The sequence below is a fragment of the Mesorhizobium sp. M0522 genome, assembly GCF_040321085.1.
Lineage (GTDB): Bacteria > Pseudomonadota > Alphaproteobacteria > Rhizobiales > Rhizobiaceae > Mesorhizobium.
In genome coordinates this window covers 1-47,379 of sequence record NZ_JAMYQW010000043.1, presented here as the reverse complement: position 1 = coordinate 47,379, position 47,379 = coordinate 1, and the positions used below count along the sequence as shown (strand labels likewise).

Below are 47,379 nucleotides of genomic sequence, written 5' to 3'. Positions count from 1 at the left end.
CCAGCCCGTCCGCCAGACTCAACTGACCCAGAACACGATCCGCCATCCCGAATCTCCCTGCTTCGACCATCATCACAGAATCACCGATCGGCTTCTATGCAAAGGTCTCACAAGGGGAGAAGGATAAACCGCGTTACCGCCCTTCGCGGTACCACATCGAGCCCATCGCCAGAAGCAGCAGGCCGAGCCCCAAGAAGCCACCGAACAGCGGCACGCGCGAGACGGCCTTGAGTACGCTGTCGTCGGTGGTGCGCAGGCCGATCCAGTCATCGCCGGAAGCCGCGCCCGAGGAACGGACCGGGACTACGGATGGCAGCGTGACCGTGCTGGTCAGGCTGCCAATGGCCGATGCCGGCGCCAGCCGGCGAACGCTGCCGCCGGTTGCCTCAGCCGGTGGTTTCAGCCGGTTCTCGGTGGAGACGACGTCGGTGAATTCCGGCGCGTTGACCGGCCCGACATGGGCCAATGCCGTCAGGTCGCCATTGCCGACCTGATAGAGACCGATTTCGTTGGTCTCGACGCTGCCGAGGAAGACGCCTGGTTCGGATTTCTCGAGCCTGACGATCAGTGCCTTGCCGGACGGCGTGATGACTTGCGCCGGGCCGGGGTCGTCGCTCATCGTCTGGCGGCGGATTTCCAGCACCATGCCGCGGCCGTCGGCGGTCAGCCGCTCTTCCTCGAGTTCGGGCTCCTTCATCAGCCAGTGGGCGATGCGCCGGTAGAGCTGGACGTGCGGGCCACCGCCCTCGAAGCCGCGCGCCCACAGCCAGCCCTGATCGGACAAAAGCATGCCGACGCGGCCTTCGCCCTTGCGATCGAGCAGTAGCAGCGGCCGGTTGTCGGCGCCCTTCATCACCACCTCGCCCTCGGGGTTCTCAACGCCGATGGTGCGGAACCAGCGGCTCCAGTGCGGCGGCTCGGTCGCGGAGCCGTCGAGCCCGCGCGTTACCGGATGACGCTGGCCGGTATCGGTGAGGCGCGGATAGAAGGCCTTGTCGATGACCTCGCCGGTCGGCATTGCCGGCAGCGCCGACATCAGCGGCGTGCGGGCGATCGAGCTTTCGCCGGCATATTCGGGGCCTGCCGCGATCAGCAGCGCGCCGCCCTTTTCGACATACTCGGAGATGTAGTCGTAATAGAGGATCGGCAGCACGTCGCGGTGCTGATAGCGGTCGAAGATGATCAGGTCGAAATCCTTGATCTTCTCGACGAACAGCTCGCGCGTCGGGAAGGCGATCAGCGACAATTCGTTGATCGGCGTGCCGTCCTGCTTTTCCGGCGGGCGCAGGATGGTGAAGTGCACGAGGTCCACCGAAGCGTCGGATTTCAGCAAATTGCGCCAGGTGCGCTCGCCGGCATGCGGTTCGCCGGAAACGAGCAGTACGCGCAGATTTTCGCGAATGCCATCGATCAGCGCGATGGCGCGGTTGTTGGTGTCGGTGAGTTCGCCCGGCTCGTGGTTGATGGCGAGTTCGACAATGTTGCGCCCGGCGCTGGGAATGGTCACCTGCAGCGGCATCGCCTGGCCGATGTTGGCGTGCTCGACCGATATCTGCTCGCCATTGACCGATACGCGGACATCGACCGGGCCGGTTTCGTTGTTGGTGGCGATGACGCGATAGGTCATGTCGAGCGGCTTGCCGACGAGGCCGAAGCGCGGCGCATTCTCGAAGCGAATGCGACGGTCCTTTTCATGCTCGTTGCCGGTAATCAGCGCATGCAGCGGGGCATTGAAGTCGGGTGCGCCGGACGGCGCGTCATGCACCTCGCCATCGGTGATCATGATGGCGCCGCCGATGCGCGATGGCGGCACGTCTCGGAAAGCATTTTCGAGTGAGGAAAACAACCGCGTCTCGGTGCGCTCGTCGGCAGCTTCGGACTTGCCGGCCTCGACGACACGAACGTCGAACTGCTTGAAGCGGCCGAGACGCTGCTGAAGCCCGGCCAACGCCGCGTCGGTCTGCATGGTGCGGTCGCCGATATCCTGGCTCTGACTGCGATCGACGACGACGGCGACGATGCTTTTCAGCGGCTCGCGCTCTTCGTCGAGGAACACCGGATTGAGCAGCGCCGCAGCCAGGGCAATCAGGGCTGCCAGGCGGAAGACCGCGCCGCGCTGGCGAAACCAAAGGCCGGCCAGCGCCAGCAGCAGCAGCGGTACCAGAACCACGGCGAGCAGTGGCCAGGTGATGAGCGGTTCGAAGGAGAGCGACCAGTTCATGGTCTACTGCCCCAGCCGTTCGAGCAGCACCGGGACGTGCACCTGATCGGATTTGTAGTTGCCGGTCAGCATGTACATCATGATGTTGACGCCGGCGCGCAGCGCATAGATGCGCTGCATCGGATCCGAAGGCACCGTCGGCAATAGCGGGTCGCCATTCTCGTCGACGGCCCAAGCGCCGGCGAAATCATTGGCGGTGATCATGATCGGCGAAACGCCGTCGCCGGTGCGCACCGGGCGGTTTTCGGTGTTGCTGGCTTCGAGCGATGCCTCGACCCAAAGCGGGCTGCCGGCAAAACGGCCGGGAAACTCCGGAAGAATGTAGAAGGATTTCGTCAGCACGTGGTCCGACGGCACCGGTTCAAGCGGTGGCACGTTGAGGTTGCCGAGGATGTCGCGCAGCCGCTCCGTCGCCGGGCTGGTCGAATCCGCACCAATGCCATTGGCGAACTGGTCGCGGGTGTCGAACAAGACCGTTCCGCCCTGCTGCATGTAGGCGTCGATGCGGGCGATGGCGGCCTCGCTGGGCATCGGGGCCGAGGGATCGATCGGCCAGTAGATCAGCGGATAGAAGGAAAGTTCGTCCTTCGAGATGTCGACGCCGGCCGGTGCTCCGGGTTCGAGCGCGGTTTTTTCGATAAGAAAGCGGGTCAGGCCTTCGAGCCCGGCGCGGCTGATCGAATCGACACCCGGCTCGCCGGTCAGCACATAGGCGATCCGGGTCTTTGAAATGTCCCCGATCGCCTCCGTATCTCCCGGCTTGGCGTCGTCGGCACGCGCGACGTCCGCGTGGCCAATCAAGGCGCCGAGCGCAATCAGCAGGACGGCTGCCGTCGCCGCAGCGCCGGCACGGCGCGGCCGGCGCGACAACAGGCCGCCCATCCAGAATACGGCAAGCGTGTCGAGCACCATCAGCACCAGGGCGGCCGTGACAAGCGGACCTTTGAGGTTGCGCTGCTCGTCGAAGGCATACTGGATGGTGGTGACCGGCACCGTGATATCAGGCCGGGCCAGCGGCGTGAACGCGCTGTCGCCACCGAGCAGATTGTGAGCGAACACTCCCGTCTCCGAGCCGTAGAGGCCGGGCGGGTTTTCCAGCGTCACCGGCAGCGGGCCGGCGCCGGGCACCAGCGGCCTGGCATCCGGCGTCGGCGGCACCAGCGTGCCGTCGGCGGCGATCATGCGATAGGGTGCCAGCGACGTGGCGGCGGCCTCGGCATTGGCGACAGCCGCGCCCTGGTTGCGCGACAATTGCACGATGCGCCGCAGCATCTCGACGAAGCTGCCGGAGATCGGCAGGTTGGACCACGTCGCCTCGGGGGTGACGTGGAACAGCACGAGGGTACCCTTGTCCTTCTTCATCCCGGTCACCAGCGGCGTACCGTCGGCAAGCGTAGCCCAGGTGCGCTCGACGATGTCGGGCGTCGGTTCGGCTAGGACCTGCCTGGTGACGGTGACCTCGGTGGGCGGCGCGAGGTCGGCGAAGGGACCGGTTTTCGGGAATTCGGTGACCGGCTGCGGCGCCGTCCATGACAGCGCGCCGCCAAGCGATCGTTCGCCCGTGCGCAGCCGAACTGGCAGCAGGTCGTCGTCATTGCCGGCAGCGGCCAGCCGCGAACCGGCAAAACGCACCAGCGTGCCGCCCTTGTCGACCCAGTCAACCAGCCTTTGCCGCGCTTGTTCCGGAATGGTGCCGACATCGGCCATGACGATCATCGCCGGCTTCTGGTCGAGCAGTTGCGGGATCGCGTCGGCGAGATCGACGCTCGACGGCTCGACCAGATCGGCGAACGGCTGCAGGGCGCGGCGGATGTAGTAGAGCGGCGACAGCAGCGGTTGCGCCTGGTCGGCCTCGGCCTGCGACAACAGCCCGACGCGGCGGCGTTTTGAGCTCTCATCGAGCACGCGGACGGCACCGGCCTGGCGCTCGCCATCGAGCGCGACGTGGGCGAAGTCGTTGCGCAGTTCGAACGGCACGGCCATCGTGCCGGTGGCGGTGGATCCGCCCGGGGCAAAGGTCAGCGTCGCGTCGGCAATGCGGCGGCCCTTGTCGTCGAAGGCGCCGGCCGTCACCTGTGCAGGTGCCGGATCGCCCGGTGCGCGGATGGCGGTCAGGGCGAAGCCGTCGACCTGGTTGTCGGCGCCGGTCAGGCCGGTCAGCGACAGCCGGTCGGAGACGGCCCAGACAACGCGTGCTGCGTTCTTCGACAACAGCGTGTTGAACGCGGCTTCGTCGCCTTGCGCCGCCAGACCATCGGCGAGCACCGCGACGCTGGCGCCAGGCAGCGACTCCAAGGCTGAAGCGACGCGGGCATAGACGGCGGGGCGGTCGGTCGGGATCGGCCGCGGCTTTGCCGCGCGCAGCCGGTCGAGCGCGGCAGCGGCATCGAAGGGACCGATCTCGGCATTCGGCTTCTCGGCGGTGAAAGCGATGAGCACCGGCACGCCGTTCGAATTGGCATCGGCGATCAGCCGCTCGGCGGTGGCGACGCGCTTGCCCCAGTCGGCGGCACTTGCCCAGTCATTGTCGATCACCAGCGCCAGGGCAGCGCCCTCGGCCGGCAGCTTTTCGCGCGGATTGAAGACCGGTTCGGCAAGTGCTGCCACGACAAGCGCGGCCATCAGCAGCCTAAGCAGCGTCAGCCACCAAGGGCTCTGCTGCGGCGTTTCTTCGCGCCTCAGCACGCGGGCGAGAATCCTGAGCGGCGGAAACACCTCGGCTTGCGGCCTGGGCGGGGTCAGCCGCAGAAGCCACCAGATCACCGGCAGCGCCAGCAGGCCCCACAGCACCATCGGCGCCCCGAAGGAGAGCGGCAGCCAACTCATGCGCGGGCCCTCCCGGCAAAGCTGCCCTCGGCGGTCATCGCCATGTGGATGCGCACCAGCGCCTCGGAGGCAAGGCGATCGGTATGATTGACGGTAAAGCTCCAGCCAAGCCGTTTGCACCAGGCGGCCAGTTCCTGGCGGCGGGCGGCATAAAGCAGGCGATATTCCTCGCCCAGCATTTCGGCGCGGCCGGCGGTCAGCTTGTCGCCTGTCTCAGGATCGGTGAATTCGGTGCGCCCGGCATAGGGGAAGCTTTCCTCGGCCGGATCGGCGACCTCGACCAGATGGGCGCGCACGCCGTGGCGGGCGAGCACGTCCAGCCACGCCATGGTGTCCTCGACCGGGTCGAGGAAATCGCTGACGAGGACGATGTCGCAGAACCGGCGAATGCCGGATAGGTCGGGCTTTGCCGGCAGGTCGGCGGCGTGCATCAGTTGCGCCGCGATGCGCTCGGCGCCATTGCGGGCGGTGAACGGGTCGGTCAGGCCCGGCCAGGCAATGCGCTCGCCGCTGCGCGACAAAAGCTCGGCCATGGCCAGCGCCAGCACCAGGGCGCGCGATTCCTTGGAAACGCTGGCTCCGGTCGATTTGTAGAGCATGGAAGGCGAGGGATCGGCCCAAAGCCACACCGTGTGGGCGGCCTCCCATTCACGGTCGCGGACATAGGTGTGATCGTCGCGGGCGGAACGGCGCCAGTCAATGCGCGAGGAATCGCCTTCGACATAGGGCCGGAACTGCCAGAAATTCTCGCCGATACCGCGCTTGCGGCGGCCATGCCAGCCGGCAATTACCGTGTTGACGATGCGGCGCGCCTCGACCAGCAGGTCCGGCACCAACGAAGCCCGCAACCGGCCTCTGGCGAGCGCATCGCGCGTCGCTGCCGGTGCCTGCGCTTCACCGATGCGCGCCATCAAATCCCTTTCGCGAGCTTCGCCACAACATCGCGAACCGTGGTGCCCTCGGCGCGGGCGGCGAAGGTCAGCGCCATGCGGTGCTGCAGCACCGGCTCGGCGAGCGCGCGGACGTCGTCGACCGACGGCGCCAGCCGGCCGTCATAGAGGGCGCGGGCGCGGGTGCACAGCGTCAGCGCCTGGCTGGCGCGCGGGCCTGGGCCCCAGGCGACGTACTTGTCGGTATCGGCGTTGCCCTGGCCGGGGCGCGCTGAGCGCACCAGCTTGAGGATCGCCTCGACGACGCTTTCCGGCACCGGCATACGGCGGATGAGCGTCTGGATGTCCTTCAGCCGCGCCGGCTGCAGCACGTTTTCAGCCTTGGCATCCTCGATACCGGTGGTTTCCAGCAGGATGCGGCGCTCCGCCTCGATCTCGGGGTAGAGGATATCGACCTGTATCAGGAAGCGGTCGAGCTGCGCTTCCGGCAGCGGATAGGTGCCTTCCTGCTCCAGCGGGTTCTGCGTCGCCAGGACGTGGAACGGTGACGGCAGATCATGGCGCACGCCGGCAATGGTGACGTGGTATTCCTGCATCGACTGCAGCAGCGCCGACTGGGTGCGTGGCGAGGCGCGGTTGATCTCGTCGGCCATCAGCAGTTGCGCAAAGATCGGCCCGGAAATGAAGCGGAAGGAGCGCTTGCCGAATTCATCCTGCTCCATCACCTCGGAGCCGAGAATGTCCGATGGCATCAGGTCGGGCGTGAACTGGATGCGGCGCGAATCGAGGCCGAGCACGATGCCCAGCGTTTCGACCAGCTTGGTCTTGGCGAGGCCGGGCACGCCGACCAGCAGTGCATGGCCGCCGGCCAGCAATGCGACGAGCGTGCGCTCGACGACGCTTTCCTGGCCGAAAATGACCCGGCCGACGCCGTCACGGACCCTCGAAATGTCGGCCAGCGCTTTCTCGGCCTGCGCCACCATGTCCTTTTCGCTGATCGGGCTTTCCTTGATCATAACGCTCATGCAGCATCGATCCTTCTGGTTGGAAATTCCGCTTGGCACCTTGGTGCCGCAGAGAATGCCGCGATTCGGCCTCGCATGGCGCCTGCAATGAACTTAAATCACAGACTTAGGCTGACAAGCGGAACAACAGTGACTATTTCGTGACCATGACGGAAGCCGCCGACCATCGTGAAGAGAGGCTGACGGCCGCGACCGAGGCGCGCGGGCTGGAGGCGCTGGTCTCGCGCGCGACGCGCGCTGGCAAGGGGCCGGCGCCGGTGGAACGCTGGAATCCGGCATTTTGCGGCGATCTCGACATGGAAATCAAGCAGGACGGCACCTGGTTCTATCTGGGAACGCCGATCGGCCGGATGCCGCTGGTGCAGCTTTTTTCCTCAGTGCTGCGCAAGGACGCGGACGGTAGAACCTACCTGGTGACGCCGGTGGAAAAGGTCGGCATCCGCGTCGCCGACGCGCCCTTCATTGCCGTCGAGATGGACGTGTCGGGCGCCGGCGACGGACAAATCGTCACCTTTCGCACCAATGTCGGCGACGTGGTAGAGGCTGGGGCGGGACACCCGCTGCGCTTCGTCGATGAGGACGAGACAGGTGGCCTGAAGCCTTATGTGCTGGTGCGCGGGCGGCTGGAGGCGCTGGTGGCACGGCCGGTGATGTACGAATTGGTCGAGCACGGCGAAGAGATCGACATCGGTGGCAAGACGATGTTTGCCGTCCGTTCCAAAGGCGAGGTCTATCCAATCATGCCGGCTGAGAAACTGAAACGGCTGAGCGCATGATGGACCGCCTATGATGGATCAGGTGATGCCGTTGCCGTTTTCCGCTGCCGGGTTTCGCCAGCGCGTCGCGGCACAGCCGCTGGCGCATGCCGGCGACGATTTTGGCGACCACCGCTTCAATCCGGGCCATCCCAGGCTGAAGCTGGCCAAGGCGCTGCGCGATGCCGCCGTGCTCATCCCGGTGGTCGATCATGGCCATGAAGCCACGGTCCTTTTGACCAGGCGGGCGGAAAAGCTGCGCAACCATTCGGGGCAGGTGGCTTTCCCCGGTGGTACCATCGATCTAACCGATGCGAGCCCGGAAACGGCGGCGTTGCGCGAGACATCCGAGGAGATCGGTCTCGATAGTGATTACATCGAGATCATCGGCCGTCTGCCGGACTACGTTTCCGGCAGCGGCTATCGCATCGCCCCGGTGCTCGGGATTGTACGGCCCGGTTTCAGCCTGACGCTGAATTCCGACGAAGTCGATGCCGTCTTCGAGGTGCCGCTGGGCTTTCTGATGGACCCCGCCAACCACACCAGAGACAGTCGCATGTGGAACGACCTCGAATGGTTCTATTACGAGATGCCCTATGGCGGCCAGCGCATCTGGGGCGTCACCGCGGGCATCATCCGTACGCTTTATGAAAGGCTCTATTCGTGAGCGATCCAGTGTCGATCGCGGGCAAGGCCGGGTGGCTCGGCGAACACCACCTGCAGCGCCTGCTCGCCGCTCTGACTGATGGCGGCGAGGAGGCGCGTATCGCCGGCGGTGCGGTGCGCAACGCGCTCATCGGCCAGCCGGTCGCCGACATCGACATCGCCACCACCACGGTGCCCGAGGAAACCATCCGGCGCGCCGAGGCGGCAGGCTTCAAGACGGTACCGACCGGCATCGAGCATGGCACAGTCACCGCGGTCGGCCACGGCAAGGCCTATGAGGTCACCACGCTCCGTGCCGATATCGAAACCGACGGCCGGCGCGCCAAAGTGTCGTTCGGCCGCGACTGGAAAGCCGACGCTGAGCGGCGTGATTTCACTATCAATGCACTCTATGCCGAGGCCGATGGAACGGTCGTCGATCTGGTCGGCGGTATCGCCGATATCGAAGCGCGGAGGCTGCGATTCATCGGCGATCCGGAAGCGCGTATCCGCGAGGATTATCTGCGCATCCTGCGTTTCTTCCGTTTCTTCGCATGGTATGGCGACGGCAGGCCGGATGCCGAAGGGTTGAAGGCTTGTGCCCGGCTGAAGCAGGGGCTCGACCAGCTTTCGGTCGAGCGCGTCTGGTGGGAATTGAAGAAATTGCTGTCGGCGCCGGATCCGTCGCGGGCGCTGCTGTGGATGCGCCAGGCCGGCGTTCTGACCGCCGTTTTGCCGGAAAGCGAGAAATGGGGCATCGATGCCATCCACGGGCTGACCAAGACCGAGAAGGATCTGGCCTGGGCGCCGGACCCGCTGCTCAGGCTGGAAGCCATCGTGCCGCCGGATGCCGCGCGCATGAAAACGCTTGCCGAGAGATTGAGGCTTTCCGTGAGCGAAGCAAGCCGGCTGCGGAATTGGGCGATCACAGCTGCCGTCGATCCGAAAACGACCGAAGGAGAGTTGGCGAAAAGGCTCTATTTTGGCGACCGCCAAGGCTTTGTCGATCGGTTGCGGCTGTTGCTCGCTTCCGCTCGAGCCCGCGCGATCGAGGACAATGACGCACTGCTCGAAGCCGGCGGCTTCTCGCGCCTGCTTGCCTTCGCTGCAAAATGGCAAAACCCTGTTTTTCCGGTCAAGGGCGCCGATCTGACGACGCTTGGCGCATCACCGGGGCCGAAGCTTGGTGCAACGTTGAAGAATCTCGAAAAGGAATGGGTCGAGTCCGGTTTTGCGTTTGATCGCGGCGCGCTGCTCAAGCGCGCCGCGGAGGCACTCGAATCCTGACTGTCACGCTGCGTCGCGGACCTTTTCGATGCGCGAGCGGATCGCTTCGATCATCGTCTCGCGGATCACCGTCTCGCCGTGCGTCTCGCGCAGATGCTCGACGGCACGGCGCATGACCTCAGCCTCCTCCTCGGCGCGTGTGTGCCACTCGCAGCCGGGTACGAGCGACCCGCAATGGAATTCCTTCATCGGCTTCTCCTCATCTCCTCCTTGGAGCGCCGCACAGCGCACTGACACGGAAGCTCCAGACCTTTGATTGCGCGATCCGGAAACCGCGTACGGTATCCGGGCTACACGCTGGCCAGCTAAGCATAACACGATCGAACGGTTTTGGTTGCCTTAGAGTGCCGTGCGTCCAAGCCGACACGCGACCCTCTAGTGATCGGGTTGTTGCGAAAAGGCGGAGCATCGCTGCTCCGCCCTCTTACGCTACCCAGGAGTAAGACCTCGTCTTGCTCCAGCGGGCAGGACATCACTTCACGATCTTGACTGCCTCGGCAATTTTATCCTTGCCGCTCATATCCCACGTGACGCGGACCTTTTCGCCGACCTTCAGGCCAGGATCCTTGAAGGTCTGGGGCAACGTAAAGGTGGCTCCGTTATCCAGAACTAGGCTCATCGCCGTTCCATCAAAGCTTTTGATCGTGCCGGTGGTGTGCTTGACCGCAGCGAATGCGGCAGTACCAGAGGCGAGAACGGCAGCGGTGGCTGCGGTCATAATAAGCTTGCGCATGGCATGCTCTCCTGGAAAATGCGGGCACCGCTTGGGAAAGGTGCCCCATTCAATCATGGGCCGTCCGGTCACGTCGGGTCGCGGTTCTCGGGAGTAAAGAACCGCCGGCGTTTCCCGGCCCGACGCGACAAATAGCCCAATCTTTACAATGGTATATTAGACGAAAAAGATATTTTCTGGCGCGCCTTGCGCCACATTCGCCGTCAAATTCTGGGGATTTGGACCCGATTGCGGCTCACGTCGTGCTCACCGAGATTTTACGGCCATTTCGCTTCTGGCGGCAGGCTGGACAGGATCGAGGCGACATTGCCGCCGGTCTTCAGCCCGAAGATGGTGCCGCGATCGTGAAGCAAGTTGAATTCGACATAACGGCCGCGGCGGATGAGCTGCTCGTCACGGTCGCCATCGGTCCAGTTGTCATTGAAGTTGGCGCGCACCAGATGTCCGTAGACGACGAGAAAAGATCGCCCGACGTCCTGGACGAAGTTGAAATCGGCGTCCCAGCCGCCATTGTCCTCATCCGAATGCAGCCAGTCGAAGAAGATACCGCCGGTACCGCGTGGCTCGTCGCGGTGCGGCAGGTAGAAGTACTCGTCGCACCAGGCTTTGAATTTCACGTAGTCGGCGATCGCCGCGTTCTTCTCGCAGGCAAATTGCATCGCTCTGTGGAAGGCGATCGTGTCGGGGTCGTCCTGGCTGCGGCGGCGGTCGAGCACCGGTGTCAGGTCGGCGCCGCCGCCGAACCACTGGCGCGAGGTGACGACCATGCGCGTGTTCATATGCACGGCCGGCACGTTGGGGTTCCACGGATGGGCGATCAGCGAAATGCCGCTTGCCCAGAAGGAAGGGTCCTCTTCGGCGCCCGGCATCTGCTTCCTGAATTCGGGCGAGAACTCGCCGTGGACGGTCGAGGTGTGGACGCCGACCTTCTCGAAGACGCGGCCGTGCATCATCGACATGATACCGCCGCCGCCCTTGCCGGCATCGCGTTGCCACGGCGTCTTTTCGAAGCGGCCGGGCGACCAGCTGGCCTGCGGCCCCTGCAGGTCCTGCTCGATCTGCTCGAAGCTGGCACAGATGCGCTCGCGCAACGTCTCGAACCACAGCCGTGCCTTCGTCTTCTTCTGTTCGATGTCGGCTGGCAGCCCCGCCGGTATCTCGGGTCGTTGCAAATCCTGTCTCCGGTTGCGGGCGCGCCCGACAAATGACTCGTCTTTTCCGGCCGCGATCCCTAATCTCTTGGGTGCAAGGGTCAAGTGTGAATGGAGCTCTTTCGTGCGCACCCCGGCAAGACCGCCGCTGGATGGCCTGAAGAAGAGGCTCGACCGTTCGCGCGCCGAGAACGCGCGCATGCCGCGCGACGGCTTCCTGCGCGAGACCTTCGTGCTGCCGCGCTCCGACGCTCGTCTCAAGGCGAAGGAATGGTTCGAGCGCTTTCCTAAGCAGGCCTATTGGACCGAGATCGAAAGCTGGTTCGAGCGGCCGGGCGACGTCATCGAATTCACCATCAGGCGGCTGCCGGCGGCGGATTAACGCTCCGGTCTCGAGGCTGAACGTATCAGGGCTAGTTCATCTGCCCTGAACGATCTTGATAAACACGCTTCTGTCGCCCGTTCCAAGATGCGCTCTTTTCATCTCGGCATACGTCAGGCGCCCATTCGCGAAGGCCCGCACGGTTCTTCCGCACCAGACACGTGGCGCCGCGGCTGCGCTGACATTCATGATCTTGCCAGCTTCCTGCTTCGAACTGAGAGGCGATTGCTCCGAATGCCTGATGCATTCCGTAAGCACTTTCTTATACATGGCAGGACTGCCCTGAACCAAAGTCCTTGCCGTATTCCATTCACCTTCGCTCGGCATGCATCCAGCCAACACAATGGCGCCAAGCAACGCGGCGTAAGTCTTGTATGCAAATTTCAATTCTGCCCCCCAAGATTAGTTGCAGGGGCGTATCAAGCACGGGCACATGAACTTCACAAGACTGTATAGTGACTAACGGACAGGATAAGTTCGCTGAACCCGTCCAGACCGTCATGGCTTCAACGCAGGACCAGCCTGCGGGCGCCCGCGCCGTCCCTTGCCAGCCTGTCGTTCTTATTCCGCAGCGGACATTTGTCGATCGACATGCAGCCGCAGCCGATGCAGTCGCTCAGCCCGTCGCGCAGCTTCTTGAGCTGACTAATTTTCTGGTCGAGGTCGTCGCGCCAAGCCGTCGAAAGCAAGTTCCAATCCTCGCGCGTCGGCGTCCGGCCCTCAGGCAATGATCGAAGGGCTGTGCCGATCTCGGCCAGCGAAATGCCGACCTCCTGCGCTACCTTGATGATCGCCACCCGTCGCAGCACGTCGCGGCCGTAACGCCGCTGGTTGCCTGATGTGCGGTGGCTGCGGATCAGCCCGCGTGCTTCGTAGAAATGCAGCGCCGACACCGCCACGCCGCTGCGCATCGCCACCTGGCCGACTGTTAATTCCGTTGCCGCAGCCATCTCCGATTTTCCGCTTGACCTCAAGTTAAGTTGAGCTTGTAGCGAAGAAGCCTCGAAGATGCAAACGGCAGGAGAAGGCGATGGGCGTCTGGATGAGAATGACCGGAGAGGACGCAGTGTTGCGTGAGGACGACGCCTTGGTCGCTGCGGCCGGCGATCGCGTACACATCCTAGCCGAGCTGCCGGATCGCCTCGGCCGCCACCATCGCAACGGAAAGCGCGACGTTGATGCTGCGCGCGCCGGGCTGCATTATCGGGATGATCAGTCGCGCATCCGCCGCCTCGTGAACGGCGTCCGGCACGCCTGCGGATTCACGGCCGAACAAGAGAATGTCGTCGCCGGCAAAGGCGAAATCCGTGTAGGCGGCAGCTGCCTTGGTCGACAGCAGCACCAGCCGCCGCATGGCAAGCTTGCGCCAGTCCTCGAAGGCGTGCCAGTCGACATGCCGGGTGAGCGCCGCCATTTCGAGGTAGTCCATGCCGGCCCGTTTCAGCGCCCGGTCACCGAGCGGGAAGCCCGCCGGTTCGATGATGTCGACGCCGAGACCGAGGCAAGCGGCGAAGCGCAGGATTGTCCCGGTGTTGCCGGCGATATCAGGCTGGTAGAGCGCGATACGGAGACGGTCGTTCATTTCCGCGTCTTTCTAATAAGTGGCAGATCAGCCACAGAGCTCTCGCGGTTTTGGAAATTCCTGGACTGGCGGGTGGTCATTTTCTGCGAAGTCGGTTATACGGCCAGCATTGTCAACCCGAACCGATGGAGGGGTAATTCATGATGGCCATGCACATCCACCACCCCTCTCGTGGGCTTACCAGCCCAACGGCGGTTTCGGTACGACGATTCTCCTGACCTTTTAGACTTCAATCGCACCGATTCCCGCCGAAACCTTTCGGCCTTTGAAGGAATCCTGCGATGTTTTTCAAGCTGTGGAAGGGGCTGAACGCCCCACCTGAACACGCTTCGACCGATGCCACCTTTGCCGCGCCGCGCGTGCCCGCGGCCTGGGTTGGTTCACCCCTCTACCTGCATCTTCAACTGGAGGACGGACCGATGTTCGATCCCTGTAGAATACCCGGCTCAAGAAGCCTGCACGAGCGCAAGACTGCGACCTGGGCGCTTTTGATCGGCGAGACCTACTCGTCGGCGGTTCACGCCGAGACCCGCCGGCGTCCGCATCGCGGCATGCTGCCGGACGTCGATTTCTCGCGCGCCGTTCCGGACTATAGCCGGCCGTCGCTGGTGCGCCGGATCATCAGGCTGATCCGGCCTGGTGCAAAAACCGGCGCGAAAATCCGGATCGTCAAAACGTCGTCAGCATCGTCAAACGAGACTGTCGGCGAAAGGCCCGCGACAACCTATATAGCGCGAAGCAGGACCGGCGAGGCGGACGATTCCGTATCGCCGGTCCTTGACGCCATGCGGTCTGGGCACCTCGTCCGTTCGCGTGCCGCGTGAGCGGAAACAGTATTGTGAGCATCTCTATGTTTAGCTGGTTTGAAAAAAAGCTCGATCCGTTCCCTGCCAAGGAGCCGGTCGAGCCGCCGCGGACACTGATCGCCTTCTGCGTGCATTATACGCGCGGCGCGTGGCCCTACATCGCTCTCGATGCGGTACTGGTGACGGCCATCGCCCTTGCCGAGGTGTGGATGTTCGGCTTCATGGGCCGGATCGTCGACTGGCTGTCCGGACAGAATCGCGAGACGTTCCTGCAGACCGAAGGCTTGAAGCTGGTCGGCATGGCATTCATCGTGGTTTTCGCGCTGCCGGCGACGGTCTGGTTCCATTCGCTGCTCAACCAGCAGACGCTGATGGGTAATTATCCGATGCGTATCCGCTGGCAGGTGCATCGTTACCTGCTCAAGCAGTCGATGAGCTTCTATCAGGACGAGTTTGCCGGGCGCATCGCGACCAAGCTGATGCAGACCGCGCTCGCGGTGCGCGAGTGCGTCATCAAGCTCATCGATGTGCTCAACTATATCGTCGTCTATTTTCTCGGCATGCTGTTCATTGTCGGCTCGGCAGACTGGCGGCTGGCTGCGCCGCTTGCCGTCTGGCTTGCCGGATATGTCCTGCTGTTGCGCTATTTCATCCCGCGGCTGGGCAAGGTCGGCGAGGAGCAGGCCAATGCGCGCTCAACCATGACCGGCCGTGTCGTCGACAGCTACTCCAACATCCAGACGGTCAAGCTGTTCTCGCATGCGCGGCGCGAGGCATCCTTCGCCAAGGACGGTATGGCCGGCTTTCTCGATACAGTCTACCGGTCGATGCGGCTGGTGACACAACTCTACGGCCTGCTCTACGTCCTGAATTCGCTGCTGTTGTTTTCGGTCACCGCAATCTCGCTATGGCTGTGGCTCGGCCAAGCCGTGACGATCGGCGCCGTCGCCCTGGTCATCGGCCTCGTGCTTCGGCTCTGGGGCATGTCGCAATGGATCATGTGGGAGATGTCCACGCTGTTCGAGAATATCGGCACGGTGCAGGACGGCATCGCCTCGATCTCGCTGCCGCGCCTCGTCGAAGACCGGCCTTGCGCCAAGGATATTGCCGTGACCAAGGGGGAGATCCGTTTTGAGGACATCCGCTTCCACTATGGCAAGCAGAAAGGCGTGATCGAAAGCCTGTCGCTGACGGTGAAGCCGGGCGAGAAGGTCGGCATCGTCGGCCGTTCGGGTGCCGGCAAGTCGACGCTGGTCAATCTTCTGTTGCGCTTCTATGACCTCGAAAGCGGCAAGGTCCTGATCGACGGCCAGGACATTGCGGCGGTGACGCAGGACTCGCTGCGCGCCCAGATCGGCATGGTCACGCAGGACACCTCGCTGCTGCATCGCTCGGTGCGCGAGAATATCCTCTATGGCCGGCCGGACGCCAGTGACCAGATGCTGATCGAGGCGGCGCGGCGCGCCGAGGCGCTGGATTTCATCGCCGGATTGTCGGATTCTAACGGTCGAAAGGGTTTCGACGCGCATGTCGGTGATCGCGGCGTCAAATTGTCCGGCGGCCAGCGGCAACGCATCGCCATAGCCCGTGTTATGCTGAAGGACGCACCAATCCTTATCCTCGACGAAGCGACCTCTGCCCTAGATTCCGAGGCCGAGGCGGCCATCCAGGAGAACCTCTACAGACTGATGCAAGGCAAGACCGTCATCGCCATTGCGCACCGGCTGTCGACGATCGCCGCCATGGACCGGCTCGTCGTCATGGACAAGGGCCGCGTCATCGAGGAAGGTTCGCATGAGGAACTGGTTGCCAGCGGCGGGCTCTACGCCCAGCTCTGGCAGCGCCAGTCGGGCGGCTTCCTGCTCGACGACGGCCCCTCTGCCAACGATGCAGCCGCCAACGATGCACTCGTCAAGGGTGAAGCCGCCGAATGACTGCCATCTACCGCTGGTTCGAGAACTGGGTCTATCCATTCCGGGAGCCTGCGGACCTTCGGCCACCTGCCGGCGTCAGGGGTTTCCTCTGGCATTATGTCGGGCAGGCGAAGATCGCCTTCTTCGCCATGCTGCTGATCGGCGGCATCGCGCCGTTAGTCGAAGCCGGACTGTTCTATTTCGTCGGGCGGCTGGTCGACATCCTCGACCAGCTTCCCGGCGAACGCAGCTGGCACGCGTTGTGGACTGCCGCCGGCCCGGAACTTGTCTTCATGATCGCGGTGGTGCTGGTCATCCGCACCATCGTCGTCGGCCTGTCGGCGCTGGTCGACGAGCAGACGATCACGCCGGGTTTCTATAATCTGGTGCGCTGGCAGGCGCATCGCCATGTCTCGCGCCAATCCTACGCCTTCTTCCAGAACGACTTTGCCGGACGTATCGCGACCAAGGTCTGGCAGGCGGGACAGGCGACCGGCGATCTGATGGAAAGCTTCATCGAGGTCGTCTGGTTCATGGTCGTCTATACGGTGACGACGCTGGCGCTGGTCGCCGGGCTCGATCTCCGGCTGGCGGTGCTGGTGGTGATCTGGATTACCGCCTTCGGCTTGCTGGCCAGGCGCTATTTGCCGGCGATCCGCAAGCATGCCGAAGCCACCGCCGAAGCCGGCTCGATGATCACCGGCCGCCTTGTCGATTCCTATTCGAACATCCAGACGTTGAAACTGTTCTCGGCCGATGGCGACGACCGCTACATCAGGAACGGCTTCGACATCTATCTCGACGCGCTGCGCCCGTTCACCCGCCGGCTGACCGGCGTGCGCATGGCACTGACGATGCTGTCGGGCATTATGATCACGGCGATCGCCTGCTTTGCCGTTTATCTCTGGGTCGAGGGCTCGATCACAGTCGGCGCCGTGGCTTTCACGCTGTCTTTGGTGCTGCGGCTGAACATGCTGCTCGGCCGGCTGATGATGCAGCTCAACGGCATCTTGCGGAACCTCGGCGTGCTGGAAAACTCCAAGGCGCTGATCTCACAGCCGCTCGGCCTGACCGATGCGCCGGACGCGAAAGAGATTGTCGTCGGCGGCGGGCGCATCGACGTCAGCAATGTCGAGTTCCACTACGGCAAGGGGTCCGGCGTGCTCGACGGCATCGACCTCGTCGTGCGGCCGGGCGAAAAGGTCGGCCTGGTCGGCCCGTCCGGCGCCGGCAAGACGACCTTGGTCAATCTGATCCTGCGCCTCTACGACCTCGAGAGCGGCAAGATCACCATTGACGGGCAGGACGTCTCCATGGTCACGCAGAATTCGCTGCGCGCCAATATCGGCGTCGTCAGCCAGGATACGGCACTTTTCCACCGCTCGCTGCGCGACAACATCAAGCTCGGCATGCCGGAAGCGACCGACGCCGAGGTGGTCGCGGCAGCGAAGAAGGCCGAGGCGCACGAGTTCATCCTCGGTCTGCGCGACAATCGCGATCGTATCGGCTACGAGGCCTATGTCGGCGAGCGCGGCGTCAAGCTCTCCGGCGGCCAGCGCCAGCGCGTGGCGATCGCCCGCGTCTTCCTCAAGGATGCACCGATCCTGGTGCTCGATGAGGCGACCTCGGCGCTCGATTCCGACATCGAGGCGGCGATCCAGGAAAATCTGGCAAGGCTGATGGAAGGCAAGACGGTCATCGCCATCGCGCATCGGCTGTCGACCATTGCGGCACTCGACCGGCTGGTGGTGCTCGACGAGGGCCGCATCGTCGAGCAAGGCACGCATGACGAGCTGGTCGGGCTCGACGGGCTCTATGCCAGGCTGTGGAAGCGGCAGTCCGGCGGCTTCCTGTTCAACGAAGAGAGCGCGTTGGCCGAGACCCGGCCGGCGGAGTAGTTTTCTATAAAGCGGAGTGAAATCATGGCGGTGAGAATGCCATCGAATTTCGGACGGTCCGGCGCGCAGGAGAGCGCGTTGGACCTGCTTGGCCATGAAATCCTCGGTGAAAAGGCGGCAGCGCTCGGCCGCGCCAGCCGGCGCGTCGAGGAAACATTGACGAGGCTGCGCGAGAATTGCGACAGTGTCGACCGTGCCCGGCTGCTCAGGGATGCAGCCGAAGCGGTGCACGGGTATTTCATCCAGCGCGAACTCTGCGGCCTGCGCAAGCACGACGCGGTGATCCGGGAATACAACATTCCCAAGGCCGTGCTGGCCAGGCTCGGCGCTAGCGCATGATCCGAACCGGAACTGGTTTGGGAAGCGTTATTCCAGCCACTCGGTGATGAAGCTGCCGTTCTCGTGTATGTCGGTGGTTTCCAGCGGGCCTGGCCCGAGATTGGTGAATTTGTGCGGCGTGTTCGGCGGCACGATCAGGATCTGGCCGGCTGTGGCCTCGATCTGCCGGTCGCCGACGGTGAACAGGCCGGTCCCGGTCCGGATGATAAAAATCTCGCAATAGGGGTGGCTGTGCAGCCTGGGGCCGCCGCCGATCTCGGGCAGGTAGTTGAAGATCAGGCAGCTGTTGGAGCCGTAGGCGCCGCATTGCAACTCGCCCTGCCAGTGGTCGGGCCAGTGGTCGGGCGCTTCGGCCCACTTGTCGCGGTCTATGACATGCGCCATAGGGCGAGGATAAACCGGGCCAGCGTCCGCTGTCGAGGTGAGCGCAGCCGTTTGGTTTTGCTGCTGTTTTCCAATCGTTCCGCTGGGCAAATTACGTCCCCGCGACAATCTGCCCTTGTGCCTTCACCCGTCTGGACAAAAACAGGCTTCACGCATAAACCCAAGTCCCAAATGCCGGAGGAATTCGCTAGCCTGTTCGCCATGCGCTGTCGGGCCGGCGTGATTGAGCGGGGAACAGGCTCGGCCGCCGGCACGGAAGAGACGAAAGGATCAGGCACCCGTGAGCGCAACCGACACCCAGGATCCCAACCGTCGTGATTTTCTCTACGTCGCCACCGGCATGGCGGCGGTGGTCGGCGCGGGCGCTGTCGCTTGGCCGTTCATCGATCAGATGCGTCCGGATGCCTCGACGCTGGCCCTTGCCTCGGTTGAGGTCGACGTATCTTCGCTGACGCCAGGAATGTCGCTCGTTGTGAAGTGGCGGGGCAAGCCGGTGGTCGTGCGCAACCGCACCGAGCAAGAGATGAAGGACGGCGAGGCGGTCAATCTCGCCGAGCTCAAGGATCCAATCGCCCGCAACGCCAATTTGCCGGCCGACGCCCCGGCAACCGACGCCAACCGCACCACGCCGGGCAAGGAAGCCTGGATGGTGATGGTCCAGGTCTGCACCCATCTCGGCTGCATCCCGCTCGGCCAGGAAGGCGATTTCGGCGGCTGGTTCTGCCCGTGCCACGGTTCCGTGTACGATACCGCCGGCCGCATCCGGAAGGGGCCGGCGCCCGAGAACATGGCGGTGCCGGTGTTCCAGTTCATTTCCGACACCAAGATCCGTATCGGCTGAGGCAAGGGATATTTTCCATGAGCGAGGGACACTCGACCTATACGCCCAAGACCGGCATCGGACGCTGGTTCGATTCGCGCATGCCGCTGCCGCGGCTGGTCTATGACAGCTTCATCGCCTATCCGGTGCCGCGCAATTTGAATTACGCCTGGACCTTCGGCGGCATTCTCGCGCTCATGCTGGCGGCGCAGATCCTGACCGGTATCGTGCTGGCCATGCACTACGCGGCCGACAGCACTCTCGCCTTCGATTCGGTCGAGAAGATCATGCGCGACGTCAATTCGGGCTGGCTGCTGCGCTATCTGCATTCGAACGGCGCGTCGTTCTTCTTCGTCGCCGTCTACATCCATATTTTCCGTGGCCTCTACTACGGCTCCTACAAGGCGCCGCGCGAGTTGCTGTGGATCCTCGGCTGCATCATCTACCTCTTGATGATGGCGACCGGGTTCATGGGCTATGTGCTGCCCTGGGGCCAGATGAGCTTCTGGGGCGCCACCGTCATCACCGGCTTCTTCACGGCGATCCCGCTGGTCGGCGACTGGATCCAGCAACTTTTGCTCGGCGGCTTCGCGGTCGACAATCCGACGCTGAACCGCTTCTTTGCGCTGCATTACCTGCTGCCGTTCATGATCGCCGGCGTCGTCGTGCTGCACATCTGGGCGCTTCACGTCGTCGGCCAGAACAATCCGACCGGCATCGAGGTCAAATCGAAGACCGACACGCTCGCCTTCACGCCTTACGCGACCATCAAGGATGGGTTCGGCATGATCGTGTTCCTGTTCGTCTTCGCCTATTTCGTCTTTTATCTGCCGAACTATCTCGGCCATCCGGACAATTACACCGTTGCCAACCCCCTGAAGACGCCGGCCCACATTGTGCCGGAATGGTACTTCCTGCCGTTCTACGCGATCCTGCGCGCTATCACCTTCAATATCGGGCCCATCAACTCCAAGCTCGGCGGCGTGCTCTGCATGTTCGGCGCGATTGTCATGCTGTTCCTGGTGCCGTGGCTCGACACCTCGAAGGTGCGCTCGGCAGTCTACCGGCCCTGGTACAAGCTGTTCTTCTGGCTGTTCGTGGCCGACGCCATCCTGCTCGGCTGGCTGGGCTCGCAGCCGGCCGAGGGCAGCTATGTGTTCATGGCGCAGATGGCGACGCTGTTCTACTTCGCCTTCTTCCTGGTAGCGCTGCCGGTACTTGGGCTGATCGAGACGCCGCGGCGGCTGCCGAATTCGATCACCGAGGCGGTGCTCGGGAAGAACAAGGGTGGCGGTGGACATCCTGCCGGCGCCACGGCCGCGCCGGAAACCAAAGGCTGAGCATGATCCCGAAAAGTGGAAACCGGTTTTCGGACAAGATCATGCTCGAGACGATGACAGCGCGTCAGAGAATCTCAAGGGGATTTGCATGAAGAAGATTCTCACCTCGCTGGCGCTGCTTGGCCTTGTGGCCGCGGGCATTGGGGCCACAGGCACTGGAGCGCGCGCCCAGGAAGAGGCGCACAACGAGGCGGCGCTGACGCATTTCCCGATACACGAACCAAAGGAAATGGACTGGAGCTTCGCCGGGCCGTTCGGCACCTACGACAAGGCCCAGCTGCAGCGCGGGCTGAAGGTCTACAAGGAAGTCTGCTCAGCCTGTCATTCGATGAATTTGGTGGCGTTCCGCACGCTGGAAGGCCTTGGCTATTCGGATGCGCAGATCAAGACGCTGGCGGCCGAATACACGATCCACGACGGCCCGAACGATGCCGGCGACATGTTCGATCGCCCCGGCAAGCCGTCCGACCATTTCCCGGCGCCGTTCCCCAATGCGGAAGCGGCGGCGGCGGCCAATGGCGGCGCAGCACCGCCCGACATGTCGCTGCTGGCCAAGGCGCGCGGCGTCGAACGCGGCTTCCCGCGCTTCGTCTTCGACATCTTCACGCAATATGCCCAGGGCGGTCCCGACTACATCCACTCGCTGCTGACCGGCTACGACCAGCAGCCGCCGGCGGGCATGGTCATACCGGAAGGCACGCATTACAATCCGTACTTCCTGTCCGGCGTGTCGCTGAAGATGCCGAAGCCGCTCTCTGACGGCCAGGTAACCTATGATGACGGCGCGCCGCAGACGGTCGACCAGTATTCGCGCGACGTGTCGGCCTTCCTGATGTGGGCGGCCGAGCCACACCTCGAGGATCGCAAGAAGACCGGCTTTCGCGTGCTGGTCTTCCTGCTGCTGTTCGGTGCGCTGGTCTACCTGACCAAGCGCAAGGTGTGGGCCGGCGTAGCGCACTGAGCCCTGCGATATGCGAGAATGCGAGGGCGTCGAAAGGCGCCCTTTTCATTACAGGCATGTCGATTCATCGCTGCCGGCGCAGAGCAGGCCCTTTGCCGGACAATTTTCCGTCAGGCGTCACATGGCGGTAGCCGGACTTAGCTGCAGCGGGTTACGATTGGCCCATTCCCTTCACGTCTTCAGCCGAATCTGAAAGGCCCGGAGAGCCGCTTGATGAAATCCTCGCTCGAAGAGACGCTGCTTGCCGCGATCCGCACCATTCCGGATTATCCCAAGCCGGGCATCCTGTTTCGCGACATCACCACGCTGCTCGGCAATGCGCGGGCCTTCCGCCGCGCCATCGACGAACTGGTGCATCCCTATGCCGGCCTCAAGATCGACAAGATCGCCGGCATCGAGGCGCGCGGCTTCATCCTCGGCGGCGCCATCGCCCACCAGCTCTCGGCCGGCTTCGTGCCGATCCGCAAGAAGGGCAAGTTGCCTTACGAGACGGTGCGCGTCGCCTACAGCCTGGAATACGGGCTGGACGAGATGGAGATGCACAAGGACGGTGTTTCTCCAGGCGAGAAGGTAATCCTCGTCGACGATTTGATCGCCACCGGCGGCACGGCCGAGGCGGCCGTCAAGCTATTGCGGCAGATCGGCGCCGATATCCTCGCCGCCTGCTTCGTCATCGACCTGCCGGACCTTGGCGGCCGAGAGAGGTTAGAGGCGCTCGGCGTACCGGTGAGGACGCTGATCGGGTTTGAGGGGCATTGAGCGTTTCTTCCTTCTCCCCTGTGGGAGAGGGAAAGAACTCCGCTCATTCCACCTTCACCAGCACGGCACTTTCGAATTCGATGACCTTGTCGCCGGTCGAATCGAAGGCCTCTGAGCGGAGCGTCAGCAGCCGCCAGCCCGGTCGCGAGGCGATGGGGCGATGGGCCAGCGCGGTGCGGGTGAAAGTCACGGTTTCCCCGGCATAGACAGGTTTGGGCCATTTGAGATTCTTGAAGCCGGGCGAGGGGCCGAATTCCGGCACCGGCCCAGGACCGGGCCAGCGGGCGACCTCTGCCTCTATGCCAGCCTCGAGGTTCAATTTCATCCAGGTGGCGGCGGTGTGCCAGCCCGAGGCGCAGAGCCCGCCGAATATGCTGTTCCTCGCCGCCTCTTCATCGATATGGAATATCTGCGGATCGTATTTGCGGGCGAACGCCTTGATCGCCTCCGGTTCGAATCGATGCGAACCGAGCGTGACGGTGATACCGATGCAGAAGAATTCGTCGAGGCTCACGCACGGCCCTCGCGGGTGAGGAACATGACGGTGTTTTCGAGCTCGAAAACACCTTCGCCGCGCTGGTTGAACAACTCGCTGCGCATGGTCACCAGGCCAAGCCGGGGCTTCGATCTGGACAGTCGCTTGGCAAGGACGGTGGTGCTGCCGGTCAACAGGTCGCCGGCCAGGACTGGCCGTTTCCATTTGACCTGGTCGACGCCCGGCGCGCCCTGCGAGGTCGAGTCGAGCAGGAAGGCATCGCACAGCATGCGCATGAACATGGCGCAGGTGTGCCAGCCCGAAGCCGCCAGCCCGCCGAGAATGCTGGCCTGGCCGGCGGCCTCGTCGAGATGCATCGGCTGGGCATCGAATTCACCGGCGAATTCTATGATTTCGGCGGCACTTACCAGCTTGGTGCCGAGGTCGAGCGAAGCGCCCTCGATAAAATCCTCATAAGCCCAGGTCTTTGCGGTCATGGTCTGGAAAATCCTGTTCAGGATTGTACGATCGCTACGGGTCCGGGTCCCGGATGCAGGCCAGCGTGGCATTTGGTCAAGCAATTTCTATTGCGCCAGCCCGCTGCGCCCAAGCCGCAGCGCGGTATTGACGACCCTATAGCCAGCCGCGGCGGCGGAAATACCAGAAGGGCAGGATTGCCGAAAGCACCATCATGCCGATGGCGAAGGGATAGCCAAAGTGCCATTTGAGCTCGGGGATGATGTCGAAATTCATGCCGTAGATTGAAGCGACAAGCGTCGGCGGCAGGAAGATGACAGCGGCGACCGAGAAGATCTTGATGATGGCGTTCTGCTCGATCGAGATCATGCCGAGCGTCGCGTCGAGCAGGAAGCTGATCTTCTGCGACAGGAAGGTGGCGTGGTCGGCGAGCGACAGGACGTCGCGCGACAAGGTCTTGATGCGAGCGCGGCTGTCCTTGCTCATCCTGCTTTGCGTGGAGGCATGGGCGAGAAAGCCGGCAAGGCGCTGCAGCGAGATCAGGCTGTCGCGGATCGAGGAGGCGAGGTCCTCCTTGCGGCCAATGCCTTTCAACAGCTCCTGGAAGTCGCGGTTGCGCTTGGAAACCTTGGTCGAGCGTGCCTCGAAGATGTCGCGCGAGATCGCCTCGACGTCGCGGCCGGCGCGCTCCAGAATGTCGGCGAGGCGGTCGACGATCGCCTCCAGCAGTCCGATCAGGATGGTGTCACCGCTGGTGCAACCGGTCGCCACCTTTTCGGCGCGCAGCGGAAAGGTCTTGAACGCCTTCGGTTCGTGGTACCGCACGGTGATCAGCCTGCTGCCGGCGAGCACGAAGGTAACCGGCGACATCAACGGATCGTTCACCTCGGTCTGCGCAGGCAGAATGGCGGTCATGAAGTAGGCGCCGTCCTCGACGTAGAGACGGCTCGAGATCTCGATCTCTTCCATCTCTTCGCGGGTCGGAACGGCGATGCCGAGCCAGGTCTCGATTGTCGTCTCTTCTTCCTTTGTCGGGTTGAAGAGGTCGACCCAGACGACAGTGTCGCTGTTTTGCAGGAGATCGTCGACCAGGCGCAGGCGATCATTGTCGACGACGAAGGCCTTGATCATCGCCGGGTCTCCCTTGCTGTTGCCAAAGAGCGTTCGTTTGGAGGGGGCGCGTCAGTCACATCGCACGGACACGGGCAGGCGAGGCGCGAGGCCGGTGCAGAGGCCCCTTAGACCCCGCACGATGGCCCGTCAAGCAGCGCAAGAGGCACTGCGACACCCTGCTTTGAAGTTTGTCATCGAGCGACGGCAATGGTGACCATTGGGCTTCCTCGCCGGTTCAGGTGTTGAACTTGAACAGCATGATGTCGCCGTCCTGGACGATATACTCCTTGCCTTCGTCGCGCGCCTTGCCGGCCTCCTTGGCCGCGACTTCGCCGCCCAGCCTGACGAAGTCGTCATAGGCGATGGTCTGGGCGCGGATGAAGCCGCGCTCGAAATCGGTGTGGATGACGCCTGCCGCCTGCGGCGCCTTGGCGCCCTTGTGCACGGTCCAGGCGCGTGTCTCCTTGGGGCCAACGGTAAAGTAGGTGATGAGCTGGAGCAGCTCGTAGCCGGCGCGGATGACCTTGTTCAGGCCGGGTTCGTCCAGACCGAGCGTTGCCAGGAATTCCATTTCCTCTTCGTCCGAGAGCTGGGCGACCTCGGCCTCGATCGCCGCGGAAATCACAACGGTGCGGGCACCTTGCGCGGCGGCCAACTTCTCGACCGCCCTGGTATGCGCGTTGCCGGTGGCGGCATCGGCTTCCGCGACGTTGCAGACGTAAAGCACCGGGTGTGAGGTCAAGAGATTCAGCCCCTGCAGGATGCGCAGATCCTCAGCCGAGATGCCGTTGAGCAGGATGCGGGCGGGCTTGCCGGCCTGCAGCAGTTCAAGCGCCGCTTCCATCATCGGAAGTACGGTCGCTGCTTCCTTGTCCTTGCCGGCGGCACGCTTGCGGATCTGCACGATGCGGCGCTCAAGGCTGTCGAGGTCGGCAAGCATCAATTCGGTTTCGACGGTCTCGGCATCAGCGACAGGATCGATGCGGCCCTCGATATGGGTGACGTCGTCATCCTCGAAGCAGCGCAGCACATGGACGATGGCGTCGACCTCACGGATGTTGGCGAGGAATTGGTTGCCAAGCCCTTCGCCTTTGGAGGCGCCACGCACCAGGCCGGCAATGTCGACGAACGAGATGCGGGTCGGGATGATCTCCTTCGACTTGCCGATCGCGGCGATCTTCTGCAGGCGCGGGTCGGGCACCGCCACCTCGCCGGTATTCGGTTCGATGGTGCAGAACGGATAATTGGCGGCCTGCGCCGCCGCCGTCCTGGTCAACGCATTGAAGAGCGTCGACTTGCCGACATTGGGCAAGCCAACGATGCCGCATTTGAAACCCATTTTTGTCTGGTCCTATCGGGAAATCGAAATTTGATCAGGGCTATGGGCGAAAGCGCCGATGATCGTCAAGGCGCAATTCAATTCAGACGCTGCGCGATGTCATCGGTGCCTATCGCCAACGAACGAACGCCGGACCTGCTCAGTATTTGTAGAAGATGCCAGAACGCGTCGACCTCAGCGGTTCCGAAATCGATGGTCAGTTGCCCGTCGAGCAATTGCGCACTGTGAATGACGTTTCCGACGGTCTCCGATGTTTCACGCTCGCCATCGATATCGAACCAGCCGCGAAACCATTCGTCGAAGAGATCGCCGTCGAGCTCATTTATAGGGAATTTAAAATGAACCTCATCCCACCTGAAAGGTGAGATGAGGACATCCATTCCACCCATCCCGGCGTGAATATCCGGAGAGAATTTCACATAGGAATCGCTGTTGATGAATTGCGGATTTGGCTGTCCGTCATTACTGACGAAATCAACCGCGATGAAATTTCGATAGAAGGAATCGACGTTCGAAAACTTGATTTCGGTCGCATGCGATCCTTGGCTGTTGCGAGCAAGTTCGCCGGCAGCGGCGACGAAATAATCAACATACTTCTGTCTGATGAGACGGACCAATTCCTGAATGTCATCCAGATCCATGGCTCAGTCCTTGCCGCCAAAAAGCTTCTTCAGCATGGCCGCCATCGGGCCGGTTTCGGGCAGCTTGGCCGCCGGCTGCTGCGGCCGCGCCTGGCGGACGTGGCTTTGCGCCTTTGGCGCCTTGGGCGGCGGGCGATCGTCGTCGTCCGTCGGCGTGAGCTTGTCGCGCAGCGCCAGCGTCACGCGGTTCATGAACGAATTGTCGTCGCCCTTGGCAAGCAATCCGGCACCATCGGCGATTGCGTCGAGCAGCACGTCCAGCCATTCGCGGTCGCCCTTGGCGAAATCGCCAAGCACATGGCCGTGCACCATTTCCTTGACGCCGGGGTGGCCGACGCCGATGCGCACACGGCGAAAATCCTTGCCGACGTGCTGGTCGAGCGAGCGGATGCCGTTGTGGCCGCCGGAACCGCCACCGACCTTGACCCGCACCTTGCCGGCGGCAAGGTCGATCTCGTCATAAAAGACAGTCAGCGCCGAAGGGCCGAGCTTGTAGAAGCGCAAGGCTTCGCCGACCGACTGGCCGGACAGGTTCATGAAGGTCTGCGGCTTGATCAGGATCACCTTTTCGCCGGCAAGCGTGCCTTCGGCGATCAGACCCTGGAATTTCTTCGACCAGGGCGAAAAGGAATGGCGGCGGGCGATCGCGTCCGCCGCCATGAAGCCGACATTGTGCCGGTTGTTGGCGTATTTCGCGCCCGGATTGCCGAGGCCTGCAAAGACAAGCATCGTCGCCTCCGGGCGGGAAGGGGTTACTTCTCTTCGGCGGCAGGAGCCGCTTCGGGCGCAGCCGCTTCAGTCGTCTCTTCCGCAGCCTCCGGCTTCATCGCCGAGGAGCCGGCAATGGTCGCGATGGTGAAGTCGCGGTCGGAGATCACCGGCTTGACGCCGGCCGGCAAGGTGACGGCCGAAATGTGGATCGAATCGCCGATATCGGTACCGGTGAGATCCACGATGATGAAATCCGGGATCGCATTGGCCGGGCAGTGGAACTCGACCTCGTGGCGCACGATGTTGAGCACGCCGCCGCGCTTGATGCCGGGCGACTTATCTTCATTGATGAAGTGCACGGGCACATCGACGTTGACTTCGGTATCCTTGCCGATGCGCAGGAAATCGACATGGACAGGGAAATCCTTGACCGGGTCGAGCTGAAAATCCTTGGGCAGAACCTCGATCTTGTTGCCGTCGACATCGATCGTGGCGACCGTGGTCAGAAACCCGCCGCCATGGATCTTGTAGTAGATATCCTTGTAGGTCAGCGCAATCGCCAGGGGAGGCTGCTTGTCGCCGTAAATCACTGCAGGCACTTTACCGTTGCGGCGAACTGCACGGGCGGACCCCTTACCGACCTGTTCGCGCGCTTCGGCCTTGAGCTCGTAAGTATCGTGGCTCATGGCATTTCCTTTCGCGTTGTTCTGGAGCGTTCGCGGCCGGCAACGTGCCGGGGCCGTAAACGTCGAAAGCCGCCGGGCCTGCATATCCGAAAGCCGGCAGCCGCATAAGCAAGCGGACCTTTGTTCGGGATCACAAGGGAAGGCAGCCTTCCGCCGCGTTGCCTCCAAGGGTGTCTACGCGGGTGGCGGCTCTATAGCCGAAGGCGAGAAAGGGTGCAAGTCATGGCAGGCGACAGGTCTACAAGGGTTTCCCCCATACCATGGCGACCACCATGCCGATGTTATAAACACCGACATGCTGGCCTTCTTCAGGGCGTAAGGCCTTTCAGAACGTAACAAAAAACCCGCCATCTGCGGGTGATCTCGTGTCAGGTCGTGCCGATGTCAGGCGATGCTCAAGCCGCCATCGATCAGCATTTCCGCACCGACCATGAACGGGCATTCGTCCGAAGCAAGAAAAACCACCGCGTTGGCAATTTCCTCGGCGGTTCCAAAACGACGGGCAGGCACCAGGCCGACCACAGCTTTCGCACGCGCCTTCGCCGCTTCGGGGTCCAGCCCAAGTTTGTCGTTGAGCGGCGTGTCGATCGGACCCGGGCTGATCACATTGGCGCGAATACCGCGTTCTATCAGTTCGCCCGAGAGCGTCCGGGCGAGCGAAATCATGCCGGCCTTGGCCAGCGCATAGACGTGCGTTCCAGCCATTCCCATATGCGCGTTGACCGAGCCGCTGAGGATGATCGACGACGGGTTCGAAAACAGCGGAACGAGCGCCTTGACCAGGAAGTACGGCCCCTTGAGGTCGACGTCGATGCTCCTGTCAAACGCGGCCTCGGTCCAGTCGCCAAGCGGGCGCAGGTCGGCGATACCGGCATTGAGGAAGAGAGCGTCGAGCTTGCCGAAGGTTTCCTCGATCCGCCGCGCTATGTCGTTCTGGGCAGCAGCATCTCCGGCGTCGGCGGCAATGACAAGCACATCACTGCCGAGGATGGTGCGCGCCTCCTCGAGACGGCTCGCATTTGTTCCGGTGATAGCGACGCGCGCACCTTCCTCGATGAAACGTCGCGCCGTCACCAGGCCGATGCCGCTGGTGCCGCCGGTAATCAATGCGGCCTTGCCTTTTAGTCTGGACATAAGCGAATTGCCTTTCCTGGCGCGGAGCGCTGCGCAGCATCAGGGCTGAGCCCGGTATGTTCAACTTGAAGGCGTTGCTGATCAAAATTTTGCCTTCAGGGGTGACCCTCTCTAACAGGCTTTTCACCCGGCGTATGGTGAAAGAATCATCGAGGGCGCGGCAACTGTCGCGCCCTCGTATCAATTCCGAAGATGAACTGATTTTTAGCTGGCCGCAGCCTCAACCTTCCGTGCTTCCCGCATGTTAGGCAGGAGGACCGTCAGTAGCCCGAGCAGCGGCAAATACGAGCAGACCTGGAAGACGAAATCGATGCCCTTCATGTCGGCGACGACGCCAAGCACGGCGGCGGCGATGCCGCCCATGCCGAAGGCGAAGCCGAAGAAGATGCCGGCGATCATGCCGACGCGGCCGGGCACCAGTTCCTGGGCGAAGACGACGATGTTCGAGAAAGCCGAGGACAGGATCAGGCCGATCAGCACGGTGAGAACCATCGTCCACTCGAAATTGGCGTAGGGCAAGGCCAGGGTGAAGGGCAGCACGCCGACGATCGAGAACCAGATCATCGCCTTCTGCCCGTAGCGGTCGCCGAACGGGCCGCCGAGCAGGATGCCAAGGGCCGAGGCGCCGAGGAACAGAAACAGCATGACTTGCGACATCTGGACTGAAACGCCGAATTTATGGATGGAATAGAAGGTGTAATAGCTGGCAAGGCTGGAAATATAGGCGTTCTTGGTCAATACCAACAGCGTCAGCACCAGCAGCGCTCCCATCACCTTGCGGCGCGGGAAGGGCGAAACGAAGCCTGCCGCTTTGCGGTTGCCGAGTGCGGCGCGCAGGCGGCTGTACCAGCCGCCAACCTGCCACAGCACGATGATGCCGATCAGTGAGCCGCCGGCAAACCAGGCGATGCTGGTCTGGCCGAAGGGCACGACGATGAATGCTGCCAGTAGCGGCCCCATCGCCTGGCCGAAATTGCCGCCGACCTGGAACAGCGACTGCGCAAGACCGAACCGGCCACCGGAGGCGAAGCGGGCGATGCGCGAGGATTCCGGGTGGAAGATCGCCGAGCCGATGCCGATCAGCGAGGCGCCGATGAGGAGCAGCGAGTAATGTCCGGCATAGGCCAGCACGACCAGGCCGATCAACGAAGAAGCCATGCCGTAGGGCAGCGAATAAGGCATCGGCCGCTTGTCGGTAATCATGCCGATCACCGGCTGCAGCAAGGATGCCGTCACCTGGAAGGTGAAAGTCAAAAGGCCGATCTGCCAGAAATCGAGCCCGTAATTGTCCTTCAGCAGCGGATAGATCGCCGACAGCAGCGACTGCATGATGTCGTTGATGCAATGGCAGAAGCTCACCGCCAGGATGACGGTGAAGGCCGTCGCCTGAGCTGAAATGTGGCTGGCCGCTGCCGGCTTGGCGTCGGCGGTTGCTGTGGTATCGGTCAAGGCAGGCTCCGTGGTCTTTTTGGCGGGCGCTCCCGCAGGCGGTCTTATAGGCCGCAGCCTTATACGTTGCTTGTCACGCGACTTCTTTCGTGGTTTGGTCCAATAGTTTCGCAAGTGGGCCATAGCTGATGCCGCATGGCAGGGAAATGTTCAGAGCGGGCGACACAGATCTCGGGCTGTTGCATGAGCGTCGCTGGCAATGGCTGGAGCAGGCCGTAGGGCCGGCAGTGGCGCTGCCGACCGAATATCCGGACGGCTACCATGTGCCACGGCACCAACATAGCCGCAGCCAGTTGCTGCACGCGCTGGTCGGTGTCGTGCTGGTGACGACGCGGCATGGGCGCTGGATGGTGCCTCCGGACCACGCGATGTGGATCCCCGCCGGCACCGAACATTCCGTCGAGATGCTGGGCGACGTCAGCATGCGGTCCGTCTATGTGATGCCGGAGGCCATTCCCCGCCTGCCGGACGGGTTGCGTGTCGTCGGCATCACCGACCTGATGCACAGCCTGATCGTGGAATCGGAAAAGCTGCCGCAAGGCGCCGAGCTGGAGGGGCGGGGCGGGCTGATCATGAAGCTCCTGCTGCACGAAATCCCGAACCTGCCGGAACGGCCGCTCGGCCTGCCGTTCCCGTCCGATGCAAGGCTGGCGACGCTGTGCCGGCGCTTCGTCTCGGCACCGTCACCGCATGCGACGATCGACGAGTGGGCCGCTATCGTCGGCATGAGCCGCCGCTCTTTCACCCGCGCGTTCCACCGCCAGACCGGATTGTCGCTGTCGACCTGGCGTCAGCAGGCCTGTCTGTTCGCGGCGCTGCCACGGCTGGCCGACGGCGAGCCGATCACGAGGGTGGCGCTCGATCTCGGCTATAACAGCGTGCCGGCGTTCATCACCATGTTCAAGCGCATGCTGGGAGCCTCGCCACGCGGTTACATGCGGGGCGCCCGTGATGCTGGCGAAGGTGTGCGACGAATAAGCGGTCCGGCTCGGCCTGAGTCGCAGCCCTGAAGTGCGTCGCGTTCGACCGGCCTCATGCGAGGCGCTTTGGGTTCTTGCTTTTATGCATGTCGTTATCGCAAAACCGCTGCACTTTGCGCGACAAGCATTAATCGAACAGGCTCGAAACCGATTCCTCGGTCGCCGTGCGCGAGATCGCCTCGCCCATCAATTCGGCGATGGAGATGACGCGGATATTGGCGGCGTCCAGCACTGCCTGGGTCGGCTGGATGGAATCGGTGATGACCAGTTCCTGCAGTTTCGAGGCGCCGATGCGGGCGATGGCGCCGCCGGACAAAACGCCATGGGTAGTATAGGCGGTGACACTGGTGGCGCCGTCGGCAAGCAGCGCATCGGCCGCATTGCACAGCGTGCCGCCCGAATCGATGATGTCGTCGATCAACAGGCAATCCTTGCCGCGCACGTCACCGATGACGTTCATGACTTCCGATTCGCCGGGGCGCTCGCGGCGCTTGTCGACGATGGCAAGCTGGGCGTCGATGCGCTTGGCGAGCGCGCGGGCGCGGACCACGCCGCCGACATCCGGCGACACCACCATGACATTGGCAAGCTGCTTGTATTTCGCCTTTACGTCGCGGGCCATGACCGGCACGGAAAACAGATTGTCGGTCGGGATGTCGAAGAAGCCTTGAATCTGGCCGGCATGGAGATCCAGGGTCAGCACCCGGTTGACGCCCGCCCTCGTGATCATGTTGGCGACCAGCTTGGCCGAGATCGGTGTGCGGCCCGAGGCGCGGCGATCCTGCCTGGCATAGCCGAAATAAGGAATAACTGCAGTGATGCGCTTGGCCGAGGAGCGCATGAAGGCGTCGATCATGATGAGCAGTTCCATTAAATGATCGTTAGTCGGGAACGAGGTGGACTGCAGGATGAAGACGTCCTCGCCGCGCACGTTCTCCTGGATCTCGACGAAGATTTCCTGGTCGGCGAAGCGCCTGACGCTGGCCTTGCCCAGCGGAATGTTGAGGTAACGGGCGACTGATTCGGCCAGCACCCTGTTGGAATTGCCCGCGAAGAGCTTCATGCACCGTTCCTGGCGAAGGATTGAGAGACTCCGATAGCACTCCAGCCTCTTAGTCGGGCTTTTAGCGGCCCGCGCCGGTATTGCAAGCGTCGTGAATGGGAATCCGCCGGCTAATCTCAATAAACGCTTACGGCTTGAGCATGCGGCGATAGAGCCAGTTCCATGCCGACGGAATCGGGATAGCTTCTAACTTTCAGTCTGAGCATGCTCTTTTCCGAAAACCGGATTCCACTTTTCGGAATCACGCTCCAGGTCAGCCGGCGCCGCCGCCAAGCCAGGTGGCGAACTGGTCGATTGTCTGGTCGGCAATTGCCTGCATGGTCGCCGGCGCGACCGCCGTCCAGCCTTCGCCGCCGCCAACGGACGGCGCCTTCTGCTGGCCGTTGATGCGATGCAGCCGGTTGCCGGCCGGGTCATAAATGTCCCAGACATAGATGACGGTAGTGTCCTTGCCTTCCGTCATGGTCGAGAAATAGCCCTTGAGCACATGCGTAGGGGTCTGGTCGGTGCTGCCGGCCAAGGTGATGCCGCGCTGCCTGGCGCGTGTCTGAAGCTCGGCGGTCAGCGGTGTCGCGGCTTCTACCGAGGCGCCGACGATCGGCGCCACCTGCAGCCGGGTCCGCGCAATGGCAGCCGCGCTTTTGGCGGGCGGCACGGCTGCTGCAGCGGAAGGCTGCGCCGTATCTCCAGTTTGCGCGGTGCCGGCAGGCTGAGCCGGAGTTGCGGGGGGCGTTGCGGCACCTCCGGCTCCGGAGAGCGATTGCGTCGATTGCGGGGCAATGGCCGAGGGTTCGAGAACGTCCTTCGCATTGGTGCAGGCCGCCAGTGCCAGCGCCACGAGCAATGACACGGTCGTCACATGCGATCGTCTCATTAGCCTGAAAACTCCTTGGCGACGAACGCCCCTCACACTCTTTCCATTATGGATTCACTGCACGATCAAGTCGAGATCATGGCGGGACAGCGGCTTCGGCTGGGATTCGGTGGTCAGATAGGTGCGGCCAAGCGTCATCGCGGTTTCGGTTTCGGAGTCCATGATGATCATATGGGCGAACAGCGTCATGTTCGGCGCAATCGGTTCGGGATTACCCTGATAGAACATCGGCATATCCATCCAGGACGGGGTGAAGCGGGCGCCGAGCGAATAGCCGCAGGCATTGAGCCGGTGCTTGGTCAAATTGTGGGCTTCGAGGGTGCGGGCATGGGCGTCGAACACGTCGCCGAACGTATTACCGGGCGTCATCGCCTTCTCGACTGCAAGTAGCGCGGCGCGGGCGGCATCGAACAATTCCTGGTGGCGTTTCGATACCTTGCCGGTCAACACCGTGCGCATCATTGCCGCATGGTAGTGGTGGAAGACACCGGCCCATTCGAGCGTCAGCTGGTCGTTCTTGGTGAGCTTGCGGCGACCGGCCTTGTAGCGGCAAAGCAGGGCGTCGACTCCGGAGCCGATGATGAACTCGTTGGCCGGATAATCGCCGCCGCCGGCAAAGATCGCACCTTGCATGGCGGCGAGGATCAGCGCCTCATCGCCGCCCTGCTTGATCAGCGGCAGTGCTGCGTCCAGCGCGTCGTCGGCCAGATTTGCGGCTTTTTCCGCCTTGGCGATTTCTGCCGGGCTCTTGAACAGCCGTAGCCGGCTGACAATGCCGGAGGCATCCGCGATCTGCCCGAAGGTCTGCAACTGCTCGTCGAGGCGCCGGCCATTATAGGCGGTCAGGCCGTGGGTGTCGTATTCGACGCCGATCCGGGCGCCGAGCAGGTCAAGCTCGTTGAGCAGATTGCGCAGATCTACCGCCGGATTGGCGCCGTTGCGGTCCGTCCACAAAACGATGTTGTCGATGATCGAGGTTTGGCGCGCCTGGCGCAAGTCGGCCGAACGCGTCAGCAGCACCATCGAGCCGTCGGCCTTGACCACCAGGCACTGGAAAAAGCAGAAGCCGAAGGTGTCGTAGCCGGTTAGCCAATACATGCTTTCCTGGGCAAACAGCAGGACGGCGTCGAGCTTCTTTTCGGCGATCTCGATCATCAGTCGATCGCGCCGCGCGTCGAATTCCGAGCGTTCGAAATGCAGCGCCATCAGTCAGCCTCCAAAACGATTGCCGAAACCTGCCGCCCGTAGTCGGGCTCGTTGCGATGCGTGCTGCGCCGATAGGAGTAGAAAAGCTCTTCCTCGGCATAGGTGCAGCGGCCAAGTCCTTCGGCGTTGACGCCAGCCTTGGTCAGCCGGTCGACCGTGTAGCGGTTGAGATCGAACATCGCGTGTCCGGCAGTTGCGGAGGGCGCGAAATAGCGAGCATTGCCGGCATCGGCGTCGACGAAACGGGCGACGAATTCCGGTCCGACTTCGTAATTCCGTGGGCCGATCGAAGGACCGAGCACTGCGACGATGCGGTCGCGCCGGGCGCCGAGGCTTTCCATTGCCGCGATGGTGTTTTCCAGCACTCCGGTGAAAGCGCCTTTCCAGCCGGCATGGGCGGCGCCGATAATGCGCGCCTCGGCGTCGGCGAAGAGGACCGGTCCGCAGTCGGCGGTCGAGGCACCGACGGCAATGCCCGGCCGGTCGGTGACAATGGCGTCGGCCTTGGGCCGCTCGCCGGCAAAAGGCTCCCTGGCAATGACGACGTCCGGCGAATGAACCTGGTGAGCGGTCAGCAGATGGTTTGCAGGCACGCCCATCCATTCGGCGACCCGGCGGCGATTCTCGCGCACCAGCGTCTGGTCGTCGTTCGAGCCGGTGCCGATGTTGAGGCCCCGGTAGATGCCGCTGGAAATGCCGCCGACTCGCGTGAAGTAGCCGTGGCGGATGCCTTGCGCCGTTTCCAGCAAGGGCGACCGAACGGGATCCGGTTTGGTCTGATTCAGCATGGCGGCTTTGTTGTCCGTATGGGCGATTTCGTCAAGCGAGTTGAAGGGGCGCAGTTGAAGGCTAGTCAGTTGAAGGCTGGCGCAGTTGATGTCGGGCGCTAGTCGGAGACGGGAGAGTGAGAGAGGCGGCAGCGAAAAGTCAATCCGTGCTTGGAAACGGCGGAACGGCAATGCCGGCGGGGAGGACGGCAAGCACCTTGAAGAGTTCGCCCATGGCCAGCGGGCCGGCGAGGCGCTCGACGTCGGCCGCGATCTTTTCGCGAGCTGCCTCATCGGCATTGGCGCCGAGCCGGCCAGCCCGTTCGAGAAGCCCCATCTTGAGCAGGAATTCACCTTGCGTTGAGAGGTGGGCATCGAGGCTGTGTGCCCGAACGGTTGCCGCGAGGGCAGCGAAATCGACATGGGCTGTGAGATCGGCCTGCCCCGGATTGGCCAGCACGTCCTCATGACCGTGCTTGCGCAACGCCTGCAAGGTGTCGCCGATCCCGGGCTGGAGGTGACCGTAGTCGAGAAACAGGCCGGCGCCGCCAAATCCGGCAAGTCGCCCGGCGATGGCCGCCATCAGGGCGGCGCGGGCTGGCGCCACCTCGACGACGGCACCTTGCGGCGCATTCTCGGCACCCTCCGGCAGCAGCATCGGGTCAAGCGAGCCGGCGCCGACGAAAAAGCGCAGCCGGTTCGCATCGTCGAGACCGATCATCCGCTCGCGCCAGCCGGCCCCAGCGCGGACGAACTGGCGGATGGGCACCGCGTCAAACAGCTCGTTACCAACAATCAGAAGCGGCCCCTGCGGTAGTGTGTCCACGGCCTCATGCCAGGCGATGGTGGCCGACGTCCCGGCAAGCGTTCGTTTCTGGACCTCGGTCAACCGCAGACTGGTCTCGATCAAGGCGAACGATGCGCTGGCGGTAAGCGTCCGATCGAGCCGCGAAAGCGTGCGCAGCATATCTCTCATCAGCGTGCCGCGGCCGGGGCCTATTTCGGCGATGGCGACCGGCGTCGGCCGGTCGATCGCCAGCCACGCCTGGTAGAGCCAGATGGCGACCAGTTCGCCAAACATCTGGCTGATCTCCGGCGCGGTGACGAAGTCGCCGGCGGCGCCGAACGGCTCGCGCGTCGTATAATAGCCGTCCTGCGGATCGAACAGGCAGAGCGCCATGTATTCGCTGATGGGGATCGGTCCCACCGCACCGATCAGCTCGGCGATGCGGGTCTTCAGCCGCGTCATGCCGGCTGCGGTTTTGTCACCGGCTTGGCTGTAGCCATCGCCCAGATGCCGGCCAGCACCATCGGCAGTGACAGCACCATTCCCATGGTCAGCCAGCTCGTGCCAAGGAGGTAACCAAGCTGCTGGTCGGGCTCGCGAAAGAATTCGACGAAGATGCGCGAGGCGCCATAGCCGGCGATGAAGGCGCCGCCGACGAAGCGCGGCGCCTTCAGCTTGAGCCGCGAATGGGTGAGGAAGCGCAGGACAAGGAACAACACCAGCCCTTCGAGGAGCGCCTCGTAGATCTGGCTCGGATGGCGTGCAAATGGGCCGCCATTGGGGAATTCGAATGCCCATGGAACGTCGGTCGGCCGGCCCCATAGTTCGGAATTGATGAAGTTTGCCAGGCGAACGAGGCCAAGCCCCACCGGCACGCCGGCGGCAACCACGTCGAACAGCGACCATGTGCGGATGCCGCGAGACCGGGAAAACAGCGTCATTGCGAGAATGACGCCGAGCAGGCCGCCATGAAACGACATCCCGCCCTGCCAGACGGCGACGATATCGAGCGGATTGGCAATGTAGCGCGGCAGGTCGTAGAACAGCACGTAGCCGGTGCGTCCGCCGAGCACCACACCGATGGCTGCCCAGACGATGAAGTCGTCGAGGTCGACGGGCTTCATCGGTAGGGTGCCGTCGGGCCACAGTTTTGGGTTGGTGACGAGGCGCTTGGCATACCACCAGGCAAACAGAATGCCGACGATGTAGCCGACGCCGTACCAATGCACCGCCAGCGGTCCGATCCGGACGATGACCGGGTCGATGTTGGGAAAGGGCAGGGCGGCCAGCGGCAGCAAATATTCGCTCAACAGGGTCTCCGGGTTCCCAATCAGGTTCGGGCGCGGACCATGCGGCAGGCTTTTGGCGCGGTCAAGGCAAGCATATGCTTGCATTCCGAATCGTGCGCCACTACGTCAATTCGACCAAGCGAGGATTTGCCATGGCGACCGGACCGAACCGCATTCTCGATGAATTCGCCAAGCTGATGACCGATGCAGCCGGTGCCGCGCAAGGCGTGCGGCGCGAGGTGGAGACCGCCTTCAGGGGCCAGGCCGAGCGCATACTCAACTCCATGGACGTGGTGCAGCGCGAGGAATTCGAGGCCGCTCGCGACATGGCGGCGAAGGCCAGGGAAGAAAACACCCGCCTCGCCGCTCGCATCGAGGCGCTCGAGGCCAGGCTTGCCGAATTGACCGGTCAAGCAGCGCCTGCGGCTGCGGCAAAGCCGCGTGCAAAAAAATAACAAGAAATAAATCGTTAAACTTTTCCACAAAGCCGGATCGCAAAAAGCGCTTTGTCGTGAATCGCTTACCGGTACTGCGTGAATCTTTGTGACAGCGCCTTTCCACATGCGAATGACGCAGTGCGAAAAATTTGGCTGGTCACGCGACTCCCGATCAATAGACTGAATTTGTTGCATGATTCGGAGCAGGGTCATGCGCCGGGCGGTGGGGTCCGGTCCGGGGTCTTTGCGTTGACGAAGTCCTGGCCGTCCGAGTTCTAGGCAGAATTGTTCGAGTGTGCCTCTCCCGCGGAGCGTGTGGTGGCGCTCCCAGAACGACAGGAAGCATTTCATGGAACTTCTCGAACTCGAATTCTCCCGCGAAATCCATCCGGTGGATGTTATCGAGCAGGTGGCGCACAACAACGATTGGTCCTTCGAGCGGGCCGGCGACGACGAGATCTCGATCTCGGTTGCCGGAAGCTGGACCGACTACCACGTTTCATTCTCCTGGATGGAGGACTACGAGGCGCTGCACCTGGCCTGCGCCTTCGACATCAAGGTCCCGGAGGCGCGCGCGCTCGAGGTGATGCGGCTGCTTTCGCTGATCAACGAGCAGATGCTATTTGGCCATTTCGACCTCTGGGAGCAGGAAGGCGCCATCATGTTCCGCCAGTCGCTGCTGCTGGCCGGTGGGGTCGAGCCGTCGAGCCAGCAGGTCGAGGTGCTGCTGTCGTCGGCGCTGGAAGCCTGCGAATGCTATTTCCAGGCGTTCCAGTTCGTCGTCTGGTCGGGAACTTCGGCCAAGGATGCGTTGGCCGGCGTGCTGTTCGAAACCTACGGAAACGCCTGACCGTCGATGGTTTCGAGCAACGCGCGAAAACCCGAGATCAGCTTTGCCGATTTCGACCGCATCGACATCCGCGCCGGCACGATCGTCGAGGCCGAGCCTTTTCCCGAGGCGCGCAAGCCGGCGATCAAATTGAAAATCGATTTCGGTCCCGTGATCGGGGTGAAGAAATCCTCGGCCCAGATCACGAAATACTATACGCCCGAAACCCTGATCGGCCGGCAGGTGTTCGCTGTGGTCAATTTCCCGCCGCGTCAGATCGGGCCATTCATGTCGGAAGTGCTGACGCTCGGCTTTCCTGACGAGGAGGGCGCCGTCGTCCTTGGCGCGATCGAGCGCAAGGTGCCGGACGGCGGCAGGTTGTTCTAGCTGCGCTGTTGTTCACGCAGCCAGTTTACGCCTGGTACCCAGCGCCTCTTCGACCGTTTCCATGAACATTTCCGCGCAGGCCTTCCAGCTGTAGCGCATCGCGCGTTGCCGCGCCTCGGCGCGGTCGACGTGAAGGGCGGCGAGCGCTGCTTGCCGCAGGTCGTCCGACACCGCGCCGCCGATGCCGTCACCCACAATATCGATCGGTCCGGTGACGGGATAGGCTGCGACCGGCGTGCCGCTGGCCAGCGCCTCGATGATGACGTTGCCGAACGTGTCGGTACGGCTGGGGAAGACGAAAACGTCGGCCGAGGCGTAGATCTCGGCCAGTTCGTCGTTCGGACGATGGTCAAGGAAATGGGCATCGGGATATCTGGCCTTCAGCTTCGCCAATTCCGGCCCTTCGCCTACGACCAACTTGCTGCCGGGCAGGTCGAGGTCTAGGAAGGCCGGCAGGTTCTTTTCGATCGCGACGCGGCCGACGCAGAGAAAGATCGGTCCGGGAAATCCCAGGTCCTTTCTTTTATCCGGCCGAAAATGATCGGTGTCGACGCCGCGCGTCCACGGCCGGAGCTTGGTGAAGCCGCGCGCCGCAAGATCGTCGGCAAGCGACTGGGTGGCAACCAGCGTGCCCTGTCCTGAATTGTGGAAATCACGCAGCCAGCGATAGGCCCATGCTTCAGGCACCGGCAGGCGCGCGCTCAGATATTCCGGAAAACGTGTGTGATAGCTGGTCGTGAACGGGCGGCCGGCATTGCGGCAGTAGCGCCGGGCCATAATGCCGAGCGGTCCTTCGGTGACGATATGGATGTGGTCCACCTTGCGTGCCTCGATCAGCTGCGCCACGCGGTGCGGCGTCGTCAGCGCCAGCCTGATATCGGGATAGGTCGGCAGAGGCAGGGTGCGAAAGATATTCGGCGTCAGGAAGTCCGTCTCGATATCGAAGGATTTCAGGGTCTCCGAGAGGCGCTCCAGCGTGTGGACGACGCCGTTGACTTGCGGGCGCCAGGCGTCGGTGACCATCAGGATGCGCATGGCGGTCCCTTGGCGGCAAGCTTGATTGCCTCGCCGCGACGCCTGAGCGGCGACCACGCCGCAGCTCTGGCGTCGCACCAGCGCACCCGGGCAGGCGCGGGGTCGAAATGAGGCCGCAGGGCCGAATCAATCAGGATCGCGCGCTTCATTGGCGCTCTTCACCATGGTTTCATGACGGGCCGATGAAGGCCGGGTGTCGCTGCCGTCAAGCGGGGACCTTGATCACCGCCCGAAGGCCGCCGAGCGGGCTGCGTTCGAGGACGATGTCGCCGCCATGGCTGCGGGCAATGTCACGTGCGATGGAGAGGCCGAGGCCGGTGCCGCTGGCGTCGAGGTTGCGGGCCTCGTCCAGCCGCACGAACGGCTTGAATACATCCTCTCGCTTTTCGGGCGGAATTCCCGGGCCGTCATCGTCGATGGTGACGAGCAGCGAACCGCGCCCATGATTGGCATTGATCTCCACCGTCTTGGCATAGCGGAATGCATTGCCGACGACGTTGGACAGCAGCCGGGCAAAGGCATTGGGGCGCACGTGCACATGCGGATCGCCGACAAGCACGGTCGACAGCTTGCGCTTGCGCAGCGCGGCTTCCTCGCGAAGCTTGTCGAAGAAGGCTTCGAGATCGAACTGACCGGCGTCTTCCGAAGCTTCGCCGCGTGCAAAGGCAAGGTAGCCTTCCAGCATCGACTGCATGTCGTCGATGTCCTGGTCGAGTGCCTGGGTATCGGCCGCCTTGGTCCCGGCAAGCGCCAATTGCAGTTTGAAGCGGGTGAGGATGGTCCTCAGATCGTGGCTGACGCCGCTCAGCATGGCGGTACGCTGCTCGAGCTGGCGTTCGATGCGTTCGCGCATCTGTATGAAGGCAAAGCCGGCGCGGCGGACTTCCTCGGCTCCGCGCGGGCGAAAATCGCGCGGCATCGGCCGGCCCTTGCCGAAGCTCTCGGCCGCCTCGGCCAGCGTCAGAATCGGCCGGATCTGGTTGCGCAGGAAGGGAATGGCGATCATCAGCAGCACCAGCGAGGTGCCGACCATCCAGATCAGGAAAATATGGGTGTTCGAAGCATAGGCCTGGCTGCGGCGCACGAAGACGCGCAGCACCTTGTTCTCGAGCTGGACGCGGACCTCAACGATATTGGAATTGCCGACCGTATCGATCCAGAACGGACGGTTGATCTGGCGGGTGATCTCGGACGAAAGGATCTCGTCGAGGATCGAGAAGAACGGCTTTGGCCCGGGAGGCGGCAGCGGGTCGGGCGGTAGGAGGTCGACTTTCAGCTGCATGCGATCCTGGGCGATGCGAATGACGTTGGCGTAGTCGGCGTCGTGAGGATAGGTCTCTATCAGGTCGATGATGGCGGCGATGTCGCGCACCGTGGCCTGCGACAGGCGCTGCGTCACGGTCTGCCAGTGGCGCTCCATGAAGACAAAGGCGACGACCGACTGCAGCATGATCATCGGCGCGATGACGATGATCAGCGAGCGGGCATAGAGCCGCTTCGGCATGTAAAGCGACACCAGGCGCCAGAAACGGTTCCAGGCGCGCGGCACGGCCTTGAGCGCCCGCGTCGCGCGAGCGCTCAAGCCGCCATCTCCCGGCCGTTCGAGTTGCGTGGTCGCCATTCGTCTTTTCGTTCACCGGCGGCCCGGCAAAGGACCGCTGTCGGCGACATTCTATTCCACGCTGAGCCGATACCCAATACCGCGCACTGTCTGCAGCCAGACCGGATTGGACGGATCGCGTTCGATCTTGCGGCGGAGCCGATTGATCTGGACGTCGATCGTGCGCTCGCCGACCTCGGATTCATCGCCGACAAGCTCATGCCGCGGTATCGTTTCGCCGGCACGCGCAGCGAAGATCGCCAGGATTTCCTGCTCGCGGTCGGTCAGCTTGAGCGCCTCGCCGCCGCGCTTCAGCTCACGCCTGGCGATCTGGAATGTATAGGGGCCAAAGACCAGCTGTTCGACCTTAGGCGTTGTCGCGGGGCCGCCGCGGCGCAGGATATTGTTGATACGCAGGATCAGCTCGCGCGGGTCGAACGGTTTAGGCAGATAGTCGTCGGCGCCGGCCTCGAGCCCGGTGATCCGGCTGTCGGTTTCGGACAGTGCGGTGAGCATCAGGATCGGCACGTTTTTCTCCGCCCGCAGCGCCTTGGTGAGGTCGACGCCACTTTCACCCGGCATCATGACGTCGAGCACGATCAGATCGAAGTCGAGGCCGGCGAGCTTGCGCCGCGCCTCGCCGGAATTTCCGGCGACGGTGACGCGAAAGCCGTTTTCGGTCAGATACTGTTTCAGAAGATTGCGGATACGGGTGTCGTCGTCGACCACCAGCAGATGCGGCGCGTCGTCTTCCGGTGCTGTCGGATGATCAACCCTCTCAATGGTCTCCATGGTTTTTCCCTGACATCTTTGCGGGCACAATGTCGATCTGCGCCCTTAGTTCCGGATTTACCATCGCTTCAAGGAACCGTTCGATAACGGCGCGTTCGGTGGCTCCGGAATCTTCCAATGCAGCATGGATGCGGCGCGACTGTGGCCGCGCCAGCGCCAGCGCCAGGGCACGGCCCTTGGCCGTCGGGTAGAGTTCGCGCTGGCGGCGGTCGCGAGGGCCCTGCAATTGCACGATATGGTCGGTGTCGATCAGTTGCTTGAGCACGCGCGCCAGGCTCTGCTTGGTGATCTTGAGCACGTCGAGGAGCTCGGCGACCGTCAGCCCGGGCCGGCGATTGACGAAATGCAGAACCCGGTGATGGGCACGGCCAAAACCGTATTCGGCCAGGATCTGGTCCGGATCGGAGGTAAAGTCGCGATAGGCGAAGAAAAACAACTCGATGATGGCGAAATCGATGCCGTCCTCGTCGGTGATCGCCGTCCTGATCGGTTCTGCGGCTGCGTGGCTCGTCATCTTTTCTCCGTGTGAAGCAGGAAATTATGTCAGCACTATTGACGTATTTTCCGCGCGATGGTAATTTTTGGCAAGCTTTTCGGCGGATTGCGAACGAAAAGGCAAGCGAAGCCGTTTTTTCCGGAACTTCCTGAGTTTGCCAGACCTTAAATATCCGCCTACGCTTTGAGACAATGGCCGCCTACAGCGGCCGAAACGAAACACGCAACGACACAATGATGTGCGGGCCGCCGCCCGCGGGAGGTTACCATGGCATCCGTTCCCTTCGACCAACTGGACGGCTTTATCTGGATGAACGGCGAGTTCGTCAAATGGGCCGACGCCAAGATCCACGTCTTGACCCACGGGCTGCACTACGCCAGCGCGGTATTCGAGGGCGAGCGCGCTTATGGGGGCGAAATTTTCAAGCTGACCGACCACACCGAACGCCTGCATGAATCGGCGCGCCTGCTTGGCTTCAAGATACCCTACTCGGTCGCCGAGATCGACGACGCCTGCCGCACGCTGTTGAAGAAGCAAGGTTTCCAGGACGCCTATGTCCGGCCGATCGCGTGGCGCGGCAGCGAACAGATGGGCGTTTCCGCACAGAACAGCCGGATCAACTGCGCCATCGCCATCTGGCAGTGGCCGAGTTATTTCGACCCGGCGCAGAAGCTCAAGGGCATCCGGCTCGACATGGCCGAATGGCGCCGCCCCGACCCGCGCACCGCACCGTCGAAATCGAAGGCGGCCGGCCTCTACATGATCTGCACCATGTCCAAGCATGCCGCCGAGGCCAAGGGCTATGCCGACGCCATGATGCTCGACTGGCGTGGCCAGGTGGCGGAAGCGACAGGCGCCAACATCTTCTTCGTCAAGGACGGCAAGATCCATACGCCCAGGCCTGATTGCTTCCTCGACGGCATCACCCGCCGCACGGTCATCGACCTTGCCAAGGACCGCGGTTTGGAGGTGATCGAGCGCGCCATCATGCCGGAGGAGCTTGAAGGCTTCCACCAGTGCTTCCTCACCGGGACGGCGGCCGAGGTGACACCGGTTTCGGAGATCGGTCCGTACCGATTCGAGGTCGGCGATATCGCCAAGACATTGATGAACGACTATTCTGCGGCGGTTCAACCCAACCACGCGATTGCTGCAGAATAACGAAAGTCACAGGTTTTTTATCAAGTAGGGGCGGTTTTCGGGCCGCTCCTTTTATTTAAGCGTTTGCGCATTTGACTTTCATTCAATTCGGCGTCTCATGATGGCGTCGGCCTGGGAAGCTGGCAGCTATGGAGGGACTGGAAATATGGATATGAACACGCTTCTTCCGATCATTATTCAGGTGATTACGGGCATCATCGGTGGTCAGGCGGTGGGTGCGGCTATCAAGAGTGCGGCGATGGGGCAGCTTACCAAAATCCTGGGTGGCGCTGTCGGCGGCGTCGGCGGTGCGGCCATCCTCAACAGTCTGCTGGGTGGCGCGGTCGATCCGGCAGCAGCCGCCACGGCGGCAGGGGCCGGCAGCGCGTTGAACATTTCAAATATCGTTGGCGGTGCCGGCGGCGGCGCCATCCTGACCGGCATCATCGGTGCGGTCATGAACGCGATGAAGAAATAAGCTTCGACGTTTCAGGTTCTCAAATGGGCGGCTTCGGCCGCCCATTTCGTTTGCCGTTTGTGGGAGCGGTGGACGCCGTTCGCGTGTGTCTCTACATCAGGGCCTGGTTCAAGGTTGGAGCTCTCCTGACGCGTTCGAGGGGACGCGCAGCACTCCGACAGCGTGAAAGGACGAATATGGGTCAGCTCAACGCCGGCATCGTGCCGGTCACGCCGTTCCAGCAGAACTGCACCATCCTCTTCGACATGGACGACAGACAAGGCGTTGTCGTCGATCCGGGCGGTGACATCGACAAGGTGCTGGCGGCGCTCGAGGACAATGCGATCACTGCCGGCGCGATCTGGATTACGCATGGCCATATCGACCATGCCGGCGGGGGCATGGAACTGAAGGAGGCGCTCGGTATCGAGATCATCGGTCCGCATGCCGCCGACCGGCCGCTGCTCGCCAATCTCGAGAACCAGGCGAAGCGCTACGGCATCACCGATCCCGTGCGCAACTGTGTCCCCGACCGGTTCCTTGCCGAAGGCGAGACCGTTTCGTTCGGCTCGCACGAGTTCGAGGTGCTCCATTGTCCGGGCCACGCACCCGGCCACGTCGTCTACTATAACCGGGCGGCGAAGTTCGCGCATGTCGGCGACGTGCTGTTCCGCGGTTCGGTCGGCCGCACCGATCTGCCGGGCGGCAACCACGCCGCGCTGATCGCCTCGATCAAGGAGAAGCTTTTGCCGTTGGGCGACGACATCGGCTTTATCTGCGGCCATGGTCCCGGCGGCCGTTTTGGTGAGGAGCGGCGGAGCAATCCTTTTCTGGTCTGAAACCGCTTGCCGGAAACAAAAAGCGCGGCCTGTGCGACCGCGCTTTTTTCCGACGGGAAACTGCCTCCGCTAATTGGCGGTGCAGAAATGCTGTTCGCCGTCATAGCCGGTGAACGTGCCGGTACGGGCGTTGAAGCTCCGGTAGCGGTCCGAGCAGTATTCGTACCAGCCGCGGGTCCACGGCTCCGCATAGCTTTCGGCATAGGCCACTCGCGGCTGCACGTAATAACGGCGCACCGGGCCAGGCCTGTAGTATTCATCATCATAGGCCGGGTCGTAATAGCGGGGCTGCGGGCTGGCGAGCGCACCGCCGATCAGGGCACCGGCCGCAAGGCCGAGCACGCCGGCCGCAACGGCGTCGCCGTGGCCGTGGTGGCGGCGGTGATGGCGCCATTCGTCGGCATTGGCCGCGGGCAAGGTCGCCAGCGTGGTCGCAACGACCGCGGCGGACAGGATGGCAGTCTTGAAAATTCGGTTCATGTCGGTCTCCTTCGTGCCGGCCCGGGTCGTTTTCGGGGGATGCGGTCCGGCTTTAACGAAGATTAATATGCGACCGTGGCTGAACGGCGGCTGAACGAAATTTGACCAGGCGGTTCATCTAACTGGGCGGTTCAAGCGTGCGGCAAACACCGCAGGCCAGACCGGCCCACGTCCATTCTGTCCGGGGGTGGTTCAGCCGATCGACAGGTTGACGGCTTTCGGACCCTTGCCGCGCTTGTCCGGCTCGGTGTCGAATGTCACTTTCTGCCCATCCTCAAGACCGGGAAGACCCGACGCCTGCACGGCCGAAATATGGACGAAGACATCCTTTGCCCCGTCGTCCGGCGTGATGAAGCCGAAGCCCTTGGCGTGATTGAAGAATTTGACGGTGCCGGTCTGCGGCATGGGAAGCTCCTTTGATCCCACAAGTCCAGTCTCGGGCCGGCAAATGCCCGGACGGAAATTTGTCCTTTATTTTAGTGCCATCGGCAAGAGAAAGTTTTGCGGCTGCGGGCAAGCATCCCGGAACACAAAAGGCGCGACGAAAACCGCCGCGCCTTTACAGAATTCAAGTTCACTCCAAAAGCCTTGCAGCATCCTCACCCCGAAAGGACGCGCGGCACGCTGTGGTTTCAGGCAGCGCGGAGATTGACCGCTTTCGGACCCTTGCCCATACGGTCGGGCTCGACATCGAAGGTGACCTTCTGACCGTCGACGAGCGTGCGCAGCCCGGAAGCCTCGATCGCCGAGATGTGGACGAACACATCCTTGGCGCCGCCATCGGGCGTGATGAAGCCGAAGCCTTTGGTAGCGTTGAAGAATTTAACGGTGCCGGTCTGGGCCATTGGGGAAACTCCTTCACCCGTGTCAGTCTTGGTGGTTCCGCCCGCCGCCTGGCGCCGTGGGCAAGTCCCGGTGGTTGCTTCGGCAGTCATGCATTGGCGCATGGGTAAAACCCCCCGCCGAAAACGGGGCTGTCAGAGATTCACAGTATCGGGGAAAGGTCGTCCAAAACGTTCCGCTCTCCGGGTCGCAAATGCCCGAACACAAAATTTATCGCACGGAAACGTGATGCTTGCAAGACACAGCCGCGGGCGTGTCGTAAGCAGATGAGTTGTCCGGGTTAGGTAGCAGACGAGTTGTCCGGTTTGATCTTCAGCGAACGGAGGCTGGGGATGA

The 47,379-nt window shown here is 62.8% G+C and carries 52 protein-coding genes; 19 read left to right on the top strand and 33 right to left on the bottom strand.

Features of this window, described 5'->3' with window-relative positions:
* Positions 1-133: 133 nt before the first annotated feature.
* Genes NKI58_RS30500 through NKI58_RS30485 form a run of 4 tightly spaced genes read right to left on the bottom strand, consistent with a single transcriptional unit; the run spans position 134 to position 6,962 of the window.
* Entirely contained in the window at positions 134-2,221 is a 2,088-nt protein-coding gene (locus tag NKI58_RS30500) for a hypothetical protein (protein ID WP_352788786.1), read from the bottom strand.
* Between the two features lie 3 nt (positions 2,222-2,224).
* On the bottom strand, positions 2,225-5,047 hold the full coding sequence (locus NKI58_RS30495) for a DUF4159 domain-containing protein (protein ID WP_352568019.1): 2,823 nt from the start codon (positions 5,045-5,047) through the stop codon (positions 2,225-2,227).
* Positions 5,044-5,958: a DUF58 domain-containing protein gene (locus NKI58_RS30490; RefSeq protein WP_352568018.1), complete on the bottom strand. Its 915-nt coding sequence runs from the start codon at positions 5,956-5,958 to the stop codon at positions 5,044-5,046. Before NKI58_RS30490 ends, NKI58_RS30495 begins: the two co-directional genes overlap by 4 nt.
* Complete coding sequence (locus NKI58_RS30485) at positions 5,958-6,962, bottom strand: AAA family ATPase (RefSeq protein ID WP_023679494.1); 1,005 nt, start codon at positions 6,960-6,962, stop codon at positions 5,958-5,960. Before NKI58_RS30485 ends, NKI58_RS30490 begins: the two co-directional genes overlap by 1 nt.
* Before the next feature lie 146 nt (positions 6,963-7,108).
* On the opposite strand from NKI58_RS30485, the gene NKI58_RS30480 reads away from it, so the two are divergent.
* The 3 genes from NKI58_RS30480 to NKI58_RS30470 are packed head-to-tail and all read left to right on the top strand — an operon-like array spanning position 7,109 to position 9,649.
* Complete coding sequence (locus tag NKI58_RS30480; RefSeq protein WP_023679493.1) at positions 7,109-7,738, top strand: DUF1285 domain-containing protein; 630 nt, start codon at positions 7,109-7,111, stop codon at positions 7,736-7,738.
* A gap of 13 nt (positions 7,739-7,751) precedes the next feature.
* Positions 7,752-8,384: a CoA pyrophosphatase gene (locus NKI58_RS30475; protein ID WP_352854176.1), complete on the top strand. Its 633-nt coding sequence runs from the start codon at positions 7,752-7,754 to the stop codon at positions 8,382-8,384.
* Positions 8,381-9,649 carry a CCA tRNA nucleotidyltransferase gene (locus tag NKI58_RS30470; protein ID WP_352788791.1) on the top strand — a complete coding sequence of 423 codons (1,269 nt, stop codon included), beginning with the start codon at positions 8,381-8,383 and terminating at the stop codon, positions 9,647-9,649. The genes NKI58_RS30475 and NKI58_RS30470 overlap by 4 nt, the downstream gene beginning before the upstream one ends.
* A 3-nt stretch (positions 9,650-9,652) precedes the next feature.
* Here the strand turns inward: NKI58_RS30470 and NKI58_RS30465 are convergent, their stop codons facing one another.
* From NKI58_RS30465 to hemF, 3 genes are all read right to left on the bottom strand, one after another.
* On the bottom strand, positions 9,653-9,838 hold the full coding sequence (locus tag NKI58_RS30465; protein ID WP_023679490.1) for a DUF1059 domain-containing protein: 186 nt from the start codon (positions 9,836-9,838) through the stop codon (positions 9,653-9,655).
* A gap of 283 nt (positions 9,839-10,121) precedes the next feature.
* A complete protein-coding gene (locus NKI58_RS30460; protein ID WP_352788794.1) occupies positions 10,122-10,382 on the bottom strand; it encodes a DUF1344 domain-containing protein in 261 nt (86 codons plus the stop codon).
* Between the two features lie 257 nt (positions 10,383-10,639).
* The gene (gene hemF, locus NKI58_RS30455) at positions 10,640-11,554 is read right to left on the bottom strand and encodes an oxygen-dependent coproporphyrinogen oxidase (RefSeq protein ID WP_352456466.1); all 915 of its coding nucleotides are present in this window, start codon (positions 11,552-11,554) and stop codon (positions 10,640-10,642) included.
* A gap of 103 nt (positions 11,555-11,657) precedes the next feature.
* Between hemF and NKI58_RS30450 the strand changes: the two genes are divergently transcribed.
* On the top strand, positions 11,658-11,915 hold the full coding sequence (locus NKI58_RS30450) for a hypothetical protein (protein ID WP_023679487.1): 258 nt from the start codon (positions 11,658-11,660) through the stop codon (positions 11,913-11,915).
* Between the two features lie 36 nt (positions 11,916-11,951).
* Here NKI58_RS30450 and NKI58_RS30445 read toward each other — a convergent pair whose 3' ends face one another.
* From NKI58_RS30445 to NKI58_RS30435, 3 genes are all read right to left on the bottom strand, one after another.
* Positions 11,952-12,302, bottom strand: coding sequence for a hypothetical protein (locus tag NKI58_RS30445; protein ID WP_156937440.1), 351 nt, complete (start codon positions 12,300-12,302; stop codon positions 11,952-11,954).
* 119 nt (positions 12,303-12,421) lie between these two features.
* Positions 12,422-12,865 carry a redox-sensitive transcriptional activator SoxR gene (soxR, locus tag NKI58_RS30440; protein ID WP_352788798.1) on the bottom strand — a complete coding sequence of 148 codons (444 nt, stop codon included), beginning with the start codon at positions 12,863-12,865 and terminating at the stop codon, positions 12,422-12,424.
* 170 nt (positions 12,866-13,035) lie between these two features.
* Positions 13,036-13,497 carry a tRNA (cytidine(34)-2'-O)-methyltransferase gene (locus NKI58_RS30435; protein ID WP_352788801.1) on the bottom strand — a complete coding sequence of 154 codons (462 nt, stop codon included), beginning with the start codon at positions 13,495-13,497 and terminating at the stop codon, positions 13,036-13,038.
* Positions 13,498-13,778: 281 nt separating this feature from the next.
* Between NKI58_RS30435 and NKI58_RS30430 the strand changes: the two genes are divergently transcribed.
* The 4 genes from NKI58_RS30430 to NKI58_RS30415 are packed head-to-tail and all read left to right on the top strand — an operon-like array spanning position 13,779 to position 18,453.
* Positions 13,779-14,321, top strand: coding sequence for a hypothetical protein (locus tag NKI58_RS30430; RefSeq protein ID WP_352586760.1), 543 nt, complete (start codon positions 13,779-13,781; stop codon positions 14,319-14,321).
* A gap of 26 nt (positions 14,322-14,347) precedes the next feature.
* Entirely contained in the window at positions 14,348-16,237 is a 1,890-nt protein-coding gene (locus tag NKI58_RS30425; RefSeq protein ID WP_352788805.1) for an ABC transporter ATP-binding protein, read from the top strand.
* Positions 16,234-18,114 carry an ABC transporter ATP-binding protein gene (locus NKI58_RS30420; RefSeq protein WP_352788808.1) on the top strand — a complete coding sequence of 627 codons (1,881 nt, stop codon included), beginning with the start codon at positions 16,234-16,236 and terminating at the stop codon, positions 18,112-18,114. The genes NKI58_RS30425 and NKI58_RS30420 overlap by 4 nt, the downstream gene beginning before the upstream one ends.
* A 24-nt stretch (positions 18,115-18,138) precedes the next feature.
* A complete protein-coding gene (locus NKI58_RS30415; RefSeq protein ID WP_352788811.1) occupies positions 18,139-18,453 on the top strand; it encodes a DUF6665 family protein in 315 nt (104 codons plus the stop codon).
* A 27-nt stretch (positions 18,454-18,480) separates the two neighbouring features.
* Here the strand turns inward: NKI58_RS30415 and NKI58_RS30410 are convergent, their stop codons facing one another.
* Positions 18,481-18,837, bottom strand: coding sequence for a cupin domain-containing protein (locus NKI58_RS30410; RefSeq protein WP_023679479.1), 357 nt, complete (start codon positions 18,835-18,837; stop codon positions 18,481-18,483).
* A 280-nt stretch (positions 18,838-19,117) separates the two neighbouring features.
* Here NKI58_RS30410 and petA point away from each other — a divergent pair, with 280 nt between their 5' ends.
* The 4 genes from petA (at position 19,118) to NKI58_RS30390 (ending at position 22,717) form a co-directional block, all read left to right on the top strand.
* Positions 19,118-19,678: a ubiquinol-cytochrome c reductase iron-sulfur subunit gene (gene petA, locus NKI58_RS30405; protein ID WP_023719206.1), complete on the top strand. Its 561-nt coding sequence runs from the start codon at positions 19,118-19,120 to the stop codon at positions 19,676-19,678.
* 17 nt (positions 19,679-19,695) lie between these two features.
* On the top strand, positions 19,696-20,997 hold the full coding sequence (locus NKI58_RS30400) for a cytochrome b (RefSeq protein ID WP_352586768.1): 1,302 nt from the start codon (positions 19,696-19,698) through the stop codon (positions 20,995-20,997).
* Between the two features lie 88 nt (positions 20,998-21,085).
* Complete coding sequence (locus tag NKI58_RS30395; RefSeq protein WP_352788816.1) at positions 21,086-21,958, top strand: cytochrome c1; 873 nt, start codon at positions 21,086-21,088, stop codon at positions 21,956-21,958.
* 213 nt (positions 21,959-22,171) lie between these two features.
* On the top strand, positions 22,172-22,717 hold the full coding sequence (locus NKI58_RS30390; protein ID WP_254819181.1) for an adenine phosphoribosyltransferase: 546 nt from the start codon (positions 22,172-22,174) through the stop codon (positions 22,715-22,717).
* Positions 22,718-22,760: 43 nt separating this feature from the next.
* On the opposite strand, the gene NKI58_RS30385 is transcribed toward NKI58_RS30390, so the two are convergent.
* The 9 genes from NKI58_RS30385 to NKI58_RS30345 form a co-directional block, all read right to left on the bottom strand.
* The gene (locus NKI58_RS30385; protein WP_023678444.1) at positions 22,761-23,231 is read right to left on the bottom strand and encodes a MaoC family dehydratase; all 471 of its coding nucleotides are present in this window, start codon (positions 23,229-23,231) and stop codon (positions 22,761-22,763) included.
* Positions 23,228-23,689 carry a MaoC family dehydratase gene (locus NKI58_RS30380; RefSeq protein ID WP_352575772.1) on the bottom strand — a complete coding sequence of 154 codons (462 nt, stop codon included), beginning with the start codon at positions 23,687-23,689 and terminating at the stop codon, positions 23,228-23,230. The genes NKI58_RS30385 and NKI58_RS30380 overlap by 4 nt, the downstream gene beginning before the upstream one ends.
* A gap of 136 nt (positions 23,690-23,825) precedes the next feature.
* Positions 23,826-24,800, bottom strand: a complete 975-nt coding sequence (gene corA / locus NKI58_RS30375; RefSeq protein WP_352637247.1) for a magnesium/cobalt transporter CorA — start codon at positions 24,798-24,800, stop codon at positions 23,826-23,828.
* A gap of 217 nt (positions 24,801-25,017) precedes the next feature.
* A complete protein-coding gene (ychF, locus tag NKI58_RS30370) occupies positions 25,018-26,121 on the bottom strand; it encodes a redox-regulated ATPase YchF (RefSeq protein WP_352637245.1) in 1,104 nt (367 codons plus the stop codon).
* Positions 26,122-26,198: 77 nt separating this feature from the next.
* A complete protein-coding gene (locus NKI58_RS30365) occupies positions 26,199-26,762 on the bottom strand; it encodes a hypothetical protein (RefSeq protein WP_352645069.1) in 564 nt (187 codons plus the stop codon).
* A gap of 3 nt (positions 26,763-26,765) precedes the next feature.
* Complete coding sequence (gene pth / locus NKI58_RS30360) at positions 26,766-27,491, bottom strand: aminoacyl-tRNA hydrolase (protein ID WP_352568009.1); 726 nt, start codon at positions 27,489-27,491, stop codon at positions 26,766-26,768.
* Positions 27,492-27,514: 23 nt separating this feature from the next.
* Complete coding sequence (locus NKI58_RS30355; protein WP_352788823.1) at positions 27,515-28,159, bottom strand: 50S ribosomal protein L25/general stress protein Ctc; 645 nt, start codon at positions 28,157-28,159, stop codon at positions 27,515-27,517.
* A 384-nt stretch (positions 28,160-28,543) separates the two neighbouring features.
* Positions 28,544-29,293, bottom strand: coding sequence for an SDR family oxidoreductase (locus NKI58_RS30350; protein WP_352456918.1), 750 nt, complete (start codon positions 29,291-29,293; stop codon positions 28,544-28,546).
* Positions 29,294-29,497: 204 nt separating this feature from the next.
* The gene (locus NKI58_RS30345) at positions 29,498-30,742 is read right to left on the bottom strand and encodes an MFS transporter (protein ID WP_352788828.1); all 1,245 of its coding nucleotides are present in this window, start codon (positions 30,740-30,742) and stop codon (positions 29,498-29,500) included.
* 128 nt (positions 30,743-30,870) lie between these two features.
* On the opposite strand from NKI58_RS30345, the gene NKI58_RS30340 reads away from it, so the two are divergent.
* Complete coding sequence (locus NKI58_RS30340; protein ID WP_352788831.1) at positions 30,871-31,752, top strand: AraC family transcriptional regulator; 882 nt, start codon at positions 30,871-30,873, stop codon at positions 31,750-31,752.
* 97 nt (positions 31,753-31,849) lie between these two features.
* Here NKI58_RS30340 and NKI58_RS30335 read toward each other — a convergent pair whose 3' ends face one another.
* The 6 genes from NKI58_RS30335 to lgt form a co-directional block, all read right to left on the bottom strand.
* Entirely contained in the window at positions 31,850-32,785 is a 936-nt protein-coding gene (locus tag NKI58_RS30335) for a ribose-phosphate pyrophosphokinase (protein WP_023678427.1), read from the bottom strand.
* A gap of 253 nt (positions 32,786-33,038) precedes the next feature.
* The gene (locus NKI58_RS30330; RefSeq protein WP_352697538.1) at positions 33,039-33,659 is read right to left on the bottom strand and encodes a hypothetical protein; all 621 of its coding nucleotides are present in this window, start codon (positions 33,657-33,659) and stop codon (positions 33,039-33,041) included.
* 54 nt (positions 33,660-33,713) lie between these two features.
* A complete protein-coding gene (locus tag NKI58_RS30325) occupies positions 33,714-34,865 on the bottom strand; it encodes a M24 family metallopeptidase (RefSeq protein ID WP_352788835.1) in 1,152 nt (383 codons plus the stop codon).
* Complete coding sequence (pgeF, locus tag NKI58_RS30320; RefSeq protein WP_023678424.1) at positions 34,865-35,653, bottom strand: peptidoglycan editing factor PgeF; 789 nt, start codon at positions 35,651-35,653, stop codon at positions 34,865-34,867. The genes NKI58_RS30325 and pgeF overlap by 1 nt, the downstream gene beginning before the upstream one ends.
* A gap of 139 nt (positions 35,654-35,792) precedes the next feature.
* The gene (locus NKI58_RS30315; RefSeq protein ID WP_023678423.1) at positions 35,793-36,881 is read right to left on the bottom strand and encodes a class I SAM-dependent methyltransferase; all 1,089 of its coding nucleotides are present in this window, start codon (positions 36,879-36,881) and stop codon (positions 35,793-35,795) included.
* Complete coding sequence (gene lgt / locus NKI58_RS30310) at positions 36,878-37,729, bottom strand: prolipoprotein diacylglyceryl transferase (protein WP_023678422.1); 852 nt, start codon at positions 37,727-37,729, stop codon at positions 36,878-36,880. The genes NKI58_RS30315 and lgt overlap by 4 nt, the downstream gene beginning before the upstream one ends.
* A gap of 131 nt (positions 37,730-37,860) precedes the next feature.
* On the opposite strand from lgt, the gene NKI58_RS30305 reads away from it, so the two are divergent.
* The 3 genes from NKI58_RS30305 (at position 37,861) to NKI58_RS30295 (ending at position 39,361) form a co-directional block, all read left to right on the top strand.
* A complete protein-coding gene (locus tag NKI58_RS30305) occupies positions 37,861-38,163 on the top strand; it encodes an accessory factor UbiK family protein (RefSeq protein WP_023678421.1) in 303 nt (100 codons plus the stop codon).
* Positions 38,164-38,494: 331 nt separating this feature from the next.
* Entirely contained in the window at positions 38,495-38,995 is a 501-nt protein-coding gene (locus NKI58_RS30300; RefSeq protein ID WP_023678420.1) for a type III secretion system chaperone family protein, read from the top strand.
* A 6-nt stretch (positions 38,996-39,001) separates the two neighbouring features.
* Positions 39,002-39,361, top strand: a complete 360-nt coding sequence (locus NKI58_RS30295; protein ID WP_023678419.1) for a tRNA-binding protein — start codon at positions 39,002-39,004, stop codon at positions 39,359-39,361.
* Positions 39,362-39,373: 12 nt separating this feature from the next.
* Here NKI58_RS30295 and NKI58_RS30290 read toward each other — a convergent pair whose 3' ends face one another.
* The 4 genes from NKI58_RS30290 to NKI58_RS30275 form a co-directional block, all read right to left on the bottom strand.
* Positions 39,374-40,396 carry a glycosyltransferase family 4 protein gene (locus NKI58_RS30290; RefSeq protein ID WP_352854174.1) on the bottom strand — a complete coding sequence of 341 codons (1,023 nt, stop codon included), beginning with the start codon at positions 40,394-40,396 and terminating at the stop codon, positions 39,374-39,376.
* Positions 40,397-40,601: 205 nt separating this feature from the next.
* Positions 40,602-42,017 (bottom strand): ATP-binding protein, encoded by a 1,416-nt coding sequence (locus NKI58_RS30285; RefSeq protein ID WP_023678416.1) that lies wholly within the window; start codon positions 42,015-42,017, stop codon positions 40,602-40,604.
* A 51-nt stretch (positions 42,018-42,068) separates the two neighbouring features.
* A complete protein-coding gene (locus tag NKI58_RS30280; protein WP_023678415.1) occupies positions 42,069-42,788 on the bottom strand; it encodes a response regulator in 720 nt (239 codons plus the stop codon).
* Positions 42,775-43,302 (bottom strand): MarR family winged helix-turn-helix transcriptional regulator, encoded by a 528-nt coding sequence (locus NKI58_RS30275; protein WP_023678414.1) that lies wholly within the window; start codon positions 43,300-43,302, stop codon positions 42,775-42,777. The genes NKI58_RS30280 and NKI58_RS30275 overlap by 14 nt, the downstream gene beginning before the upstream one ends.
* Before the next feature lie 249 nt (positions 43,303-43,551).
* Here NKI58_RS30275 and NKI58_RS30270 point away from each other — a divergent pair, with 249 nt between their 5' ends.
* From NKI58_RS30270 to NKI58_RS30260, 3 genes are all read left to right on the top strand, one after another.
* Positions 43,552-44,445, top strand: coding sequence for a branched-chain amino acid aminotransferase (locus NKI58_RS30270; protein ID WP_352623101.1), 894 nt, complete (start codon positions 43,552-43,554; stop codon positions 44,443-44,445).
* A gap of 145 nt (positions 44,446-44,590) precedes the next feature.
* Positions 44,591-44,902 carry a hypothetical protein gene (locus NKI58_RS30265; protein ID WP_023678412.1) on the top strand — a complete coding sequence of 104 codons (312 nt, stop codon included), beginning with the start codon at positions 44,591-44,593 and terminating at the stop codon, positions 44,900-44,902.
* 176 nt (positions 44,903-45,078) lie between these two features.
* On the top strand, positions 45,079-45,720 hold the full coding sequence (locus tag NKI58_RS30260) for an MBL fold metallo-hydrolase (RefSeq protein ID WP_352788843.1): 642 nt from the start codon (positions 45,079-45,081) through the stop codon (positions 45,718-45,720).
* 69 nt (positions 45,721-45,789) lie between these two features.
* Here NKI58_RS30260 and NKI58_RS30255 read toward each other — a convergent pair whose 3' ends face one another.
* The 3 genes from NKI58_RS30255 to NKI58_RS30245 all read right to left on the bottom strand — a co-directional run bounded on the left by NKI58_RS30255 (position 45,790) and on the right by NKI58_RS30245 (position 47,045).
* Positions 45,790-46,200, bottom strand: coding sequence for a BA14K family protein (locus NKI58_RS30255; RefSeq protein WP_352788845.1), 411 nt, complete (start codon positions 46,198-46,200; stop codon positions 45,790-45,792).
* A gap of 192 nt (positions 46,201-46,392) precedes the next feature.
* Positions 46,393-46,605: a cold-shock protein gene (locus NKI58_RS30250; protein ID WP_006202521.1), complete on the bottom strand. Its 213-nt coding sequence runs from the start codon at positions 46,603-46,605 to the stop codon at positions 46,393-46,395.
* A 227-nt stretch (positions 46,606-46,832) separates the two neighbouring features.
* Positions 46,833-47,045, bottom strand: a complete 213-nt coding sequence (locus NKI58_RS30245; protein WP_006202520.1) for a cold-shock protein — start codon at positions 47,043-47,045, stop codon at positions 46,833-46,835.
* Between the last annotated feature and the right edge of the window lie 334 nt (positions 47,046-47,379).

What these genes read in the sequence shown, in the direction of transcription:
- pth (WP_352568009.1), bottom strand. Translation starts at nt 27,491, where the DNA reads ATGCTTGTCTTTGCAGGCCTCGGCAATCCGGGCGCGAAATACGCCAAC.
- corA (WP_352637247.1), bottom strand. Translation starts at nt 24,800, where the DNA reads ATGATCAAGGCCTTCGTCGTCGACAATGATCGCCTGCGCCTGGTCGAC.
- NKI58_RS30270 (WP_352623101.1), top strand. Translation starts at nt 43,552, where the DNA reads ATGGCATCCGTTCCCTTCGACCAACTGGACGGCTTTATCTGGATGAAC.
- NKI58_RS30245 (WP_006202520.1), bottom strand. Translation starts at nt 47,045, where the DNA reads ATGGCCCAGACCGGCACCGTTAAATTCTTCAACGCTACCAAAGGCTTC.
- NKI58_RS30435 (WP_352788801.1), bottom strand. Translation starts at nt 13,497, where the DNA reads ATGAACGACCGTCTCCGTATCGCGCTCTACCAGCCTGATATCGCCGGC.
- NKI58_RS30300 (WP_023678420.1), top strand. Translation starts at nt 38,495, where the DNA reads ATGGAACTTCTCGAACTCGAATTCTCCCGCGAAATCCATCCGGTGGAT.
- NKI58_RS30425 (WP_352788805.1), top strand. Translation starts at nt 14,348, where the DNA reads ATGTTTAGCTGGTTTGAAAAAAAGCTCGATCCGTTCCCTGCCAAGGAG.
- NKI58_RS30295 (WP_023678419.1), top strand. Translation starts at nt 39,002, where the DNA reads ATGGTTTCGAGCAACGCGCGAAAACCCGAGATCAGCTTTGCCGATTTC.
- NKI58_RS30265 (WP_023678412.1), top strand. Translation starts at nt 44,591, where the DNA reads ATGGATATGAACACGCTTCTTCCGATCATTATTCAGGTGATTACGGGC.
- NKI58_RS30275 (WP_023678414.1), bottom strand. Translation starts at nt 43,302, where the DNA reads ATGACGAGCCACGCAGCCGCAGAACCGATCAGGACGGCGATCACCGAC.
- NKI58_RS30305 (WP_023678421.1), top strand. Translation starts at nt 37,861, where the DNA reads ATGGCGACCGGACCGAACCGCATTCTCGATGAATTCGCCAAGCTGATG.
- NKI58_RS30500 (WP_352788786.1), bottom strand. Translation starts at nt 2,221, where the DNA reads ATGAACTGGTCGCTCTCCTTCGAACCGCTCATCACCTGGCCACTGCTC.
- NKI58_RS30365 (WP_352645069.1), bottom strand. Translation starts at nt 26,762, where the DNA reads ATGGATCTGGATGACATTCAGGAATTGGTCCGTCTCATCAGACAGAAG.
- NKI58_RS30260 (WP_352788843.1), top strand. Translation starts at nt 45,079, where the DNA reads ATGGGTCAGCTCAACGCCGGCATCGTGCCGGTCACGCCGTTCCAGCAG.
- NKI58_RS30390 (WP_254819181.1), top strand. Translation starts at nt 22,172, where the DNA reads ATGAAATCCTCGCTCGAAGAGACGCTGCTTGCCGCGATCCGCACCATT.
- NKI58_RS30490 (WP_352568018.1), bottom strand. Translation starts at nt 5,958, where the DNA reads ATGGCGCGCATCGGTGAAGCGCAGGCACCGGCAGCGACGCGCGATGCG.
- NKI58_RS30465 (WP_023679490.1), bottom strand. Translation starts at nt 9,838, where the DNA reads ATGAAGGAATTCCATTGCGGGTCGCTCGTACCCGGCTGCGAGTGGCAC.
- NKI58_RS30485 (WP_023679494.1), bottom strand. Translation starts at nt 6,962, where the DNA reads ATGAGCGTTATGATCAAGGAAAGCCCGATCAGCGAAAAGGACATGGTG.
- NKI58_RS30250 (WP_006202521.1), bottom strand. Translation starts at nt 46,605, where the DNA reads ATGCCGCAGACCGGCACCGTCAAATTCTTCAATCACGCCAAGGGCTTC.
- NKI58_RS30495 (WP_352568019.1), bottom strand. Translation starts at nt 5,047, where the DNA reads ATGAGTTGGCTGCCGCTCTCCTTCGGGGCGCCGATGGTGCTGTGGGGC.
- NKI58_RS30335 (WP_023678427.1), bottom strand. Translation starts at nt 32,785, where the DNA reads ATGAAGCTCTTCGCGGGCAATTCCAACAGGGTGCTGGCCGAATCAGTC.
- NKI58_RS30290 (WP_352854174.1), bottom strand. Translation starts at nt 40,396, where the DNA reads ATGCGCATCCTGATGGTCACCGACGCCTGGCGCCCGCAAGTCAACGGC.
- NKI58_RS30350 (WP_352456918.1), bottom strand. Translation starts at nt 29,293, where the DNA reads ATGTCCAGACTAAAAGGCAAGGCCGCATTGATTACCGGCGGCACCAGC.
- NKI58_RS30420 (WP_352788808.1), top strand. Translation starts at nt 16,234, where the DNA reads ATGACTGCCATCTACCGCTGGTTCGAGAACTGGGTCTATCCATTCCGG.
- NKI58_RS30460 (WP_352788794.1), bottom strand. Translation starts at nt 10,382, where the DNA reads ATGCGCAAGCTTATTATGACCGCAGCCACCGCTGCCGTTCTCGCCTCT.
- NKI58_RS30480 (WP_023679493.1), top strand. Translation starts at nt 7,109, where the DNA reads ATGACGGAAGCCGCCGACCATCGTGAAGAGAGGCTGACGGCCGCGACC.
- NKI58_RS30280 (WP_023678415.1), bottom strand. Translation starts at nt 42,788, where the DNA reads ATGGAGACCATTGAGAGGGTTGATCATCCGACAGCACCGGAAGACGAC.
- ychF (WP_352637245.1), bottom strand. Translation starts at nt 26,121, where the DNA reads ATGGGTTTCAAATGCGGCATCGTTGGCTTGCCCAATGTCGGCAAGTCG.
- pgeF (WP_023678424.1), bottom strand. Translation starts at nt 35,653, where the DNA reads ATGCTGAATCAGACCAAACCGGATCCCGTTCGGTCGCCCTTGCTGGAA.
- NKI58_RS30415 (WP_352788811.1), top strand. Translation starts at nt 18,139, where the DNA reads ATGGCGGTGAGAATGCCATCGAATTTCGGACGGTCCGGCGCGCAGGAG.
- NKI58_RS30325 (WP_352788835.1), bottom strand. Translation starts at nt 34,865, where the DNA reads ATGGCGCTGCATTTCGAACGCTCGGAATTCGACGCGCGGCGCGATCGA.
- NKI58_RS30410 (WP_023679479.1), bottom strand. Translation starts at nt 18,837, where the DNA reads ATGGCGCATGTCATAGACCGCGACAAGTGGGCCGAAGCGCCCGACCAC.
- NKI58_RS30380 (WP_352575772.1), bottom strand. Translation starts at nt 23,689, where the DNA reads ATGACCGCAAAGACCTGGGCTTATGAGGATTTTATCGAGGGCGCTTCG.
- soxR (WP_352788798.1), bottom strand. Translation starts at nt 12,865, where the DNA reads ATGGCTGCGGCAACGGAATTAACAGTCGGCCAGGTGGCGATGCGCAGC.
- NKI58_RS30430 (WP_352586760.1), top strand. Translation starts at nt 13,779, where the DNA reads ATGTTTTTCAAGCTGTGGAAGGGGCTGAACGCCCCACCTGAACACGCT.
- NKI58_RS30395 (WP_352788816.1), top strand. Translation starts at nt 21,086, where the DNA reads ATGAAGAAGATTCTCACCTCGCTGGCGCTGCTTGGCCTTGTGGCCGCG.
- NKI58_RS30315 (WP_023678423.1), bottom strand. Translation starts at nt 36,881, where the DNA reads ATGACGCGGCTGAAGACCCGCATCGCCGAGCTGATCGGTGCGGTGGGA.
- NKI58_RS30255 (WP_352788845.1), bottom strand. Translation starts at nt 46,200, where the DNA reads ATGAACCGAATTTTCAAGACTGCCATCCTGTCCGCCGCGGTCGTTGCG.
- NKI58_RS30330 (WP_352697538.1), bottom strand. Translation starts at nt 33,659, where the DNA reads ATGAGACGATCGCATGTGACGACCGTGTCATTGCTCGTGGCGCTGGCA.
- NKI58_RS30400 (WP_352586768.1), top strand. Translation starts at nt 19,696, where the DNA reads ATGAGCGAGGGACACTCGACCTATACGCCCAAGACCGGCATCGGACGC.
- NKI58_RS30355 (WP_352788823.1), bottom strand. Translation starts at nt 28,159, where the DNA reads ATGAGCCACGATACTTACGAGCTCAAGGCCGAAGCGCGCGAACAGGTC.
- NKI58_RS30340 (WP_352788831.1), top strand. Translation starts at nt 30,871, where the DNA reads ATGCCGCATGGCAGGGAAATGTTCAGAGCGGGCGACACAGATCTCGGG.
- NKI58_RS30285 (WP_023678416.1), bottom strand. Translation starts at nt 42,017, where the DNA reads ATGGCGACCACGCAACTCGAACGGCCGGGAGATGGCGGCTTGAGCGCT.
- NKI58_RS30475 (WP_352854176.1), top strand. Translation starts at nt 7,752, where the DNA reads ATGGATCAGGTGATGCCGTTGCCGTTTTCCGCTGCCGGGTTTCGCCAG.